A 57671-nucleotide genomic window follows, 5' to 3' on the forward strand; every position below is an offset into this window, starting at 1 on the left:
GTTCAGTTTTCAAGGTTCATGTTTTCCGCCGTTGTTTCAACAGCAACTTTTATATCTTACCATCAACACTTTTTTATGTCAACACTTTTGTAAAACTTTTTTAAGTTGCGATTTCATTAATTGAAGTAGATGTTTTATCATGTTGCTCTACCTCTCTTGGCGACGTTTAATAATTTAACACATAAACTATATAATGCGCAAGTACTTTTTGAAAAAAATTTATATTAATTAATTTTCATAGATATAAACCTTTATACAATCAAATAGATGCCTAATTAAAGAGAACAATCCATAGTCGTCATTTTCAAATCATTCGAAATAACAGCACATTTCATACCTTTCAATATAGAAGTTTAAAATATACTTGATTATTTCCTCAATCACGCCCCTTTGAACAATAGTTAAATGTACAGCAGGAATCCTCCCTGAATTCCTGCTGTACTTATTATTCTTCTTTACCGCTTTTTTCGTTTTGTGTTTCTACTATACTTAAACACCATAAAAAATTATCCCACGCTGAGTACCAACCGTTAAAAACTTCAGATGAATCATCCCAGCGTACATCAAACTTTTTCTGTCCATCAATATCTACTAAAAATAAAGTAAGTGTTGCATCTTTTTTAGAAACGGCTAATTTCATTCCGTTTTCCATTTCTTCTTCAGTAAATACTACATCTGAAACCGAACGAACCTGCGCCTGTTCAAATACTTGTTTATTTATAATTCTATAATTCATTATAGACCTCCACTAAAGCTATATTTAATCCAATTTTTTTTACAAAAAATAAAAGACTAGAAAATTATACTCCATATCCTTCTATCGTGTGAACTCTCAAGTTATTCTTTTTTTACAAAATAAAAATAGAAACATTACAAAATCTATGTTTCGTTCCTAATTGTCTAAACTACCAATAATCTAGAACCTTTTATATCTAAAAAAACCAAACGTGGCGCTCTCAACGCTGACTCTACTTTTCTATGCAACAAGCCGATCGAGATTGTATCTATTATATTGAAACTTTAGTATTTTCGCTTGTAGCATTTCTCCATTTCCCAAATGAACTTTACATCATTACTCTCCCTTAACTTAGTAAAGTCCACAAATTCATACTAACAACCGCTGTCATAAGGGAAATTTATGCAACAGCCCGAACTAACCATGTCGCTGCGCGCGTTAAAATATGTGCACGCAATTCTACAAAATACTCCCAATCATAAAAGAATGCAATTTTTTCATCTGCCAATGTACTAATCTCTGTCGGCTGATTTGTTAACACAAAATGCGCAAAAGATTCCGCAAAATCTTCTGAAACAGAGCTGAAGGCATAGTCTGACACATAATCCTCCTCGTACTCACTAGGGAGATTCCAGAATCGGTCATAAAAACCCACTAAATAGGCATCCTCATAAAAGCATCCCTCGCCTTCAATCAAAACATCATCACAGGCATCTAAATCCACCCAAATGTTTTGCTCACCATCCTTTAAGGATAAATAATGCGCATACTCATGGATATACGTAATCATCGTTTCAGACGCTAGCTCAATATTTTCCTCATTCATGCCAAGCGTCCAATATTGCCCACTGTCATCATGCTGCTGCATATAGGCCAATGTATCTCCACTCTCAAATACAATAAATTGATTAATATCTTGGCGTTCAGACTCAGGAATTAGCCAAGCAAAATCAAACCATAGCTCTGCATGATAATCCATGTCCTTGTCTGTTACATCATCATTAGTCAGAATCATTTCTTGATCATTATCAATCTCGTATACATAGAGCTCATGGATACCTTCCAAATCTGTTGAGACCGACTCCTCAGCTATTAATGAACCATACTCTTCTTCTAGCATCGTTACTAATTCATCTCCGCGGGCCGCACAAGAAGTTTTATCGTCACATTTCAAGGGTAAAGTACATGTATCTTCTGATGCGATATAAACTTCACCTACTAGACAACCTTTTGCTATAGCATCTTCATTTGTCACTGCTGCCTCGATAACAGTCCCTTCTGTAACCACTGTATCTTCTACCTTCAGTTCCTCTTCCAAAAATTCACTACAGCCCGTTATAATTAAAATTACAAAAGCTATTGACGTTATTGGTAACCACTTCATCTCATCGCCCTCTTTTATTATTAGTACCTCAAATTTACTTTAATTTTAGCAAATAATAAGGCCTTTTTGATATATACATAGCTTTATCTTTGATGTATAAAACGCTAACTAAAACAAAAAGCAGAAGCCCTTAAGTTGGCTCCTGCTAATCGTTTTATTTAGAAATATGACGCATTGTTGGGAATAATAAAATATCGCGAATAGATGGTGCGTTTGTTAATAGCATTACTAAACGGTCGATACCGATACCTAGACCACCCGTTGGCGGCATACCAAATTCTAATGCTTCGATGAAATCGTTATCCATTTCATGTGCTTCATCATTACCAGCCGCTTTTTCAGCCATTTGTGCTTCAAAGCGCTCGCGTTGGTCGATTGGATCGTTTAGCTCCGTGAAGGCATTAGCATGCTCACGGCGTACGATAAATAGTTCGAAACGGTCTGTGAAGCGTGGGTCCACTGGGTTTTTCTTCGCTAATGGTGAAATTTCTACCGGGTGACCTGTAATGAATGTTGGTTGTACTAATGTTTCTTCTATTTTTTGCTCAAAGAATTCATTAATAATATGACCAACTTCATGTGTGTCTTTAATTTCAACCCCATGCTCAGCAGCATGTGCGCGAGCTTCTTCCACCGTCATTGGCTGCCAGAAATCTACACCTGTAGCTTCTTTAACCGCATCCACCATGTGCAGACGTTTCCAGCCTACAGCTAAATTAATTGTATCTTCACCATATTGGATTGACGTTGTACCAAGTACCTCTTGTGCTACATGAGCAATAAGGTTTTCTGTCAAATCCATAATGTCTTTATAATCTGCATATGCCGCATATAATTCGATCATTGTAAATTCTGGGTTGTGACGTGTAGAAATCCCCTCGTTACGGAATACTCGTCCAATTTCATAAACCTTTTCTAAGCCACCTACGATTAAGCGTTTTAAATGTAGCTCAATCGCAATACGCAAGTATAGCTCCATATCAAGCGCATTATGGTGAGTAATAAATGGACGTGCCGCTGCACCACCAGCAATTGTATGTAGCATTGGTGTTTCTACTTCTAAATAACCATGATTATCTAAGTAGTTGCGGATTGCACGAATAATTTTAGAGCGAGCGATAAACGTTTCCTTACTTTCTTCGTTTGTCATTAAATCTAAGTAGCGTTGGCGGTAACGTTGTTCTACGTCTTGTAAGCCGTGGAACTTCTCTGGCATAGGGCGTAGAGCCTTTGTTAAAAATGTGAATTCTGTTGCTTTAACAGAAAGCTCACCTACTTGTGTGCGGAATACATTACCTGTAACACCAACGATGTCGCCAAGATCTGCTTTATTAAATAATTCGTATGCTTCATCACCGACAGCATCTTTACGTACGTAAATTTGGATTTGACCGCCTAAATCTTGAATATGTGCAAAGCCAGCTTTCCCTTTGCCGCGCTTCGTCATAATACGACCTGCAATTGTTACGCTTTTTGGCTCTGCCTCTAGTTGCTCTTTATCGAAAACATCAAACTCCGTTACCACTTCGTTTGATAAATGCGTGCGCTCAAAACGGCTACCGAATGGGTCAAGACCGCCTTCGCGAATATCTGTCATCTTTTGGCGTCTCACCAAAAGCTGGTCGTTTAATTCTTCTATATTTGACACGTTATTCACTCCTATATTTGATTAGTCTGCTTTGTCCATATTTTATTATTGTACACAATTTTAGGGGTGGATTCATCTTTTTTAGTCTTTTCCTAGCAAAAATATCGACTCCGCCATTGTATTGTCGAAATTTGCGATTTTATTATGGCACTGAGCTGTGATTGCTGATATATGATGTCTATCAAAGCCCCCGGTTCAAAAGTAATAATTCGCTCATAAGATAGGTGAATTCGCCCGCAAGATACCTGCTTTCGCTCATTAAACACCGAAATTCGCTCACGAAACCACCAAATTCGATCAATCGAACTAAAAAGCAGAGGCATGTCCGAAAAGGTAGTACCTTTTTAGACATGCCCTCTTACTTCTACACGATTTCTTTGATTAGCTTACCTTGTTCTTCGTATTCTGCCACGGCACCGTTCAATAGCATGTATAAATCTTCTTTCGTTTCAGCTTGGTTAATCGCATTGCGGATTTTACCGTTGCCGCGAATGCCTTTTAAATACCACGAAGCATGACCACGCATTTCTCGTACAGCAATTTTCTCACCTTTTAATTTCATTAGGCGTTCAAAGTGTAATAAGCATACATCTATTTTTTCACGCATAGATGGCTCATCTTTTAGCTCACCTGTTTCTAAATATTTTACAGTACGGTAAATCATCCACGGGTTACCTAGTGCCGCACGCCCAATCATGACTGCATCTACACCTGTTGTTTCGAGCATGCGCTTTGCGTCTTGAGGCGTTTCCACATCACCATTTCCCAGTACAGGAATGCTGACACTTTGCTTAACATCCCGAATAATATCCCAGTTTGCTTTACCTTCATACATTTGCACACGGGTACGACCATGCACAGCCACTGCTGCCGCACCTGCACGCTCTACAGCCTGTGCATTTTCAACTGCGAGTATATGCTGGTCATCCCAGCCGATACGCATTTTCACAGATACAGGCTTTTTCACTGCATCTACTACTGCCGCTACCATTTCATATACTTTATTCGGGTCTAATAATAAGCGCGCACCCGCTTCACATTTAATAATTTTATTAACAGGGCATCCCATATTAATATCGATAATATCAGCTGTTGTGTTTTCATCTACATATTTCGCTGCTTCTACCAATGTTTCTTTATCGCCACCGAAAATTTGTAAAGATAATGGATTTTCGCGTTCATCTATATAAAGCATACCAAGTGTTTTTTCATTACGTTGAACGATTCCTTTATCGCTAATCATTTCTGCATAAACTAAACCTGCACCAAATTCCTTTACAGTCAAACGGAAAGCCGAGTTGCAAATTCCAGCCATCGGGGCTAATACGACGCGGTTGTCCATGACGATGTCTGCAATTTGAAATGGCTTTTGCTGTACGTTGCTCACTGCCTTTTCCTCCTTCTATTTTTGTAACGGGGTGTCCCTCTTACTTCTGCGATTACTCATCGCAAAAGGAATGTCTGAAAATAACTTTTCAGACATTCCCTTCTCTATTAAAATCCTCTGCTTTTTTCCACAGAGTAATACCTTCTTGTTGTAAGTCCAACTTATCTAATGTATCACGAGCTTGTGTCATTTGCCCACTTTCAAAACTTTCGCTAATTTCTACTAACGGTACTAAAACGAAGGCGCGCTCATACATACGCGGATGTGGCACAATTAAGCTGTCCGTTTCAATTTTGTCATGATTAAAAAGCAGAATATCAAGGTCTATGATACGTGGACCCCAACGAATATCACGCACTCGCCCAAGTTCATTTTCAACCGATTGGCAAACAACAAGCGTTTCTGCAGCATTCCATTTTGTTTTGATGTGTACAGCTATATTTAAGAAAGAAGGCTGGTCTGTATAGCCTACCGGGGCAGTTTCATAAATAGATGAGACTTTTATTACATCTACTTGTTTTTTCAACAACTGTACTGCTTGTTTTAAATTTTCTTCACGCTTACCAATATTTGTGCCGATTGATAAAAATACATCATTCATAAAACTTACCTCGTACAATTTCAACAGCTACCTCTTTATAATGGCCTGGAATTGGTGGGTCTGGCTTAATAATTTCTACTCGACAGCCAAAAATTTGCCCATCATAGCGCTGTAAAATAGTAGATGCTACAGTTTCTGCTACCGCTTCAATTAACTTGAATGGCTTTCCTTCAATAACTTCTTTGCAAATATCATAAACGCCAACATAGCTTACAGTATCCTCTAAATCATCCGTTTGCCCCGCTTGCTGAATATCAACAGCCAAGGATACTGATGCACGAAAGCGTTGACCAAGAACGTTCTCTTCTTTTAGCACACCATGATAGCCAAAAAATTGCATATCACGTAAATGTATATAATCCATTATAACTCACCCTTTACTTCAAACTTCCCTACTAATGCATCCATCACTTTCACTGTACGAGCGACTTCCTTCACATCATGTACCCGCATCAGATGACAACCTTTTTGTACGCCAAATGCGCAAGTAGCAGCAGTTCCCTCCACACGCTCATCTACAGGGAGATTAAGTATCGTGCCAATCATTCGCTTGCGAGATGTCGCTAGAAGCACTGGATAGCCAAATGCTACGAGTTCATCTAAACGCTGCATCGTTTCAATGCTTTGTTGCAGATTTTTCACAAAGCCGATGCCTGGATCTAAAATAATGTGTGCATCTAGTACACCCGCCTGCTTTGCAATTTCAATACTTTCCTGCATATCTTTTTTGAAATCCGCCCAATAATCAATGTAGCTTTCATCTTGGCGATTATGCATTAAAATAATTGGCACACCTAGCTCTGCCGCAACCCGTGCAATTTTCGGATCCTTTTTCGCACCCCAAATATCGTTAATGATATGCGCCCCTGCTTCAATTGCTGCCCTCGCGACATTCGCTTTATATGTGTCTACTGAAATAATTGCTGGTACCTCATTCACTAATGCGCGGATAATAGGGAGAATGCGCTCAAGCTCCTCCTCCTCCGAAACAGGTACATGTCCAGGTCTTGTAGATTCTCCACCGATATCTATAATTTTTGCGCCCTCAGCAACCATACGCTTAGCCTGCATAACAGCTGCATCAACTGAATTATATTTTCCTCCATCAGAAAACGAATCAGGCGTCACATTTAAAATGCCCATAATAACCGTTTCCTTATGAAAGTCTAATTCAATGCCATTTAATACAAGCGGACTTATATAATGTTCTAGCATGTTTTACCTCCTACAATTTCCCGTATCTCAGCTATATAGGCTTGATGTAAGCGTTGATAAATAGCTCCCTCAGCCCCAGCAAAGGACTTCTTACCAAGCGATGAAATTGGTACAAGCTCCTGTATCGAATTTGTAATAAAGCATTCGTGCGCTTCTTTTATATCATGACGATCAAATAGACCTTCACGCACTTCATAGCCTACAGCTCCAGCTAGTGCCATTACTATTTTGCGTGTAATACCTGGCAGTATGCCCGTATCCAAAGATGGGGTATAAAGCACGTTATGCTTAGCCCAAAAAATATTCGAAGTAATTCCTTCTGCAATATATCCTTCTTCATTTAAGAAAAAGCCTTCATAGCTCGCTAAGTTCGGCAGCTCCATACGCGCTAGCACATTGTTGCCATAATGGTGGCTTTTTGAGCGAATCTCTGCTTCTGGCTTATTACGTACTGTTTTTAGCAAAACAGCTTGCTTCTCCGTTCCTCGCTCTGGCAAAGCAAGCGGCTTGCGAAAAACGATAACATTCGGCTTTGGATAATCAGCCGTAGCAAGACCTAAATCGTGCACTCCAGCAGATACGTTAATGCGAAAATAGCCGTCATTACCACCTTCTAACTCATTTAAGCGCTGCATCACTTCTGCAATATCATTTAATGTGTATGGCATATAAATACGAAATGAATTAAGCGCTTCTGTTAAACGGTGAAAATGATCTTGTAAAAACACTGGCACACCATGATATGTACGCATCGTTTCAAAAAAACCTAAACCATATAAAAAACCATGATCAAATGGCGATATTGAAAGCTCTTCTGCCTCTAGATATTGACCGTTCATCCAACAAATCATCTGGCGTCACTCCTTACAGTACAGTTCTAAAAATTGTTTGAGTAACTGCCTTCCATCTTCTGTCATAATTGACTCTGGGTGATATTGTACACCCTCTATCGCAAGCTCTTTATGACGCAAACCCATAATTTCGCCTTCCTCTGTCCATGATGTTACCTCTAAGCAATCTGGCAACGAATGCTTTTCCACGATAAGTGAGTGATAGCGTGTTGCCGCGAATGGACTTGCATTTTTACGATGTAAACCCACCCCATTATGATAAACAGGCGACGTTTTTCCATGCATTAGACGCTCGGCTCGAATAACGTTGCCCCCAAAAGCTTGTGCAATGGCTTGATGTCCTAAACACACACCTAAAATAGGTATCTTCCCCGCAAAATGACGAATAATATTCAAACTCTCGCCTGCCTCGTTTGGTGTGCAAGGTCCAGGTGAAATAACTAGCATTTTTGGAGCAAGCTCCTCAATTTCTTTTAATGTGATTGCATCATTGCGTACAACCTTTAGCTCTTCTCCAAGCTCACCTAAATATTGCACTAAATTGTAGATAAATGAATCATAGTTATCAATCATTAAAATCATTTTAACACCCCCTCAGCCATACCTTTTGCTTGCCACATTGCCTTCGCTTTATTAAGTGATTCGATATATTCATTCGCTGGAATCGAATCGATGACAATGCCAGCCCCCGCTTGAATATACGCCGTCTCGTCCTTAATGTAAGCTGTACGAATAACAATATTTAACTCCATATCACCATTAAAGCCTAACCAGCCAATTGAACCTGTGTATAGCCCTCGACGCACTGGCTCTAGCTCCTCGATGATTTCCATTGTTCGGATTTTCGGAGCCCCAGTAATCGTACCGCCTGGGAACATTGCTCGAATCACATCTGCATTCGTTTGCCCTTCCGCAATTTCACCACGCACATTTGACACGATATGCATTACATGGGAATAGCGCTCAATGACCATAAATTCATCCACTTCTACAGTGCCATAGCGACTTACTTTTCCTAAGTCATTGCGTTCAAGATCAACGAGCATTACGTGCTCCGCGCGCTCCTTTTCATTGTCAATTAACTCATTTGCTAGGCGAATATCCTCTTCCTCAGACTGCCCACGCGGACGTGTTCCCGCAATAGGGCGCGTTGATAATGACGCTCCCTTACGTTTTACTAATAATTCTGGTGAACCACTGACAACTGCAAACTCTGGCGATGCGATAAAAGCCATATATGGAGATGGATTAAATGAACGAACTGCCTCATACATAACGATTGGCGCGGCATGCAAGGGCTTTGCCTGACGTACGGATAAATTCACTTGGAACACATCACCTTGCGCAATATACTCCTGAGTTTTGCGAACAGCTTGTTCAAATTCTTCACCTAAAAATGAAACGGATAGCTCACTTTCATCATTCGTCACCTCAGTGGCTCTTTCGGCGTGGAATAAACGTTTTCCTAGCCCTTGCTCTGCCGCCTCTTGCCATCTAAGTGCCCACTCCTGCAAGTCAATTGTACTTTCAGGGCGCTTCATTAATATCACGCGATTTGTTTCTGCATCGAACACTGCCCAATACTCGAAAACATAAAAATAAATATCTGGTACCTGTAAATCATCTACCGCAATCGTTGGCAAGCTTTCGATTTGGCGCGCATAATCATACGATACGAAGCCAATTGCTCCCCCCTGAAAATCAGGTAGCTCGTCCTGCTTCCCAAGCTCATATGCTTGTAAATATTTTTCTAATAACGCTAAAGGCTCGCCCTGCTGAAAGCGTACTCCACCTTGCTCTTCGATTTGCAAACCGTCGTTTTTAGCATATAGTGTAGCGAATGGATTCCATGCCGCTATCGAATATCGCCCACCGCGACCACTTTCTAAAAACGCATGCTTTTTCTCTAATATCGTTTGCTCTTTATAACTATAAAAAAACGCATCCTTTGTCATAAATAAAGTAACACATTGTAATTTGTCCATATAGTAACACCCCTTTACATATATTATTAAACTCGAAAAACGTAGAAAATGCTAATAGCAATTTTATAACAAACATATGATTAGTACCTAAGCCAAAAACTTCCTGCAATTAGCATGAACCTTTAAACTAAAATTTCACTTGTTTGTATATCAAACAATTACGGTGCCACTAATTTATAAATATTTTATGCAGCAAACTGATGTTAATTGTAATTAAGAAGTGTTACAAAAGCTCTTAGAAAATAAAAGAGTGTGAGGAAAACAGATATCCACCTGCCTTCCCCACACCCTATTCATTATAATTAATCTTCAAATTGATACAGTGGTGTTGATAAATAGCGTTCGCCGTTCGATGGCACAACCGCTAATACGTTTGCTCCAGCACCTAGACGTTTTGCTGTTTCAATTGCTGCATGAATCGCTGCACCAGAGGAGATACCGCATAAAATACCTTCTTCGCGAGCTACTTTGCGAGCTACTTCAAATGCTGTTTCGTTTTCAACAGTGAATACCGAGCTATAAACCTCTGTGTTTAGAACTTTTGGTACAAAGCCTGCACCGATACCTTGGATTTTGTGTGGACCTGGGCTACCGCCAGAAAGCACTGGTGAATCCTTTGGCTCTACTGCAATAATTTCGATTTCTGGATATTTCTCTTTTAGTACTTCACCTGCACCTGTAATTGTACCACCAGTACCGATACCCGCTACAAATGCATCAAGCTTTAAGCCTTCGAATGCTTCTACGATTTCAGGACCTGTTGTTAGACGGTGAATTTCAGCGTTCGCCGCATTTTCAAATTGCTGCGGTAAGAAATAGCCATGCTCTTTCGATAAGCTGTCAGCCTTTGCAATCGCACCCTTCATTCCTTCTGGACCAGGTGTTAATACTAATTCAGCTCCGTACGCACGAAGTAAATTACGGCGCTCTAAGCTCATTGTTTCAGGCATTACTAAAATTGCTTTATAGCCCTTTGCCGCTGCAATCATTGCTAAGCCGATTCCTGTATTACCACTTGTTGGCTCAATAATTGTACCACCCGGCTGCAATGAACCATCCTTTTCAGCTGCTTCAATCATCGCTAAAGCAAGACGATCCTTTACAGAGCTCCCTGGATTAAAGTATTCTAATTTTACATATACAGTACCTTCATTTTCACCTGTTGCATTATTTAATTTAACAATCGGCGTACGACCCACTAAATCTGCAATCGAATTTGCTAATTTACTCATCACATTCATCCCCTCTATAATTCCTACTAAGTTTATAGACTTTACCTAATTCACATATTACCAATTAAGTATAGAAGTTGTCAACGCATTCATGATGTAATGCAAAAAATTTTTTTACACAAGGTGACAAGCAACGAAACGACCACTTTCAACCTCTTTAAATTCAGGCACTTCTACTTTACAACGCTCTGTTGCAAATGGACAACGCGTATGAAATTTACAACCACTTGGAGGATTTGCAGGGTTTGGAATATCCCCCTTTAAAATGATGCGCTCGCGCTTTAATGTTGGGTCTGGTATTGGCACAGCCGATAAAAGAGCCTTCGTATATGGATGCAATGGATTGCTATAAAGCTGTTCACGACTACCTAATTCCATCATTGTCCCTAAATACAGTACGCCGATGCGAGAGCATAGATGCTCCACTACACTTAAATCATGCGATATAAAAAGAAAAGTAATATTTCTATCACGTTGTAATTTGCTGAATAAATTGATGATTTGTGCTTGAATGGAAACATCTAACGCTGATACAGGCTCATCTGCAACAATAAATTCTGGCTGCAAAATAATTGCCCGCGCAATGCCGATTCGTTGACGCTGACCACCGCTAAATTCATGTGGATAACGATTCATATGATATTCAGATAATCCGCAGATTTCTAATACTTCCTTTACTTTACTCGCTACTTCATGCTTTTCACATAGACCGTGATCTAGTAGCGCTTCCCCAATTGCATCACCAACTCGAATACGTGGGTTTAGCGAACTATATGGATCTTGGAAGATAAATTGTATTTTAGGGCGTAAATTGCGCATTTCTGCATTCGACAGCTTGTGCACATCTTTGCCATCAAATAGTACTTCTCCTTCAGTAATTGACTGAAGACGTAAAATGCTTTTACCAATTGTACTTTTACCACTACCTGACTCTCCTACAAGGCCAAATGTTTCACCACGATGAATTTGAAAGCTAACATCATCTACCGCTTTCACTACACTCACATTGCGCTGAAATAGTCCACCCTTTTCACCAAAATATTTTTTTAAATTTTTCACTTCTATTAATGGCGCTTCATTCGTCATACTGTCGTCACCTCTTCGTATAACCAGCAAGCTACACGTTGCCCATTATCTAAATCATTGATTTTTGGCATTTGCTCCTTACAAATAGCCATACATTGCTCACAACGTTCACTAAAATAACAAGATGGTGTTAAAGTAGCTAAATTCGGAACTTGCCCTGCAATTGTATATAGCTCCTCTTGTCTTTGATTAATAACTGGTTTAGCCTTCAATAGCCCCTTCGTATACGGATGTTTCGGATTTTTGAAAAGCTCTACAACAGGACCTTCCTCAATTACCTTCCCTGCGTACATAACAATGACATAGTCTGCTACCTCTGCAACTACTCCTAAATCATGTGTAATCAAGAGCATCGACATATCCCTTTGCTCTTTTAACGAACGAAGTAAATCTAAAATTTGTGCTTGAATCGTTACATCTAAGGCCGTTGTTGGCTCGTCAGCAATAAGTAAATTAGGGGAGCATGCTAAAGCGATAGCAATCATAATACGCTGTAACATACCACCGCTTAATTGGTGAGGATAGCTATTAAAAATTTCCTCTGCGCGCCCGATACCAACAAGCTCGATTAACTCCAATGCTCGTTTTTTTGCTTCCTTTTTCGAAATCAGCTCATGCTCCATCAATGGCTCCATAATTTGACCACCGATTGTCAGTACAGGATTCAAGGAAGTCATAGGCTCCTGAAAAATCATTGAAATATCGTTACCACGAAGCTGTCGTAGCTCGTGCTTTTTCAACTTCAACAAATCTTTTCCTTCAAACAAGATTTCGCCATTTTTAATGCCACCTGAACCCCCATCAATTAACCCCATAATGGACATAGCGACCGCGCTTTTTCCACAGCCTGATTCACCTACTAAACATACCGTTTGCCCTTTTGGGATGGAAAAGCTGACATCATCAACAGCCTTAATGACGCCACCATTCGTATAATATTGTGTTAATAGATTTTTAACATCTAATACCGTATTTCCCATAGCAGTCTCTACCTCCTTCTCATATTTGGATCAATCGCGTCGCGTAGTCCATCTCCTAATAAATTGATACTAATAACTGTTAAAAATATGGCTAAGCCAGGTGGAACCCATAACCAAGGTCTTTTTTGGAAATCAAGAAGTGAATTAGCCGAAGTAATCATATTTCCCCATGATGCATCTGGTGGCACAACACCTAATCCAAAGAAGCTTAATGTCGATTCACTCAAGATTGCTCCACCGACACTTAATGTGCCTGACACAATTAACAATGGTATAATGTTCGGCAATAAATGCTTGAACAACTTCCGTGTATCTCGCAAACCAAGCGCTTCTGTAGCTTGCATAAATTGACGTTCACTCAAGCTTAAAATCTGACTACGTACAAGTCGCGCTAAGCCAGGCCAGCCAACAATACTTAACATTAGCATCACGATATAAATTCGATACTCAGTTGGCACTTTCCACTCCGATAAAATCGCCGCCATAATGAATAATAGTGGCAATCCAGGCAAAGTCATTAAAACATCCGCAATTCTCATAATTATTTGATCGACAATACCACGATAAAATCCTGAAATAATGCCTAAGACGCCTCCGATTACAACCGACATTACCATCGCACCTAATCCTACTAATAAAGAAATACGTCCAGCTAGCATTAAACGCGTTAATACGTCGCGTCCTAATTTATCTGTTCCTAACCAATGTTGCGCACTTGGCGATTGATTTATATTCGTTGGATCGACCCCTAAATTTACATATGGCGAAAAAAAGGGGCCAATAAAAGAAAATAAAATAATAAATATTAAAAATGCCAAACCAATAAGGGACATTTTATTTTGTAAAAAACGCCTTGCTATTTGTCGCCATAACGAAGACGACCTAGGTAACTTTTTATTTTTCTCCAGCGTTACAGCACTACTCTCCACAATTTCAACTCCTCGTTTGAATTACTGTTATTTTTTCACTCGCACTCGTGGGTCAGCAATCCCATACAAAATATCCGCCAATAAATTACTTAATACAGTTAACACTGCGATAAACATTGTGAAGCCCATAAGCAGTGGATAATCGCGTACTGAGAATGCTTGCATATAAATAGCGCCGATTCCAGGCCAATTAAAGATTTGCTCCGTAATAATTGCGCCACCAAATAATGCAGGCAATTCAAAACTAAATAATGTTATAGCTGGTAATAATGCATTGCGTAAGCCATGCTTGAAAATAACAACTCGCTCTTTCAATCCTTTCGCACGAGCAGTGCGCATAAAGTCTTGCTTAATAACTTCTAGCATATTTGTTCTGAAGTAACGTGTTAAACCACCTATGCCAAGCATCGTTAACACAAGCACTGGCAAAATCATATGTTCAGCAACATCTTTTACGTATTCCCAGCCAGTAAAATTACTACCCGTGGAAATCATGCCCCCTGCTGGTAGCCACCCTAAATCTACTGCAAATATTTTAATAATCACTAGCCCTAAGAAAAATGAAGGTGTTGCCATTGCAGCAAATACGATAATCGTTATAAATGTATCCCATATTGAATATTGTCGAATCGCCGATACAATTCCGACTAAAATAGCGATGAACCACGTTAAAATTAACGATGCTAACGCTACGATAAATGAACTCCATATGTAATTCCCAATTACTTCACCAACTGGCAATTGGAACTGTAGCGAATAGCCTAAATCGCCTTTTAATAAATTTTTTAGCCAAATAAAATAACGGATGACAACAGGCTCATTATAACCATGTAATTCGTACAATTCCGCCTTTCGTTCAGCCGTTAAATTTTGATCTGCATCAATGAAATTCCCTGGCACTAAGGAATATAAAAAGAAAATTAATATTGATGCACCAAATAATGTTGGAATCATATAAAAAAGCCTCTTCACAACATAGCCTTTCATCAACTCATTCCTCTCTGCTTTATATTTTATCCCACATAAACGGGCAGTAAGAACGCAATAGACAAACTGAAAGAAAAAATCCGCCTCCACTTATTCAGAAAATTAAACTGATAGACCACCTTTAAATAGGAGAGCTATATAGTTTCTTTCCGACAAGTAAAGCGGATTTTTCAATGCTTTTACGAATTCAGTTTTTTATTCCGCTAATCGTAAATTGCGTAAGCTACTTGCAATACCACGGTAACCATTTGGCGTAAAGCCTTCAATACGCGCATTAGCACCGCTTAACACTTTTGTATAGCCCATATAAATCACTGGTGGATTTTCGTCTAACGCTTTGTATAATTCATGGAATGCAGCTGTACGTTCTGCAATATCATTTGTTGCAACTGTTGCATCAATTAGTGCATCAATCTCTTCATTACCAAAGCCCTTAAACGTTGAATTAGTGCTCTTTGTGTGGAAGCTTTCAACACCATTATATGGATCTGGTAGCATTGGTGTTGAGAAGGAAGCTAAATCATGGTCACCTTTATCAACACGTGCTAATAATGCATTAAAATCCATTTGCTCGACTTGTAAATCGATACCGATTTCTTTATAGTTTTCCTTCGCAATCGGGATTAACGTATCACCTAAACCGCCTGCTGTTGTGAAGTAATATACAGTTAATTTTTTACCATCTTTTTCACGAATACCATCTGTACCAAGAACCCAACCTGCCTCCTCTAATAAAGCCTTTGCTTTTTCTGGATCATAAGCAGTTGAACCTACATCTGCAGTATACGCCCAAGAAGTCGGTGACACAGGAACGTTTGCTACTTGTGCAAACCCTTGATAGAATGTGCTAATAATTGTTTGACGGTCTAAGCCTAATGAAAATGCTTGACGCACTTTTGGATCTTTAAATACTTCTTTCTCGTGGTTAAATGCCATATAGCTATATGCAGAAGATGTATAAATATTAATATCTGCAAAACCTAATGCTTGTAAAAATTCAAAATTATCTTGGTTCGCTGCTAATGCACTATAATCTAGCTCACCAGTTTGGAAAAATTGCTGAGCATCACCAACAGTCGTTTTATAAATAAAGCCTTTTGCCTTTGGTGCGCCACCATAATAATATTCGTTCGCTTCATAACGAATTTCTTGCCCTGGTAAATAAGCGACAAAGCGATACGGCCCTGCCCCAATTGGCTTTTGATGTAATGGTGTTAAGTAATCTAAATTACCTTTTACATAGCCATTGCCATAGTAATCTTTTTTCAGGACTGAGCCTCCTAGTAATCGTAAAGTACGTGCATTTACTTTATCTGTTGCGATTTCAATTGTACGTTCATCAATTACTTTAATACCAGAAACGCTCGCTGCATCACCATTTTTATAGTCTAATCCACCAACGATGCTTGCCTCTGTAATATCTGTATTTCCTGCATAGGCTGGATCATGTAATAATGTCAACGTAAATTCGATATCTGCCGCTGTTAATGGCGTGCCATCGTCAAATTTTAACCCTTCTCGCAAAGTAAATGTGTATACTAAGCCATCTTGCGAAATATCCCACTTCTCTGCTAAACCTGCTACTGTTTCACCTTTTTCATTAATATCTACTAAAGGCTCAAACATAACAGATTGTACATTTCCATCATAACCACTTGTATTGAAATAAGGAGTAAACACACCGCCAGGCTCTTGCAAGCCTACAACAACTGTATCGCCACGTTTAACAGCAATTTCCGGAGAAGCCGCTGGATTTTCCGCTGGAATAAATGCATCTTCAACTATAATTTTTTGTACGCCATCTGATTGCCCTGCCGCAACATTTTGCTCATTCGTATTAGTAGCCGAATCCCCTCCGCCACATGCTACAAGCAATGCACTCAGACCAATAATCCCTACTGCACTAACAAACTTTTTCAAAGTCATAAAACTTTACCTACTTTCTAATTTTATTTAACTTATAAATTTACTTGGTTTAATGCGTAAAAAAATAATAACTTTCTATGTATATTGCTGAAATTGAGGTTCGCGAATCAATTTTCAATAAAGTGAACCTTCAATCAGAGGGGGGTTTTCCTCATCCTCCTCTGATTGGTAGTTTCACCAATCGGGTTTTTACAGGCTGTTTGATTCTCCACTTAAACATCCCGATTTTATCTGCTGTTTTACAGTGGGGGTCTTACAGTCTGTTAATACGGGATAAAACTATTATATTAATCAATCCTTATAAAATCAATAGGAATTATAAAATTTTTAAAAATTAATGCTTAATAAGTAAATTCAACACTAATACAACCAAAATTCCCCCTAAAGGAAAAAAGAGATATAGGAAAGGGACTTGAAATTCCGCCTTCCTATACCTCTTTTTATTTTATCCTGTAGCAATTTAGATGAACAGGCTTAGTGGTTGTTAAAGAAAACTCCACCAGACTGCCATTCACTTTATTTCGCTTCCCCATAAAACCAATCTACTTTATAGTCTGCCCAGAAAATTTCTGGCGTAATGCTAGCAGATAATTGCTCTACTGCTAATACACGCTTAATATGCTCAGCCACTTCTTCATATGTAAAAGATTGACCTTCTTTAATTTCACTAACATGTAAAACGGCATAGCGACCATCACCTAAAACGATAGCATCGCTTGTCGCACCTTTTTCTAGCTTTGCTACAGCTTTCAGTATAGCTGAATCGATATTAGCTTGCTGCTCCGTAATAAAGCCAATATCGCCACCTAAGCTGGCTGACGGAGTATCGATAGAGCGCTCTCTGGCTAACACAGGAAATTCCGAGCCGTTTTCCAATTCTTGTAGAACGCTATCAATATTTTCTTTAGAATCCGCTACAATCATACTCGTTCTATACGATGTAGGTATATTATAAAGCGATTGATTATCTTTATAAAAGTTTTCAACCGCTTCATCCGTAATAATAATGTCCTTCGCCAATACCTTTTCTAAAATTAACTGCGTTCGAATTTTTTGACGCAATTCCTTGTCAGATAGACTTTGGAATGTTTGGTCTGTCGTATCTTGTGCAGAACGCATTAAGGCTAGCTCCAAATCAATTTCTTCATCGGACACGCTAATTTTATGCTGCTTTGCTGCCTTATCCATTACAGCTTCATTGACTAAGCCTTGTAAAGTTTCTTTACCGTACATGCTCTCCATTTTAGCAAGCCATTGCTGACGTGTAATATTATCTCCATCAATCGTTGCAACGACCTCATCATTATTCGACTTGTCTTTCGATGGCAAGAGCCACATAATAAACCAAAATAAATTTCCTGCTAGTAAAATTGCAAGTACCATTAATGCTGGTTTTGTTTTTAAACGACGTTGTGAAAGAGGCGTTTTTATTGGTGTAGTTGGTGTTGTGCGAATATTACGCGTTGATTTCATTAATGAAGCCTTCCAATTCATCTTGGCTAAAATTATATGTTTCTAAACAAAAATGACATTGTGCCTCCGCTTTGCCATCTTCGTCAATCATCTCTTGAATTTCCGCTTCACCTAAACCAAGAATTGCTGCACCAAAACGCTCTTTTGAACATTGACATTTAAATTGCACAGGCATTGAGCTTAATATTTGAATATTGCCTTTTTCTCCCAGTACCGCTTCTAAAATTTGCTCTGGCGTGTAGCCCTTTTCAATCATTTTTGATACTGGTTCAATCGATGCTAGCTGCGCTTCGATCGCATCAATTGTTTCTTCTTCACAACCTGGCATTAGCTGTAAAATAAAGCCGCCAGCTGCTAAAATTGTGTTATCTGGATTTACCAAGACGCCCAGTCCTACAGATGAAGGCACTTGTTCACTTGTCGCAAAATAGTAAGTGAAATCCTCAGCAATTTCTCCCGATACAATTGGTGTTTGACCTGAGAACATATCACGAAGCCCTAAATCTTTTACTACTGTAAGTGCACCTTCTGTTCCTACCGCACGGCGCACATCTAATTTTCCTTGCTCATTTAAATCAAAGTGCACTTGTCCGTTCGTTACGTAACCGCGCACATCACCGTTCGCATCTGCATCAATAATCATCGGTCCAATAGGTCCATTACCTTCAATTTTCACTGTTAGCTTATCATCGCCCTTTAACATAGCGCCCATCATAGCTGCAGCTGTCATTGATCGACCAAGAGCCGCTGAAGCTGTTGGCCATGTGTTGTGGCGACGTTGAGCTTCTCCTACCGTTTCTGTCGTACGTACTGCAAATGCACGCACTTGTCCATTAAAGCCAATTGCTCTTACTAAATAATCATTCATGTTAAATCCTCTTTCCTTTTAGTTTCGTTGATATACAATATAAAGTCCCTTTAAAGTTAGAAACGGGTCCACAATATCAATTATTTGCGTTTCATTTGCAATTAATTCTGCGAAACCTCCCGTTGCAATAACTAAAGGCTCTTCTTTACTCTGCTGCTTCATACGACTAACAATACCTTCTACTTGGCCAATGAAGCCATAAACAATACCTGCCTGCATTGCTGCAACCGTATTTTTGCCAACAATTTGTGAAGGACGTGCAATTTCAATCCTCGGTAGCTTTGAGGCACGCGTGTATAAAGCCTCTGTCGAAATCGCAATACCTGGTGCAATCGCTCCACCCATATAGTCACCATTTTCATTTAAATAACAATATGTGTTAGCAGTGCCAAAGTCCACAATAATTAATGGGCGACCTGTGCCATATTCCGCTAAAGCAGCTACAGCGTTGACTATGCGATCTGCCCCAACCTCACGGGGATTTTCATATTTTATATTTAATCCTGTTTTTATTCCGGGTCCAACAATAAGTGGCTTAATACGGAAATATTTTTCACACATTCTTTGCAAGGCAAACATAATTGGCGGTACAACTGAGGATATAATAATTCCTTCTATTTGTTCAAATGAAATGCCTTCATGAGAAAAAAATGCTTTCAACTGCATCGCATATTCATCTTCCGTCTTGCTGCGCTCTGTTACGATGCGCCAATTATGCAGAAGCTGATGATTATCATATATACCAAAAATAATATTCGTATTGCCCGCATCCATTACTAAAATCATCTACACGACACCTACCAGCCCATTTTCATTTTTACATAAAATCATACCATATCAAAGCAAAAACATATGCTATTTTGTCTAGTATTTTTGGTTTCAACACCATAACTCAGCATTGATTTAACAAATAGCATGGCGTTGCACCATTTATTCGTATAAGAGGCAAAAGATTTGTTTTTTAACCTAGTAGTCATTTTAAAGTGATGAATTTCTCTGGAATTCATCATACCTCCCCAAAATATAAAAAGCTGATGGGAAATTAAATTTCCCATCAGCTCATTTTACTATTTGCGCTCTTCGTCTGATTGTACAGTTTTATCTAGAGGCTTATGCTCTAGTGGTAAATCAGCCGTTGTTGGTGATTTTGCTTCACCTACAACCTCCTCATTAACCGTTGCAGAACCAGCTTTTTCTAATGTTGGTTGTGCCTCTGCCACTTTCTCAGCAGGCCCTTCCTTCACAATCTCTTCATCTGCTTCTGGCAATTTACCAAAGTCACGTAAATGCTCGATTTCTTGCGCGTTTAATGTTTCTTTTTCCATTAATGTGTTAGCAATTAAATCTAATAGCTCACGTTTTTCAGTTAAAATGCGTTTTGTACGCTCATATTGAGAATCGACAATATTTTGAATTTCTTTGTCAATTTCATAAGCAATTTTATCTGAGTAGTTTTGATCTGAGTTAAAGTCACGTCCTAAGAAGACATTACCACCTTGGCTTGAGCCATATTGAACTGCACCAAGATTGTCACTCATTCCATACTCTGTTACCATTGCACGTGCGATACTTGTTACTTTTTGGAAGTCATTATGTGCACCTGTTGATACTTCACCAAGTACGATTTCCTCTGCAACACGCCCACCTAATAAACCAGCAATACGGTCAAATAGCTCCTGGCGTGTTGTAAAGAAGCGCTCTTCCTTCGGTAGCATAATTGCATAACCGCCCGCTTGCCCACGAGGGACAATTGTTACTTTATGCACCGTATCTGCTTCATCAAGCTCTAAACCTACAACTACGTGTCCAGCCTCATGGAACGCAACAAGCTTTTTCTCTTTTGGTGAGTAAACGCGACTTGCCTTCGCTGGACCTGCAATTACGCGGTCAGACGCTTCATCAATATCAGTCATATTAATTGTTTTTTTGCTTTTACGAGCTGCTACAAGTGCCGCTTCGTTTAATAGGTTTTCAAGGTCTGCACCTGAGAAACCTGGCGTACGCTGTGCTACTGCTGCTAAATCAACACTATCTGCTAGTGGCTTATTGCGCGCATGCACTTTTAAAATCGCCTCACGTCCCTTTACATCAGGATGCCCAACTGTAATTTGACGGTCAAAACGACCTGGACGTAATAACGCTTTATCCAGAATATCTGGTCGGTTCGTTGCAGCGATGATGATAATACCTTCATTCGCTCCGAAGCCATCCATTTCAACCAATAATTGGTTTAACGTTTGCTCACGTTCATCGTGACCACCGCCAAGACCCGCACCACGCTGACGACCTACTGCATCAATCTCGTCAATGAAAATAATACACGGAGCATTTTTCTTTGCATTTTCGAACAAATCACGTACTCGCGATGCCCCTACACCAACGAACATTTCTACGAAGTCAGAACCTGAAATCGAGAAGAACGGAACGCCAGCCTCACCAGCTACAGCACGTGCAAGTAAAGTTTTACCCGTACCAGGAGGACCTACAAGTAAAATCCCCTTCGGAATACGTGCGCCGATTTCAGTAAATTTGCGATGATCCTTCAAAAAGTCCACAACTTCTACTAGCTCTGCTTTTTCTTCATCAGCACCCGCTACATCATTGAAACGAACTTTTTTCTTCTCCTGATCATACAGCTTAGCTTTTGATTTACCAAAGTTCATCACTTTATTACCGCCACCTTGTGATTGGCTCAACAAGAAGAAGAATAAAATGATAATGATGATGAATGGAATAATACCTGTAAAGAAGTTTACCCATCCACTAGTTTCTGGCGCATGCTCAACCTTGATACCGTAGTCTTTCTCAAGATTGAAAATACGCTCTTTTGCTTGCTCATCATTTTGTAAAATATTTAGTGTAAACTTTTTGCTTGCCTCATCCGCGTTGGTTTTTTTGTATTCCCCAACAATTGAGAGCACGCCTTTCGCTGGCTGTATCATCACTGAATCAACATTACCAGACTCCAGCTCTGCAAAAAACTTTTTGTAATCTAGCTCTTCAACCGCAGAGTTACTGCCGTTTACTGTGCCAAAAATCCCGACTATTACGAGAAAAATTAATAAATAAAATATGGTATATCGAAATATTCGATTCATCCCCAGCCTCCTCACAACATAACAGAAAAACTATAGATAAAATCTTAACATACGTTCATTTTTTGATACAATGAAAAGCCCTAAAGAAAATATGTGAAAGTCGATTTATGTCAAAATCGTTACATACGTTCTTATTTTAGAATGAATATACTTCTCGTTTCAAAATGCCAATGTACGGTAAGTTACGATATTTTTCTGCATAATCTAATCCATATCCTACTACAAACCCATCCGGAACTTCAAAGCCTACGATATCTGCTTTTAATTCAACTTTACGTCCAGAAGGCTTATCTAGCAACGTTACAACTTTAATTGATTTAGCTTTGCGGTATTTAAACAGCTCAACAAGGTAGCTAAGCGTTAAGCCGCTATCGATGATATCTTCAATAATAATAACATCGCGACCTTCAACGCTCGTATTTAAATCCTTTAAAATTTTCACCTCTCCAGAAGAAACAGTTGCATTACCATAGCTTGATACGTCCATAAAGTCTACTTCGATATAAGAGTCGAAACGCTTCATTAAATCTGTCATAAAAGGCATAGCACCTTTTAAAACACCAACAGCAAGCGGGAATTTGTGATCATACTCAGCCGTAAGTTGTGCGCCCAACTCACGAATACGCTCTTGAATTTGCTCCTCTGTAATCATAATTTTTTCAATATCATTTTGAATCATATGCGATTCCCCCTCAAATTGTTGCAAATTTTAATAAGTGTTACGCACAACGAGAACACAATCATCCTCTGGGCGTCGCCGCTTAGAAAATTTGTTATTTACACGCACACCGAGTACAGCTAATATTTCATCTTCTGCATCGACTAATAATGGCCAGTTATCGCGTTCGGCTAAAGGGATTTTACAGTCAATAAACAACCTTGATAAGCGTTTACCTTGCGCTATATTTGCAAGCTGTATACGGTCACCCTCTTGTCTTGTACGAATATGTAATGGGAAGCGTACTTCTCTTGATTGGAAATAGTAGCATTCGCCATCATGCTGCCCTGCATAAGCCCCTACAAATAGCTGTATATACCCATAATCGAGCCATTTATTTAACGTTAGTACCTCTGCTTCGCGCACTTCATATACTTCATATGGACAAACTGTCACAGTATTATACGCACGCCGCATAACGTAATGATTTGGTAAATGAATGGTCGCACTACCATTTGTAGTTTCAAATAAGGTGTAGATAGATGATAATAATGATTGACTAAAAAGTGTACTTGAATCGTTATAAATATAGTTTAATAGTATTAAAATGAGCCTTCTTTGTAAAGCAGGTGATACTCTTTGAAAGGTACTAATATCAATAGTATAAATTTCTTCTGTTTTTTTCTCAACAACTCGCTCAAAAGCTTCTTTCGCCAGCTCCGTTAAGTACGCATCATCTTGCTGTAACTGACTAGCTAACTGAACAGCATGTGTTGCGATATGATGATTTTCCTCAACTAATAGCGGAATAATGCGATGGCGAAAGCGATTACGTGTATAATCGTCCTTCGCATTACTCGCATCTTCACGATAAGTACCGCCATTACTTTCCAAATAATTTGCAATATCCGCCTTCGTGACGGCTAAAAATGGTCGAATAAGTTCACCATTAGCAAATGGACGACTTGCAGCCATACCTTGTAAGCCATTAATCGTTGCACCTTTTGCAAGAGCCATTAACATCGTTTCGAGCTGGTCGTCTGCATGATGTGCTGTCACAAGCTTTGTGCAATCCATTTCTCGCATAACTTGCGCTAAAAAGCTGTAACGCTCTTTGCGACAAACCGTTTGTAAATTGCCACCTTCTTTTTTTAGAATATCGGCTATTGGAATCGCCGTACTATGTATCGGAATACCATGCTTGGCACAAAATTGTTCTACAAACGCTCTATCTGCTGCAGAAACTTCTGCACGAAGCATATGATCAACGTGTGCTACAACAATTTCTACTTGTAATTGTCTACTCATTGATTGAAAAAAATACATTAAGCCCATCGAATCTACTCCACCAGAGCAAGCAATGAGAAGACGGTCTCCTGCCACTACTAGTTGCTGCTTTTTGATATAGTGCATTACATTTGTTTCGAATGAATCCACCTTCTCACCTCCGTTCTTCTACGCTAATTAGCCTTTACTGTTGCCCATTGTGGAATTATATGCTGTAATGTCAGACCGATAAGTGTACAGTCATCCTCAATCTCATAACGTCCTTTATAATGTGCCATTACATCATACAATAACACATCTATCGGCATTTTTTCGGCAACCCTTTGCTTTATTAGCTCCAAAAAATATGATTCCTGCTCGTCCCAATTCAATTCACTTGAAAATAACCCATCTGACACCATAAATATTACATCGTCTGCTCGTAGCTTCATTTTTTGTGTCTCCACTGAAAACTGTGGCATAAAGCCTACAGGTGCGCTAGTTCCATCAATTTTCATAACAGTTTGACCACGTATTATATATGTCGACATACTGCCAGCTTTCCATGACCATAGTGTACCACCTTGCAAATCAATTAATGCAAAATCAATTGTTGCATACATGTCTATCTCACGCTTTAACGACATAACATAGTGTAACGTATGCATAGCTGTTTCTGGATTCATATTATACAGTAAACACTCACGCATCATACGAATAAGCTTTCTACTTTCTCGCTGTGCCTCTTTATTTTGCCCCATTCCATCCGAAAGCATAACTGCTGTTAGCCCTGCGTGTATCGGAAAAATAGCGTGAGAGTCACCTGAGCCATTTACAAGCTCCTTTGCCTGACTGTAGCTATCATATGTTAGCTCATAACGAACTGCTGATCGAAAACGAACTTGCATATGGCGGAACGGTTCCTGTCTTATCTCATAATGTTCAACAAACAGAGGCTCCTGCCAAAAATCATAAAAAATTGGCACAATAAGGCGCTCACAGAGCTGTAGCATATCATATTGACTGCTCTTTTTCGGAGTAAGTGAGCATACAACGATGCGTTCGCCTGGTTTACTCTGCAAAACATCTATTTGAAAACAAGGCACATAAGCCTTCTTGAATGCGCTCATTAACTCCTCTTCGGCAGACTGAAAAGACAAGGTTTCTTCTTTTATTTCCTGCATAAGTCGCTGCAAATGACGACTCAAATCGCGTAGCTGCAATGCAATCATTTTTTTTCCATGATAAAACTGTCCATTCATTTGCTCCTGATATAGCTGTGATTCCAGCTCCTCTAGCAATTTAGTGGATTTAACACACTTTTGCTTCACCTGTTCTTCTGTACGCAAAACTTCTGCAGGCTTTGTAGCTGCTTTGGCCACACACCACCCTTCAATCGTTTGGGCCATTTCAGCATCTCCCCAACATCTCTCATAGCGAAAGCAGCTCATACATGTAGCAAGAGGCTCAATTTTTTTCTTTTGCACATAGTCTGCAGTAAATCGATCAAATACAAGCTCCTTCATAAAATCAACAAAATGCTGAAATTGCATCAAATTTTCAGTAGCATGCTCAGTCATCCACGTCTGTCTTTTTAATAACACTTCATCTCGCTCTGGGTAAAATAAATCATGCAGTGCTGTAAACAATGATTGTGGAAGCACTAAAAAAACAATCGCTGCCATGGCAATAGAGAAAAAATAGACAAGATCAAGCGGTAGTGTCGCATCATAAAAAAAGAATAGCACGCTAGGTACAATGCTACCTATTGCAACCCCTAACCGCCCTAGCCGCTTACAACTTCCTGCAATTACACCTGTTACTGCATACAAAGCGAGCATCCCTGTAAAAGATAGACTTGCAACACCTAGCAATGTCCCTAGAATCGTTGCGGTCATCGTGGCGATTGGAACTCCCGCGACTCTAGCAGCAATACAAATAATGCAATGTAACGCGAAAATCGTTAAAGACAAAGAATAAATAACAACAGACTGCATCCCACCAAGCATAGCTGCGGCAATTACAAAGCCTGCCCCAATACGCTCATACGACCAATCCGTCTGCCAAAATTGGTGTGGACGCACAAAGAAAAGCTGGATAAATAATGTCATCAATACCGCTAACACAACCTCATAGCCAATATAAAGCAGCACTAAAAACGGTGGTACCCCGCCATATGACACACTTTGCCATGGCAATTGAACAAATAAAATAGATAATCCAATCGCCAAAGAAGCTGGCATCTTATAATATTTGAAACGACATAGCAGTTCAAAAACGATGAGCTGCAAGCATAAAATAACTACTTGTCCTAACCCAAATGATAATGAACCTAACAATCCACCTACAATAACAGCTGTGCGCATATTATCATAGCGTAATCGTACAATTGCCCAAAACGGCAATAAAAATGGAAGTGTCGCATCAAAAAATACTGCCTGTGCTAAAAAATAAGCGACAATAAAAAAGGTAACTTGCAAACTATAGATAACCTTTTTATTTTTCGCATACTCCTTCACCCCTTGCCACATAGAAGGCGTTTCTAGCATTTCCACTCGTGTCATATAGTCATCTCCTCTAGCTTTTTTGCCATTATATAAAAAGTGAAGCGTAAAATTTGTCTGTTCATATAGGCTACTAGAAAAAATGTTTCGACGAATTGTTAGGAAATTTTCAAGAAAATGAGTGGATTGGTGAATTTCTGATTGCTTGTGCTGTCGGACAAAAAAGAAAATTCCAGCATTCAGCAAAACTTCTGTATAACACAACATTAAACAAGTGAATTCGGTGCTATTTACATCATAAACCGTCGTTTTATAGGCAGCAAAAAAACACCTATTCTCTCACCAATAGCCACATCCTTAAATATTGAAGTATACTATCCTGCTCTTTCAACAAAGGCTATATTATGCTAAGATTAAGTATAACTTGAAATTTTTACTTTTCTTCATAGCTACAGGATAAAACAAAGGGGGTATACATTAATGGTCAATTTAGGAAAAGTGGAACTGACTAAAAAGGGGCAATCTATCAATTTAACGAAATCGCAGCAAGGTATTGGGGAAATTTTAGTCAACTTAAATTGGAATCAACAAACCGCAAAACCTTCAAAAGGATTTTTATCATCTTTATTTGGAGCTAAAACTGGAGGTGGAATTGATTTAGATTTAGGCTGCCTATTTGAACTGACAGACGGGACAATAGGCTGTGTACAGGCACTAGGGAATGCTTTTGGTAATCTACACAGCGCCCCTTTTATAGAATTAGATGGTGATGATCGCACAGGCACAAGTACTGGGGGAGAAAACTTACGCATTAATGGAAATAAAGTACTTGATATTAAGCGTGTACTCGTTTATTCCTTTATTTATGAGGGTATTGCAAATTGGTCTGAGGCAGATGGTATTGTAACAGTCAACTACGGGGCAGGACCAAGTATTGAAGTACGTTTAGATGAACATCGCAATGGTAAAAATATGTGTGCCATTGCAATGATTGAGAATGTGAATAACGAAACATTTAAAGTAGAGCGTCTTGTTGAATACTTTTCTAATCATAGCGACATGGATAATGCCTACAATTGGGGCCTTTCTTGGCGTGCTGGAAGCAAATAAAAATTACAGGCAATGAGATATAGCCATCTCATTGCCTGTAATTAATTTGTGATATAGCAAACATAGTATACGCTACTTCACTTGTAACGCTTTTAATTGTTGCTCCACTTTGAGACGCTGCTGTGTCTGCTCATCACGTAGTTGTCGATAATTTGTAATACCTGCCACAATCTCATCCCATATTTCTTCGAGTGTTTGCGACTCCCCTTGTTGGTTTGCCATTGCTGTACTAAGTTGTACGATATCAGTATTTACACCGCTTGTTTGCTTTATTCGATTCTCAAAGGCTTTAGCAGAGTCATTTTGCAATTGTTGTTTTTTACTATTCACTGTATTTATAATACCTATCTTAAAAACAGGTATAGTTTTAATAAACGCCTCATTAATTTGCTCCATTAATGTACGATTGCCCTCTTGAAGCATTTCGATTTGTGGCGCTGATAGAATAGCCACTGTACGGGATTTCTCCAGCTCATCTCTTTTTTGCTCAAGTAGTTGGGCAACTGTTTGGCATGTATTTAGTTCCATTTTGGCGATTTGATTACCTTCTGCACTTTGCTGCTCCAGCTTCGCTAGGGATGCTGTAACCTCAGCTAATTTCAGCTCTACCGCCAATATATACTTTTCTAGCTCTATATAATATTGCAAATCCTCACGATATAAACCCGCTAACATTCGATTATCGCTCGCCAATGTTTCCTCCAGCAACACAAATTGATAATGCATCTTCTCAATATCTCGTGTTAGGGGCATGTATTTTTGCCATGTATCCTCTTGCTTTTTAGGTGTACGTTTAAATAACTTTTTAAAGAACCCCTTCTCTTCAGCTATATCCTGTTTATCAAACTTCAACATCAAAATCTCAAGCTGCTGTAATAACTCATTCGATTCGTTAATCTTTGAATTTTCTAGCATCCGTAACATACGATCTGAGAAATTAGCTAATTTTATTGCAGGCTCTTTACCAAACTCCATAATATCTAACTGATTTTTAGTATTTATTCGATTGGCGATTTGCTGCACTTCTGCGCTTTGACGTAGTTGTTGCTTCGTATTCTCTGCTATTTCTAGCGTTAATTGTTCAAGTGTGAAGGACATACAATCTTCCTTTCTCAACTAGTTGAAAAAACGATTAAATATTTTTTTAATACCGCTATCTACTGCAGGCTTTTGCAACTTTGGTTTTTCATATTGTAAATCAAATACCATCTGCTCTAAACGATGCACATCAAAAGTATCCTCTAGTAAATGTTTTTCCAAGTCTAACTGCCCTGTTGGATTGTATAATACAATATCGACGCCAAAACGATTTAAAAATACAAGTAAGGCAATATCCTCGCGTGATAAAGCTGATTGTTGTGGCGCCTGATATAAGACAAGCTTTGGTATATCCTGTGCATAATCAAAGTTTTGTAATAAACGCAGTATTTCATCTGGTATCATTGTCATTTGCTTAAATAAAAATAATTGCAAATCGTATAATGATTCATTTGGTTGTTGCTTCATATTAGGATGCTCACAAACTGCCTTCATTGTATAAGCAATGGCCTGTTGTAGCTCCCATGTATATGCCCCGTACTGCCACCAATCGCTTTGCATTATGCGCTCAATTGATAGCTCGCCATTCGATAAGCAATGCTGATAATGGAAATGGAAATTCGCCTTGCTACTCTTCATATATGGGAATTCTTGCACAAACACAGTTTGCGGGCTATCCAAGAGCAAATGCATCAATTGCCAGTATTCCTCACGCTTACTAGATACACCGCTAACTTTTGCAAAAATAACCGGTATAACTACTTCCTTGCTTAGCACTTCAAAATTTGGACGAACCATCGCTTTTTCATTGGCATAAATAAAAATATCATCATATGTCATACGCAACGTTAATGAACGAGGCATCAAACTTTGCAGCTGCCATGCTTTATATACTCCCGATTGCTGGGTGTTCATTAGCTGTTCGAAATGCTGGCTTGAACGATAGCCAACCGTCGCTTGACGGTCACGCAATTTATTAGGGAATGGCTGTAGTGTTGTTTCATGTGCGTATGAATATGTAATAGAGAACGTATTCGCGGCATCAATTTCTACGAATTCGTCTACCTTTGCTGGATGAAAAATCAATACGTCGCAGCCAAGCTCCATTAAGAGCAACAAGAAATAACGTTGACTCATCGTCATTTCACCATACCAAACTACTTTAGGAAAATCATCGGTTGGCTTCATCGCTTTTGTCCATTGAATCCAATGATTTTTCAGCCACTTCACTAAATCAATTAAAAAACGGCGAAAATCATTTGCTAATAAACCTAATGATTGTTGCTGCTGGAATTGTTCCACAACACGAATTGTAGCTAATTGCAAATGTCGATTCATTGAAGCATCGTCATGTTTAGGAAGCAACTGATAGCCATACATCATTGCAATTAAACGATTTATTGACAAACCTTTAGGTGTCTTCTGATGTTGCTCTAAAATTTCCTGCAATGCTTGAAAATCCTTTTGTTCAATATGCTTATTCAATTCCTCGCTTAAAATATGAACATTCGGCTGCTGAGCCAATGTAAACAACGAATTAAAATATTCATCGGTTTCTAATGGCGTCCCTAATATCCGAACAGCAATACGGCTAAAGCTGATTTTTTGTGCTGTTACCTCATAAAATAAACGAGTTTTAGGCGAATCTTGAAACGCCTGCAACCAATCAACTGCTTCACGCTCCAAAATGGGCTGTATTGTTATTGTTTGCATACAAGTTTCACATCCTTCAAATATTCTTCAGCATAGTGACCTAATAAACTAAATTTTAGTAAATTACTTTACTACTAATTGCAAAACAGCTTCAAGTAATTCCTTTGTAAAAGCCTCACCATTTAATGTCGAATAGACAGTATTACCCAATGCTTGAGGCTGCTTATCCTTTAAATCGCCATGACTAGGTGTATATCCTATGTCTGCCATCGCAAGCATTCCATAATCCATAATCGAATCGCCTGCTGCGATATGTGTATCATGTACACAATGCTCTCGCAAATAAGCAATTGCTGATTCCTTTGTTAATATTTTTGGCATCATATATAATTTCCTACCGTTTAACCATATTCGCCATCCATATTTATCAAAACTCTGCATCATTGCTTGGTATTGTTCTAAGCTTAAAGCATCTCGATCCACATAATGTACAGCAAATAGAGAGTCCATATGAAATGACTGTTTTAGCCATGTAGAAGATTTTACACTATGAAAATGCTGTAACATCTCCGCATAGGAAATGGCGCTATCTTCAATACGTTGACGTACAATTTTAGCCCACGCCTCATTGGGACGACCATTTTCTAATAGTATGCCACCATTACTAATAATCGCAAAGGTTGGTTGCAGCTTTTCGATAAAATGAAGTCTTTCATATTGTGCATAGGCTCTAGTTGTTACAGGTACGAACAATGTTTGTTGACATACTTTCTGTAGCAACATCAGCGTTTCCTCGGTCATATAACTAATCACTTCACCGTCTTTCTGTTCGACTGCTACGACCTCGCTTGTTGGTGGGAAGTTACGCAAAAGACGATTAGAATAAATTAATGTTCGGTCTAAATCTGATGTAAAGAGTAGTATAGGACAGCCCTCCTCTCTATGCCTCTTTAATTAACCCACAGCAAGCATAGGACATATTCGGGTACTCCTCAACAACGATATTTCTTTCTTTTGCTAAAAGTAGAATATGCTCTAGCTCATCTATATGCTGTGGATTAATTAAAATTTTCCATGGCATTCGACGTAGCAATACTCGTGTCGTTTCACCCACACCAGGCTTTATAAAATTTATATTTGTTATATTAAATGTTTGTTGAATTCTTTGGACTGTTTCCATACCTGTCCAAGTTACTTTAGTTTCTGTTTCCTGTAAAAGTTGCTGTTCTATTTGATTTTCCACATGATTAAAATGAGACGTAATACTGTCTATGTAAAAGTTGGAGACATCTACATCTTCAAGCTCTTTGTAATATTTTGCTCCGTGAAAATCATACTTATCCATAAATTGCAGATTCAATATTGTACGACTTACTAAGCCTGATACCGTTGCATTCAAACAAGCTGACGGAATCAAAAAGTCCTCACGTGTGCCATATATAGCTGCGCAATGCCCTGGGTCAGCCAATACAGCCAATGTTGCATCAAGCTGCTGTCGATGCCTTGCATTAAAGGCGTCACATGCTTGAAGTAGCTCATTTGCAATCGCCCCTTTACCTGTCCATCCATCTACAAATTGAATATGTGCTGACGGATGCTTAGCAAAAATATAGCGAATCGCCGTCTCATCTACGCCTCGCCCTCGAAGAATGGAGACAGAATAATGAGGAACACTCTTATTGTATCGTATTTTTAAATAACGTTTAATTAAAATGCCAACAGGGGTACCCGCTCTAGCTAAACTTACAAGCACTAAATGCTCCAACCCTTGCTTCGCTACAATTTGCTCCGCAACTATGCCAACAGCAACAGCTATACGCTCTGCATAGTCATCTAATGTTTGATAAAAAAGAGACATATATGCCTCAGAAGGTTGATATTCCATTGGCAGCATTTCCGAGTAATGTATGCCTGATTGGATAAGTTGCTCGCGTTGGTTATGCTCCATTTCCAAAGACACATGACCAATATCTCGCAACAAAAATATAACATCTTCTGGAGAATAGCTGCCCATTTTGTCTGGCTCTCTAATTATGTTCATACTTCATCCTCCAATTCATGCATACAGATGACATAAATTTTCGCGTTACTCACGGACTGTAATGCACGTACAACTCTAGCTACAATTTCTTTATTTGCAATACGTTCCACTAGTAAAAAAAGTTCCGTATAAGGGCGATTTTGGACATTATATAAATAATTAATTACGCCATTATTTTCAGGGCTTTCAAATGCAAGCTTTTGCGTAATCGTATAGCTCTTTGCATCTGAACAGTAAATGGGGCTACGTGTCGTTGATTGAAAATAAACATCTTCCCCTAAATATGCAGCGATTTCCATTGGCACATACATAAATTCACCAGTGCCAATAACAAGGGCTGGTCCATCTGTTCGCAGTGTTTTTATTTGCTGAGCGATTGCTTGCAACGATTTCTGCTGCTGGCGTTGCTGCTCTGACGTCAACATAAATCTTCCAGTTGCAAACATATATGGTTGACGATTTTTTTGTCCATTTTCTGCTATCGAATGATAGTGCTGATAAACAAGAGGCTCCTCAATAGATAAAAGCTCCATATTTTTCGCCTCTTCTACCATAACCTGTGCCTGTTCATCTGTTAAAATCGGTGCACCATCACAGCTAAAAGAGCCGCGCATAATCGCTATAAAATCAATAGAAATATTCCACTGCCTCTCCAATTGCTTAAAGATAGCATCCTGCTTCTCCGAACGCCAATCTAAAATAGAAAGTACTGTGTAATGTTGCACATGCGGGAATTTTTCCTTTAATGTTTGGATAATATTAATAGTTGTATTTCCTGTCGTAATCTCATCATCGATTAACACAATGCGCTTTGCTTGTAGCAACTTTTCTGGTGCATCACTATAAATCCGATGACTCGTCGCGTGTGAATGCTCCTCTTCAAACGTAATAAAAGGTTCTATATCTAGCAATAACTCCCTAGTCGTATGAATATACGTAGCATTTGACTGAAATGTCTTAAAAACAGCATGTCCAAGTGCTGTTGCCGTTTCCGCAAATCCGATAAATAATGTCTCCTCAGGTAACTCAAGATATCCATCAACAAAGGGCTGTCCATCCTGCTTTTTGATTGCTTCAACAACCGAGGAAAGAGAAGGAACTTCCCTATCTACCAACCTCTGATAATACATCATGGCTAATAGAGTTCCCGTTAATAAAGGAATTTGCGGGCGGACAGCTAAATGTTTCCCAAGAAGGGTACTAACAAATAAAAACTGCCTTTTTTTATTAATGCGTGTTGCCATTTTAAATAAATCCTCTACCTCAAATTGAAAAGGATTACTTTTAATATCTACTGTTATATCGTAATTCTGAATAATGTTCAGTCTTGCTTTTTGCTGCACAAATATATCCTCCTATTCCACATCCGTTAAAAGAGAAGCAAAATCCACCGATTCATGGTAAACACCATAAAGCTGTGCTTGACGTAAAATTTTCTGTGCCCATCTTAAATGCGGCTTCATTTCATTCATTTTATTGGCATAATGACTTTTCAATACACCCTTTTGTCCTCCGTTATTTTCCACGATACTTAATGCATCTAAATACTCCTCATAAGTAATTACATAAAGTGCATGAACAACGCGAATATGGCTTGGATGAATAACCGTTTTCCCTAGAATACCGTTTTGTCTATCCATTAATACTTCCTTCATTAAGCCATCCAAACAATCATCCAATAATGCTTGCCGAGCATTCAAAATGCCCTTCTCACTAAATGGTGTCATGCGCAATACAGGCTTTAATACGCGGGCATTACTGAAATATTCCCAAACGGGCCCCGAAATAATAAAGCCATCTTCCTCTCGTCCTAGCACATTGACAATATCGGCGATACAATCTCGAATCACACTTATATCATAAATTGTCGAATCGACACGACGGCGAATACCATAAATGCCACAAAAATCTGTTGCGCCCATCCTTACATTTAAAACACGATTACGATAGCGGTTTAATACCTCTTTTATCGCGAATAATGCCTCCATACGAGATTCCTTATATAACACTTCGCGACTTTCTAAAATAGGCATACCATACAAAGTTAATTGATGTTCTTGAATCGTTTGCTCTAATAATTCAAAGTAAAGGGCTCCTTGTGCTGCTGTAAATTTAGGGAAGACATAGCCGGTTAATACATCTTGGCTTTTTCCTAGAGTCGTTGTCAATAGCTTGAGCTGCTCAACGCTACGTACACGTATAAAAATAAGCGGTAAATCTTCTGGTGCTACTTTTTGGTTTGTATATAATGTATATAGCTCCTCAATATCAGCTATTAACTTTGTCTCACAGCTTTCCAGTTCTCCATCCCCTACGGCATCCTCCAAATCAATGACAAAGGAAACTAATTCAGGGTACTTTTTCGTTTGCACCATCTGGGCGATATTCGGCATAGAAGCCGGCATATATAAGGTTGCACCTAACGCATGAGACAATATATCGGGCGTTCCCCACTTCGTAAAGGCTTGAGGGCTTTTATAAAAAAACGACTTTGGTACTGTGGATAAATGTTGCATATAATCTCTCTCCTAATGAAAAATGGCCTTTTTATCAGTGACACTCGTCAGGTATTTACACACCATCAGAAAAAATACTTTGTAAAAAAAACACTGCATCGGTCTACTTTTACAGACCAATACAGTGCGTTTGTTATGCAGCTGTTTTCTTGTTATATTTATGTACAATAAATGTTATTAAGAAGGCTGCAATTAAAATAATGAAGAATATTTCATGTGATATATGGAAACCGAATACACTTGCAAACATTTTAAGTGAAATAATCGCAATTAAAATATATGCGGTTGTTTCAAGCTCTGGTACTCGCTCGATTAATGTAAGGAAGACCCCCGCAATTGTTCGCATCATAATAATACCAAGTACTCCGCCTAATAATAGCACCCACACTTGATCCGAGATGGCAAATGCCGCCAAAATAGAGTCCACAGAAAAAGCAATATCCATTAACTCAACAGAAATAACCGTTGCCCAGAATGTACCAAATATACGAACTAGCCAGCTACTTTTCTTAAACTCTTTTGCTTCATCCTCATCATCATTTTTGTTTTTAAAGTGTGCAATCACTAACCACATTAGGTAAGCAGCACCTAGAATTTTTACAAGCGTAAATTTTACTAAATACACACCAATTCCAATAAAGATAAAACGGAAGAAATAGGCACCAAACATCCCATACATTAGTGCTTTTTTTCGTTGTTTTGGTGGGAGGTGCTTCACAAGAACAGCTAATACTAACGCATTGTCAGCGGATAACAAACCCTCCATAACAATTAACGAAAAAATTAGTCCCCACGCTACAGGGTCTGTTAAAACCTCTCCCCACATCTGCCAATTAAAAAACTGTGCATATGTATTTAGTATTTCATTAATAACGTTCAATTAAGTTCCTCCGTCATCTAGCAAATGCTCGACATTTATTGTAAGCCATATGTGTTAACCAATACCGCTAAACCACCTTGGTAGCCTGATCCAACTGCAGCGAATTTCCACTCACCTTGGTGACGGTATAACTCACAAAATATAACGGCTGTTTCAATACTGAAATCTTCGCCTAAATCGTAGCGCAATATTTCTGCACCTGTATCTTCATTTGTTAAGCGGACATAGGCATTCAATACTTGTCCAAAGTTTTGATGGCGCCCTTCTGCATCATAAATTGTTACTGTTACAACGATTTTTTCAATTTGTGAAGATACTTGCTTTAAATTTACAAGAACCTTTTCATCATCGCCATCTCCCTCACCTGTGCGATTATCGCCTGTATGCACAACGGATTTGTCTGGACTTGCTAAATTATTATAGAAAATAAAATCTTGTTCATTGCGACATTTTCCAGAGGCATCTAATAAAAATACAGAGGCATCTAAGTCAAAGTCCTGTCCACCATCAAATTGTTTGATATCCCAGCCTAAACCAATCCCTATGTTATTTAAGCCTGGGTCCTGCTTTGTTAAATCAATACGTTGCCCTTTACTTAATTGAATAGCCATAAGAAACTTCCTCCTTCATTGCATGTTTACCTTGATTCAACGGATATATAAGCACCTGTTGTGCTCAATCTAAGAGCACCACATCCGTAAGAATACCAATATGCTATTATCTCAGGATGTGACGGTCTTAGGTTAACTTTCACAAATTAGTTCGAAAAAATCTGGACTAACGTTTAATTGATTAATTAACAGCTAAACCATAGTCATTACAAAGCGCTGCTAGACCGCCCTGATAACCAGCTCCAATTGCATTAAACTTCCATTCACCATTATGGCGGTATAATTCGCCTACAACAATTGCTGTTTCAATACTGAAATCTTCACCCAAATCATAGCGAATGATTTCTTCGTTTGTTTGTTCATTCACAATGCGAATATAAGCATTTGTTACCATACCAAAGTTTTGGTTGCGTGATTCAGCATCATGGATTGTCACAGTAAATGCTATACGTTGGATATGTGCTGGTACTTCTGTTAAGCCTACTTTTATAACCTCGTCATCTCCATCACCAACACCTGTCAAATTATCTCCAGAGTGCACAACAGAACCATTGCCACCTGTTGTATTGTTATAGAAAATAAAATCGTTTTGGTCCGCTACCTTTCCAGTATCCGCCAATAAAAATACAGATGAATCTAAGTCAAAATCATTTCCGCCGTCATATTTATTCGTATCCCAGCCTAAGCCTACCACTACTTTTGTTAATCCTGGATTTGTTTTTGTTAAATCTACTTTTTGACCTTTTTGTAATGAAACTACCATTCTAAAATTCCCCCTAATTAGTTATTATTGATATTTACGAACTACGTCACCAAGCTGAATATCATTTGTGCCACTACCTACCGCCGCAAATTTCCACTCATTATTATGACGATAGATTTCGCCGCAAATTAATGTTGTTAAGTTTGAATAATCATCTGTTAAATTATAACGAATAAGCTCATTTCCTGTCTTGTCATCATACACACGAATATATGCATTTTGAATCATACCAAAATGCTGATTGCGTGTTGCCGCACTATAAATATTTACAACAAACACTAGCTTATTGTATTTAGCAGGTACTGATGATAGGCGAATCGTAATCACTTCATCGTCTCCAGCCCCATCTCCTGTTAAATTATCTCCAGAGTGCTGAACAGTACCACAATCACTTGTTAATTTTCCAAAATAAATAACGTCATTCTTGTCAACAATCTTATCATCCTGCAACATTAATACAGATGCATCACAGTCAACGTTCGGTCCACTTGAGCCTCCGCCACCAAATAGACCTCCGAAAAAACCTCCGCTCTTCCCTTGACTTATAGGATCCCAGCCTAAACCAACCTTAATTGTGTCTAAACCTGCATTGCCTTTTGTCAAATCAACTCGTTGCCCTTTTTGTAAATTAATACCCAATTTTAATGCCCTCCTTATCTTTTGTATACATGCTGTTTCATACTACCTATTACGGATTAACAACTCATTATGTTTCAACTAAATTTCATTTAGTTTTTTGAGCTTGCACAGGTAGATTCCTTAAAAGCCTATCAATTTCTTTATGTATTACGAATACTTATTCATTATCGAATGAATTACAACTATTACCTTTACAAACAGTAAACGGTTTCTAGTATATATTTATCTTAAAATAAGATGACAAAAAACTCAATTAATTCCACCGAGATAAAACATATATTTAAATTCATTCATTTATAACAAATTTTTTATGGGGAAATGTCCAAATAGAGAAGGCATAGGCTTTGTAGACAATCAAAACTCCTTAGTAATCAAGAGCATATCCAAAGATAACCTTACTCATTTTTTAGTAATATGTTTATACTATAATAAGACTATCTACTATTTTGGAGGTTTAACTATTTTGATTCGTAATTTTACATACTTAACATTATTTTGCGCAGTAAGTATGCTGTTAATTATTGGAGGTGTGCTATTAACAAAGCTTCCTCCTGTTATTCAAATTGCAATGATTATAATCGGGTTAATTGGTGGTATTATAGGATTTATCTCCTCTATTAGGTTATTGTTAAAACAAGAAAAAAAATAGCCAACAAAACAAAAAAGCTATCCTACAAGAAATCTCTTGCAGGATAGCTTTCACATTTATCTAACACCTTTTCTACGCCTGAAATAGCCAGTAAACTAACCTCGTCTAGCTCCACGGCCACCGCGTTTTGATTCTGTTGCACGCTTTAATGTTGTAAGACGCTCATCGCTATCTTTTAAGAAACGTGCCATTTTTTGCTCGAAAGTCTCTTTCGGTTGACGATCATTGCGCTCGTTCGAACGATTATCGCGACGTGGACGTTGAGGACGCTCTGGTCGCTCTGGTTGAGGCTTCGCTTTGCGGATTGAAAGACCAATCTTACCGTCAGCTTCAACATTCATCACCTTGACTTCAACTTCATCTCCTACTTTTAGAAGCTCGTTGATGTCTTTAACATAGTTGTCTGCCACTTCACTAATGTGTACTAAACCCGTTTTGCCATCTGGCAGCTCAACGAATGCTCCAAAATTTGTGATGCCTGTTACCTTACCTTGTAATTTGCTGCCTACTTCAATTGACATAAAAAAAATGCTCCTCCTTAAAAATTAAGCGACTTCAAAAGTCATGTACTAAGTATACTGAAACTTTTATAAAAGTTTCTATCCACTTTTATAACAGTTTCTATTCTATTATAACGAACAGGATAATCGTGTCAACAACACTGCCTAAATCCAATTCATTTCACAGCAATAGGGCTGACCCTTTATTTTTTCATACGGATCCGCCCTTGCAGTTACTCATCTTCTTCTTGCTGCCCATTCAACTGTTCATCTTTTGGAATTGTAAAAATAAGTTCGCCTTCCTCAGACATAAAATACATTTTACGCGCTAGCTTTGCAATATATTCATCGTCCTCAAGCTTAGCGATTTGTAGCTTTAGCATGTCCTGTACTTCTTGAATTTGCTCAAGCTCTGCTAGAACCTCTGCTTTTTTCTGCTCTTTCGCATCAAGTCGATCATATTGCTTCATTAGCATGCTGGATAAACTAAAAATTATTATACTTGCTATAGCTAAGAAAGCCAGTATTCTGCGACGACGACGAATAATTTGGTGCTTGGAAGGTTTATTTTTCATATTATTTTCACTAGAACGAACATAGTCATTGTCTAACTTTCTTACTCTGTTAGGTGATGGTTCCTGGTGATGTTGTTTGTTCATCTTGTCCACCTCACAATTTTGAATAATATAGCCATTATACTTTGTAAAAATTATTTTTTAAAGCGGTTTCCAAGCACTACTTTATACAGTTTCATGACAGGAGTAAACACGAATATAACTATAGTCGCACACACTTTATAACAAACTAAGAAAAAGCGACTAATTATATAAACAATCCAATAAATTGGTCGAATTATGAGCAGCACAAACAATCGACCCATAAATCGGAAAAAGCGTCTAAACAATTTATCGTATGCAAAAATACCAGCTAGCTGAAATAGCGGATCAACTGCGCGCCACTGCCCTCCTTTTGTCACATATAAAAAATAAAATGTACAAAATCCGAGAGCAATCCATACTATAAGCTCTAGCACTACGGCGCACTGACGAATCCATTGCCGTTTCGGTAGCCCTCCCAATACTGCTCGAGTACTGTCAACCACACAGCCGACAAATATGCCGCTTGCAAACATGATGACAGCACTCATTAGCTGTGCTGAAATAGTCATCCGAACAATTTATGAATAAAGCCCTTTGCTGCACTATCTTCCTCATCGTACTGCATGAGCTTCACATTGCCCTCTAATGTCAGAAGCCCCTTGTCCACATCTAAATGTACAATGCGTAGCTCCTCACCTCGAATTAGCAAATGTCCTTGAGATGTGTGAATGAAAAATTCCTCTTGATCAAAACGCTCAATTGCTTTTATAGATGTCATGTCCATTCGCTTGCGATTGCGAATTGTCACTAAATGTTCGCCCGACGGAATGGTATAGCGATTACTTTCTTGATGCAATGTCATGTCCATCTCCTCCTTTTTGCTTCTGTCACACTTTATGCAAGAAAATGTGAAAGCATGACTATAACAATCTATTAAAAAAAATTTCTATATTATAGTAATAAATTTTGTTTAAAATCTTAACAAGTCTAGATAAATTTCCAAAAATTGAGGAATAAAAAAAGGATGATGCTATAATTAATTTATTAAGCATGCTAATTATGCATTATTTTGTAATTCAGGGGACACTACACGCATTAAGTATGCCAAAAAGGAAAAATCCTCAATACTAACCATATCATTTAATGGAGTCATCGCGGGTTAGACCGTGTGCATGGTTTGCCATATAGACGAAAATCACAAACAGGGTAAATTTTTGACGATGAATGATGGAACACAAGAAACTCATTGGAACTATAGAAAGAACATGCCAATAGTACTCTGATGGTTAGTGGGATTGTAGAAAGTTAGAAAAACACAAAAGAATGGAAAGGTTTTTGTCTCAATGATAAAGTATATGTGTTTAGAAAAAGGCTATATCACAATACCTGACAAAAGCTATAAACAATTAAATCAGAATTCGTTACAGTTGCTTTGTCGTAACATTAATTGTCAGTTGATCTATCATGATTATATGGATGTCTACTGAAATTCATTAAAGGTAAATCAACACTTCTGTTAATTTATAAACAACTTTGTGCGATAGGAGAGAGGTCTAGTAATGGATTACTTAATTGATTTTTCAATCGAGGAAGCAAATGAACTTTTGCAGCAGCTCCTTCAAAATCAGGAACATTTTTTCTTTTCAGAGAAAGAATTATTAAAGTTATCGAAACAATCCATCGAGCCTATTTTGCAAAAAACATGCCTCGATATTGCGAAACTAATGAAGTGTGAGAGAGTAGAAATTTGGCTATTTAATGAAGAGCAAACAAAACTAAGACTAGAAACAAGTTACGATAGCAGAGGAACTCACCCATTTTCTAAAGCTACACTTCTACAACATGAAGTTCCTGCCTATTTTGAAGCAATTGTACATAAACGGACACTAGCCGTGGATGATGTGGCGACAGACCCTGTAATGCACGGCTTACGCGAAAGTCTTTCCTTGGAATATCATCCATTTCAATCAATGCTCGATGCCTCCATCGTTTTAAATTGGGGAGTTGGTGGTGTTATTTGCTGTCTCTCTAAACAAAAACGACACTGGACGCCCGTTCATAGGCATGTTCTTGCTTCGGTGGCAGATATGTTTGCTTTTATATTTGACCGACTACATCGTCAAGAAACAGAGAACTATATTTACAAGCTAGCCTTTACAGATACACTAACAGGCTTAAATAATGAGCATGCATTTTATAAGAAAACAGAGGAAAGTTTAAAAACACTTTCTGCAGAAGAGCGTGGTATTTTTATTTATATGACTTTAGATCAATTTACAAATGTCCAAAATGTACTAGGTCATGATGGTGGTGAAGAAGTGGTAATAAACTTTGCACAACGCCTACATAGCGCATTTCCAAAACCATCTATTATTGCTCGTATTGGCTTTGATCATTTCGTTATTTATTCACCTATTTCACTAAAAAACAACCAAGGTGCCATTCTCAGTAAAGAGATTACAAATACTTTAACAGAGCCAATGACAATCCTTGGACAGGAAGTATACATGACATTTAGCTATGGTATGGCTTACTACCCTAATCATTTTGACAATGTCAAAGATGGCTTACAAGTTGCACAAATCGCACTTGAACATGCCCGTAAACAAACTTCTCGCAAAGCTATTGGGCTTTATAAACCATCTATGCATACTTTTATAAAAGAAAGCTTATTGTCCGAAATGAACTTACAAAAAGGGCTTGATTTAAAGCAATTTCAATTATTTTATCAGCCACAAGTACAATGCGATACAGGCCAAGTGAAGGGCTTTGAAGCTTTAATTAGATGGCAGCATCCTGAGCGTGGACTAATTTCCCCTATTGATTTTATCAATCTAGCTGAATCAACAGGTCTTATTGCGCACATCGGAGAATGGGTTATTCAAGAAGCGGTGACGCAATTAAAAAAATGGCAAGCTGAGGGCAAAGATTACCTAACTGTGTCGATTAATTTATCGCCAGCGCATTTCCTTAATGCTGATTTGCCAGATTATTTATTAAAATGCACTGAAAGAGCTGGGATTGCCCCGCAAAGCTTAGTGTTAGAAATTACAGAAAACGTAGCAATCGAAGACCGAGATGCTGCAAGAAATCGAATGGCTGAGCTTAGAGCTATGGGCTTCTCCATTTCAATCGACGATTTTGGTACGGGCTACTCGTCATTTGCGTATTTGCAAAACCTCCCTGTCCATCAAATAAAAATTGACCGCCAGTTTATACGCAATATAAGTACTAATCAAAACAGTGCAGCTATCGTTCAAACAATCGTCCAGCTCGGAAAAACACTCGGACTACAGGTGGTGGCAGAAGGGGTCGAAACAAAAGCAGAATGGGATATACTTAAACAATTCGGTTGCGGCAGTATACAAGGGTTTTATTTTAGTAGACCTTTACCTGTAAGTGAAATCAATGCTCTGTTCCAAAAAACAGCACTGGATTATCAACTATATTTACCTTTAAGCTTACAAGTATAGAAGAGTTTTTAATGGAGAAGGGGTCTTTGAATGAAAATAAATATACCTAAAATCCCAGCACAATTAACTACGAGGAGTTTTTCTGATATTTTATATGAAGAATATCCTGAACTTGAAATGTGTGAAATTGTGGATTCGACATTTACGAATGAAGTGCTAGACAGAGTTCGAATCGATCAAGCTATTTTGAAAAATTGCCACTTTAACTATACAGACTTTAGCAATATCCAGCTAACGGATGTCCGTTTCGAGAATTGCGATTTATCGAATATTAATTTTAGTAACGCTTCAATCCATCGTGTAGAGTTTATTAATTGCAAGCTGCTAGGAAGCCAATTTCCGAAATCCTCTCTCGGCAATGTACGATTCGATAATAGTATTTTGCACTTATCTACATTCGATAATGCCAAGCTTGAAAAAATAGTATTTAATGGGGCTATTTTAACAAATACAGACTTTTATGAATGTAAATTTAAAGGGATTGAATTAAATCGATGTAACTTGAATGAAGCAAATTTTGAACAAACTTCTTTAAAAGATATAGACATTAGCTCGTCTACCTTTGAATTACTTCATGTTTCTATCGAGAGCTTGAAAGGCTGTAAAGTATCGTCTTACCAGGCAATTCAGCTTGCTTCACTTTTCGGGCTGGTCGTTGTGGACTAACTAAGCCAACAGTCAGTTATAGCAAATATCAAAAACCCTTCAAAATAACTAATAAATAAGCCTCTCTCTTTATTTTTATAGGAAGAGGCTTATATCCAGTGATCCAAAGCATAATTATGCTCCCTCAACATCGTCCAGTTTTGTATAATACAAATCTTTTCGCAAATAGACATCCTTATGCATTAGCTGTTCCCCTTTAAAGCGTAGCCAAATTTCGTCATCCGTCATCTGTCATGTGTTTTGCGTACAATTGCCCAACGATTATAGCTTTGCAAACCTAACATATGGAGTAACTCCTGTGCATTTGCACGCGTCTTTAGGAAAGGTCTCCATTTTAATCAACGCTCTAACTCCTCTACACTTATCTATCCTTCCATATTCGGCGAAAACTGTTTATTAAATGTTGAAATTAAATTCACCACACACGGCGAACCACCATTAGTAGGCTTTAAATCGACAGTAGCAATACGCTCATCTATCCACATTGCTTGAAAAGCTGCATCATTAAGCTGAGGTAACAACACATCTTTCACCCGTCCAAAATTAATATCCGATGCTGTCAAAGCTGCAATTAAGCTTTTCTTATGAATGAATTCTGCGCCGTTATATAAGGCCGATTGCTTAGTAAAAGATGTTGTAATCGGCTTTGCTTCTACTTGTCTTTTTAATATTGCCAATGGCTTGCGTAATGGATAATCCTTTGTATCTGACAATAAGCTTAAACAATGGTCAAAAATTGGTGCTAACTCCCAATGATTTTCTTCTGGAGTATACAAAAATAAAATATTATTCGTATATTACTTCTAATTTAGAACATCAGCCCGACAAAAATTCCTCCATAGTTGCCCTCAACTATAGCGTTAATATTACTAATAAAATTCGAAATATTGCGTTCATGAAAATGCTGACATACAATTGAAAGTACATTAAATAAGAGAGAGGGAACGCCGATGAAGCACTATGCGATTTCATTAGATAATGTCGAAAAAAGCTTTCATCATAAACAAGTGATTGCGCCACTTTCCCTAAATATTCCAACAGGGCAATTAGTTGGCTTGCTAGGACCTTCAGGCTGTGGAAAAACCACTTTAATTAAAATGATTATGGGTATGTTAAAGCCTGATAATGGGCAAATTCAAGCATTAAACTTGGCAGTGCCACATCAGCAATTACTATCAAGTATCGGCTATATGGCTCAATCAGATGCGCTATACTTGGACTTAACAGGTGAAGAAAATCTCAATTTCTTCGCAAAGCTTTATAATTTATCAAAAAGAGAGCGAACGCAACGTGTCGTCTATGCTGCACAGCTTGTACGTTTGAAAGACGATTTACACATTAAAGTAGCCAACTATTCTGGTGGGATGAAACGCAGACTGTCTCTAGCTATCGCTCTCTTGCACAATCCACCATTGCTCATTTTAGATGAACCAACAGTCGGTATTGATCCTGTACTGAAAAAGGAAATTTGGCAGGAGCTAATGCGACTTAAAAATGAGGATCAAAAAACAATTTTAGTAACGACGCATGCAATGGATGAAGCTCAAAAATGCGACCAATTAATTATGCTACGCAATGGATATATTATTGCAAATGATACTCCACAGGCATTAAAGACACAATATGATGCACAGGATTTTGACGAGGTATTTTTAAAAGCAGGGGGCGAAGTACTATGAGAATCGGCGCTATTGTCACACGAATCATTCAGCAAATGCGACGTGATCGACGCACTTTAGCCTTGTTATTTTTCGCACCTTTATTAGTACTGACCTTAATGTCCTTTATTTTTAATAGTAATGAGGCAAACTTAACACTCGTCATCTCAAATGGCACTCCTCCATTAATCGAAAAGCTACAGGCAGTAGATTTACACATTATTGAGCAGCAGAATTTTTCGGTAGAACAATTAAAAGAGCAACAGTATGATGGCTGGCTAATACTTGGGCAAGGAAATGTAAGGCTAACATTATTAAATAACGACCCATCAAGCTCCAAAGTATTAATAATGAAGCTTTCACAAGCATTGCAACCGCAGCAAGATGCCGCGCCTAGTTTGACGACTGATTATGTATATGGGGATAAGGATACTGCAATTTTCGATATATTTAGCCCTATGCTAATTGGCTTTTTCGTTTTCTTCTTTGTTTTTTTAATAACTGGCATTGCCTTATTAAAGGAACGAACTTCGGGTACTTTAGAGCGTTTACTAGCAACGCCAATTAAACGTGCCGAAATCGTGGCTGGCTATATGCTTGGCTATGGCTTATTTGCCTTTCTACAGACTGTTATTATTGTGCTATTTGGCATTTATGTACTAGATATTGTACATGTCGGCTCGATTTGGCTTGTATTATTAATAAATATGACTGTAGCGCTTGTCGCACTATCATTAGGCTCACTGCTCTCAAGCTTCGCTAGCTCTGAGTTTCAAATGATGCAATTTATCCCATTAATCATTGTGCCTCAAATATTCTTTTCGGGTATTTTTCCGCTCGATAATATGGCGACATGGCTACAAAAAATCGGTCATTTAATGCCGCTCTACTACGCGGCAAATGCTCTAAATGGCGTTATGTATAAAGGCGTTACATTTAGCGAAATTGCTACAAATTTGGCGGTACTCGCTAGCTTTGCCATCGTCTTTATTATATTGACGACCTTTAGTTTAAAAAAATACCGGGTGCTGTAAAACTAGGAAAACATATTAAAGGGTGTTGAGAAAAACAGAATTTCATCTGCTTTCTCAACACCCTTTTGTTAGGATATAAAACTTTTTCGCGATTATTTCTATTTTTTTACTGACTAAACGCTCTCTGTAAATATGTAAACATCACACTACAATTAACATACACCCCTGTTTTTAATTAAATGTAGTTTTCATAATTCAGAGATTAAACTTTGCTTCAATATCCCTTTTAGCTACTAATTATAGTATAGGGAACTAGTTCTATTACAAAATTTAATACTTCTTCTACAGTTATCCTCCCCCTCCTTTCCACCATTTATTATTAGTTGAATTTTATAAATATAGTTAAAATGTAAACTATAGTTAACTTTTTGATTTATTAACTCATTCTCTAATAAATCAATTAATTCAAAATCAATTATATTTAGTGAGTTACCACACGAGAGCCACATGTATCACGCAGTAGCTAGAACACATTTTTCATCTATCCTAACAGCATACGATCTTTTATTACAGGAAGCATGAATTCAATGATACCAACAATTTTATACTTCCGCATCTATCAGATGTGATGTATTTGAAGTGAATTTGCTCATGACGAGTTATTTATGTGTTTGTTGTGAATAACTTGGCGGTAAAATGGAGGATACTGTAAAAAACAATGGCGGTATATTGGCGGACATTGGCGGTTTAAGAGGGCAATATTTGTTGCTATGATATAAGTGGCCTAGGGAAAGAATATTTATTACAGCGCTGTAGCTATACAACTGAAGGATGAATTATAACATGAAATTCGAAGAAAATGATAACAGTTGATTTCCGATATGGTAAAATATGTTTACGAATTTACTTATTACAAGTTAGAATTGAACCCAAAATGTAATAAATAATTACTGAAATGGAGTTTATTTTAGGAGGTTTCTGAAGAATGAGATCCCAAAAAATACTTTTAATAGCTTTATTATTACTCTTGATTTCAGCTTGTTCAGATAAAAAAAATGGAAATGATGATTTAATAGAATATGAACAAGAGAAAAAAATTGCTTGGGAGTACTTAAAAAAACAAGGATGGGATAATAGGGTGGAAGGAGGTTGGGGAAAAAGCAAAAGTTGAGATGTTAGAAGTTAACGAAGATTATATAATATTTAACAAAAATTATTTCGGTCAAAATGTTTACTCTATCTCTTTTGAAGACAAGGAAAATTTGGTGGTTGGCACTCCATCTATATTAGTATCAGAAAATCGCGAAATTATAGGATATTCAAGAGAAGAATGAAAGATTGTCAAAAAAATAGTCAGGTATCTGAAGGTCATTTCAGATGGCTGACTATTTTGCGCTAGATGAATGATATTAAAAATAAAAATGATATATACGCAGAGATTACTCCAAATTATAACAAAAAACAATTCCCACAACACTACCTCTGTTTTTATCTTTATAGAATTAATATAGTTGGGATTATAATATTTATTATTATCTTCAGAATACATTTTCAAGTAGATAAAATACAGTATATATAAAGGATTAGCTTTTGCTACTCTTTTTTTAGTGTGCTAGGCATGACAACTATATAGGTGTTGCAATCCCACTGTGGAGTAAGACTAAAGAAGCGCAATATACTTATCGCAGGAAAGGAAGAGTCCGCTAATAAGAAAGCTAGTACATAACATGTTTGTATATTTCATTGCTTTATCCAAAAATCATAAGTAGCATAAATCAAAATTTTTATGCCCTTTTTAGAGTATGTGATACTAGAAAAATATTATGCCTCTCCTTAGTTTCCATGTTCGTTAAACACCGACATATTTTTGTAAAATAATATCCTCCAGTAAAGTGAACTGTAAACAAATATCAATTATTTAGTGACATATATATGTCTACATCATTTTCCTTCATTACTTAAATTCTAGATAGGTAAAATAAAAATTCCTAACATGATACAGTTAAGTCGAAGAAGAATACCCCATTCCTTCATACTTTGCGCTTCCTATATTCCTCCAAGCATTTCTCACAAATACAACTCGTCGGATTTTCTAATAACATTTCTTTTGGAAAGTTGGCGGTCATGCACCAGCAGTCCCCTTTTTGACTGACAACACCGCAGTTATTGCCTCCACCACATAGTGGGCATACCTTTTCATCCACCATCTACTCAGTCCTCGTCGTCGATGAATTCTGGCTCGATTTTTTCTAGGCGCTCTTCCTTTAAAATTGTAAACATATTTGCCGCATCTTCTTTGCGTGCATTTTCATTTATTTGCTCTACACGTGCTGTAACGATTTTTTGCCCAAAGCGGATAGCTAGCTCATCGCCTACTTTAACTGTGCTACTAGCTTTTGCTACTTTCTCGTTAATTGTAATGCGCCCTTGCACAGCAACTTCCTTTGCTAATGTGCGGCGCTTAATTAATCTTGATACTTTTAAAAATTTATCTAATCGCATAATTATTCTCCCTTTTCCTTCTTTTTTGCCTCATTCCAAAAGGCATCTAATTGTTCCAGTGTAAATGTATGAAAATCTTGTCCGCTTGCCTTTACTTGTTGCTCAACATAGCCAAAGCGACGGGCAAATTTTTCATTGGCATGCACCATTGCTTCCTCTGGTGAAATTTTGTAGAAGCGTGCAATATTCACAAGTGTGAATAGCACATCGCCGAATTCATCGAGGCGCGTAGTAACACTGCCCTCCCCAATTTCTTGGCGAAACTCCTGACACTCCTCTTCAAATTTAGCCCATACATCCTCCGAATTTGGCCAATCAAAGCCAACAGATGCAGCCTTTTTCTGATAATTATAGGATGTTTGCAATGAAGATTCCACGCGGTACTCACCTGTTAAAAGTGGCTCCTGCTGCTCGCCCTTTTCTTGGCGCTTAATCGCCTCCCAGTTAGCAACAACTTCATCCGCATCCTCCGCTGACACATCTCCAAATACATGTGGATGTCGGCGAATCATTTTTTCACTAACAGATGCAAGCACTTCTTCCATATTGAAATAGCCATTATCCTCACCGATTTGTGCATGTAAAAATACTTGCAACAATACGTCACCTAGCTCTTCAACTATCGCAAAGTCATCCTCTGCATCGACGGCCGCTAAAAACTCATGCGTTTCTTCTATTAAATATTTTTTCAAAGATTCATGTGTTTGCATACGGTCCCATGGACAGCCATTTGGTCCACGCAAAACAGCAATAATGCGGCGCAAAGTTGTCCAATCACGCAGCGCATCTTCATCTGTAGTAACCGGTGGCACATAAACTGTCGTTAAGTTGTTCAGCTCCGCCACTTGGTCTAATTCATATAATGGTACCGTCACAAGCTTTTCCCTCGAAGAGCCTGCTGCCGTCACAATAGTTACTGGATAATCATCACGATATTTTTCCATTAATGTCAGCTTTACCTCTGATGCACTAAACTCATCATAAACTTGCGCAATCAAAATATGCTGACGCATATTTAACTCATCCACTGACAGGCTTGTACCATCTAATAATTGAAAACCTTCGATGGGATCAATTTTTAACGCTGTAAAAATCGGGTCAAGGAAGCTTTGTCCCCCTTCGATTTTAAGTGCAATTTTATCATTATTTGCCGCCTCGATTAAATGTTGCACCGTTTGCTCAGCTACTAGCGGATGCCCAGGTACTGCATACAACATAGGCTCTTCCTGTACTGCCTCAATTAAATATGTAGCAATTTCCTCATACACTGGCTGGAATGTATCATGCTTTTCATAAATTGCATCAAAGCTATGAAATTCAATACCTTCAGCCATTAAATCCTTAATAACAGGATGGTCTAGTGTACGTACATATAGCTTTTTTGCAGCTTTTAGCTTTTTATAAACGCCTAGTGGAAGCTGCTCAAAATCAGCTGCCCCCAAGCCTATCACTGTTAATTCATTCATCGTTTTCCCTACTTTCTTTTATTCAGCCATAGTTGGTACAGTGCCATACGACGACCAAACGGAATTAAAAACCATTCCTTTTCTTTTAGCACACGACTTTTCGCAACAATCGTAATAAATGTAGTTGCTCCTACTGCAATTAAAACTGCGCTCATCATGGCTGCCTGCATACGACCATCTATCATGCTAAACAATATACGACAGACAAAGCTACCTACTTCCACTGCTACAATCATTGCGACGCTCGCCACAGCAAGTGTCTTGTAAAAAGCAGTCGGTGCAAGACTGACCTTGACGATTCGCTTTACATATAGCATAAGAAAAATAGCACTAAGGAACAAGCCAAAATTACTCGCTAATGCAGCACCGATAATACCGATTGTTGGTAACAACCATATATTGCTTAGCCATTTCACAGCAAAACCCGCAATAACAATAAGCGCTGGTATTTTTAATTTACCATAACCTTGCAATATAGCTGTAAATGTCAAAATAAGCGAAAACGGAATAATTTGCACAACTACGACCATTAAGACATTCGATAAATCTGTAGATGTAAATAGTAGTTCATTAACATAAGGCATCGTAATCACTAAGCCAAGTGCTGCAGCTGTTCCAAACAATAACGCTGTACGGTATGTTAATTGCACAAATGGAATCGCACCACGTCCTGCTGTTTTAATTTTTTGCGCTATCAGCGGTACAATCGCTAGTGATAGTGATGATGCAATGACGACGCCGAGCTGCACGAGTGGCTGACCTCGATCATAAATACCCTTTTGTGCCATCGCTCGCTCTGTCGGTATTCCTAGGTCAAGCAATGTCTTATAAACTGTAAAGGAATCTACTAATTGGAAGCCGAGCAACATTAAGCTACTCAAGCTCACACTTAAGCTAAATAGCGTTACGTCTTTAATGATAGGCCATGCATTAATTTTGACGAAATGACGAGTACCATTTAACTGTTTACGCATATAAAATAATAACAGCACAATACCTGCTATTTCTCCAACTACCGCACCAAGCACTGCCATATTACCTGCCGCATAAATCGACTTCGATGTTTGCATAACCACAACCGTACCACCTAAAATGACAAGCACACGAACTAGTTGTTCAAATACTTGTGCATAGGCAACTGGCTCCATTACACCCTTAGCTTGAAATGAGCCTTTTAGTAAAGCAAGCGTTGGCATGCAGAGCGCTACAAAAGCACCTGTTTGCAATAACGGAGCTAATTGAATATCTCCCATCCAAAGTGCCAAAGTTTGCGCACCGAAAAATAATAAGCTGAAAAATAATATCGAAAGCACGGTCAAATAACTAAAAACAACTTTAGAAATCGCTCTTCTTATATTAACCTCGGCTGTATCTGCCAGCATTTTTGAAATAGCAACCGCAAAGCCACCAGATGTCCAGACGACAAAAAATGATATGAACGGATACACCTGCTGATAAACATAAAACCCTTCATCCCCTACTAAATTTTGAAAAGGCACACGATAAACGGCGCTTAGCATTTTTACTAAAAGTGCTGCCATCGTTAATAAAAGCGCACCTCTCATATATTTCTTCATTCCATATTGTTGCGTTGTCATCGTTCAAATCCTTCCTCATTCATATGAGTGCCTACAGTATAGCATGAATCTAGGAACTCTCGCAGAAGGACTATCTTTTCCAAGGATAAGTTTTGATTTCCATAATTATGTGTGCCTGACACTGTACAACAAAAAACCACCAAATGAGCTCATTCGCTGCATCCAGTGGTTTTGGGATTAATGTTGCATTTGCTTCGCTAAAAATGTTGCACTTAGCTCTGCTGCTTTTTGTTCGACCTCACCAATAAAATGTGCCTTTGAAAATAAGTATACTGCTCCAATAATATCGCCATTGTTAACGATTGGCACGATGCAGTAGGATTTTACTTGCTCAAATTGCCCTGGCACGATTTCCAATGTTGTTTCCATCTTTTCAAGCGTCGTGTTGCGAGCTTTTAAGCAATCCTCCGCAAAAGCAGACAGCCTACGATTAACATATTCCTTTTTCGACACTCCTGCGATAGCAATTACCTCATCTCGATCACTTATAAGTGCTGGTGTGCCAAATGTTTCATAAAGTGACTCCACGTATTCCTGTGCAAACTCACCTAAATCATTAATTGGTGAGTATTTTTTTAAAATCACTTCACCTTCTCGATCTGTATAAATTTCAAGCGGGTCGCCCTCACGAATACGCATTGTGCGTCTAATTTCTTTTGGAATAACAACTCGCCCTAAATCATCAATACGTCGTACAATTCCTGTTGCTTTCATTATTAATTGCCTCACTTTCAACAAATTCAAACTGCACTTTTCAATAGTATGGTGTAAAAAGTTGAAATGTATGCAAGTTCGACCAAAGAAATATAAAAAAATTAGGCTGTTAAGAAAAATGGATTACTCCACATTTTCTAACAGCCTAACCCATATTATAAAATTGTATACCTTTTAGAAAATCTTCAGTTACTATGATTAGCTATAAAATATTAAGTAGATAATACCTCGTCATCCCCGCTAAAAAGTATCTTTACCTCGCATTAATAGATAGTAGCCAATAACAAACATACATTCTCCTTCAAGCTAACGAAAACAACAAGGAGAGACATTCAACTAATAATCCGCAGAGGTGAAAATTACCATACTAATTTACAACTTTACTTTATTGCCTCGGCAATAATTTGCATCATGCCCTCTAATACATCGAATGGCAAGTGTTTATTGCAACGTTTACTGTCAATTGTCACAGTAAGCTTCATACCATCCATGCTAAAGCCTGTTGCACGCTCGTATTTCATCGATTCGGATACAATTTTTGCACCATCTACTTGCGCTGTTCCTTGCTCTGATAGTTGAATCGAGATAATGCCCTGCTTTTCTTTAATTGTCTCAACACCTGCTGCTACAGCCCATACTTTCATACGTGCAATGCGTAGTAAACGCACTGTTTCTGTTGGCACATCACCAAAGCGATCTTGCAGCTCATCGATAATTTCTACATAATCCTCTACACGATCCATCGCCTTAATACGCTTATACATTTGGATTTTTTGATAACCATCTGGGATATAAGCATCTGGAATATAGGCTTCGGTATGCAAAATAATTTCTACATCTGGCTTCTCTTCCTTCTTCACACCTGTTTGACGTTCAGCAATTGCTTCCTCAAGCATTTGTGAATATAAATCAAAGCCGACAGCATCAATAAAGCCGTGCTGCTGTGCACCTAATAAATTTCCTGCGCCACGGATAGATAAATCACGCATCGCTATTTTAAAGCCTGAACCTAATTCAGTAAACTCTTTGATTGCCTGTAAACGCTGCTCTGCAACATCTGTCAATATTTTGTCACGTTGGTACATAAAATAAGAATAAGCTACGCGATTAGAACGCCCTACTCGTCCGCGTAATTGGTAAAGCTGCGACAGCCCCATACGATCTGCATCATGCACAATTAATGTATTGACATTCGGAATATCGACACCCGTTTCAATAATTGTTGTCGTAACAAGTACATCATATGCACCATCTAAAAACTCTAAAATCGTGGACTCTAACTCTGATTCTGTCATTCTACCATGCGCAAAGCCAATGCGTGCATCTGGTACAAGCATTTGAATTTCCTCTACACGACGCGCCATATCCTCCACTCGGTTGTATAAGTAAAAAGTCTGCCCACCACGCGCCATTTCTCGCTCAATGGCTTCACGTACAAGCGCCCCATTATGCTCCATTACATATGTTTGTACAGGGAATCGATTTTGTGGCGGCGTTTCAATTACAGATAAATCTCGCACGCCTACCATCGACATATGTAATGTTCGTGGAATTGGTGTCGCTGTTAATGTCAGTACATCAACATTCGTTTTTAACTGTTTAATTTTTTCTTTATGTGTTACACCAAAGCGCTGTTCCTCATCGACAATCAGCAGCCCTAAATCGTTATATACAACATCCTTCGATAGCATACGATGCGTTCCTATCACAATATCCACTGTACCATTACGTAAGCCTTTTAAAGTTTCTGTTTGTTGCTTTTTCGTGCGGAAGCGACTTAATAAGCCGACAGTAATCGCTTGTTCTGCAAAGCGCTCTTGCAATGTTTCAAAATGCTGCTGTGCTAAAATCGTTGTTGGTACTAAAAAAGCGACTTGTTTGCCATCTTGAATTGCTTTAAATGCTGCACGAATTGCTACTTCCGTTTTACCATAGCCAACATCGCCGCAGACCAATCGATCCATCGGTCGTTCACGTTCCATATCACGCTTCACCTCGATAATGCTGCGTAGCTGATCTTCCGTTTCCTCATATGGGAATAAATCCTCAAATGCACGTACATCATCTGAATCAGGAGAGAAAGCAAAGCCCTTCTCCGCCTCTCGCTTTGCATAAAGCTTAATTAAATCATCCGCAATATCCTGTACAGCAGAAGCAACCTTCGCCTTTGCCTTCTTCCATTCTGGTCCACCTAGCTTATGTAGCTTTGGTTCTTTATCTTCTGACCCGACGAATTTTTGTACTAAATCAATTTGATCTACAGATACGTAAAGCTTATCATCTGCTCTATAGCGAATATGCAAATAGTCTTTATGCTGTCCACCCACAACGAGTGTTTCAATCCCAATATATTTCCCAACACCGTGGTGCACATGAACAACGTAATCACCCGGCTGAATCTCCGAGTAGCTTTTTATACGCTCCGCATTCGACATTTTTTGTGAACGAGCTCTTTTTCTCGTTTGCTGCTTGAATAGCTCATCATCTGTTACAACAGCAATCTTTTGCAATGGAAGCTCAAACCCATTAGATAATGCAGCATCTATTAAATAAATACCTCCTGCTTGACCTAAGCCTAATTGTGCATGAATTTGATAATCTTCTAACGTACGTTGAATAGAGGCAAGGCGTTCCTTTCCATCTGCCATAAACAAAATCGTATATTTTTCCTGCTGCCAGCGCACTAGCTCCGACTGTAGCAATGCAATTTGTCCATGGAATTGTTGCATTGGCTTACATGAAAAGTTAATGGTTTTCGCAAATTTAAAGCCTGAAAAAGTTCGTGCAAATAATGCAAAGTAATATTTCGGAAGCGTTAGCATTGCTTCAATTTCCTTTAAAATAAATGATGGCTTCACATCATGTAGCATCTTACCTTCTTCAATTAATGATAAAAACCACTCGGTTTCCTCGCGCTCCCATGCATCCGCTACTTCTTGAATGCGTCCTAGCTCATCCAAAAAAACAATGCCATCCTGTGCAAAATAATCACCTAAAAAGGTTTGTTGCTCAAATAATAATGAGCCATATTTCGCTACTGTATCAGGTAAATTCCCTTCCTTTAATAGCGCAATATCATGTTGAATATATTGGTAAAGCAGTTCTTGAATTTCCTGCTTTTTTACCTTTTTCAAGCTATTCGCTAGTGCAGCTTCCAAACGATTCGCTAGCTCAATACGATTTTCAATATTTAAAAGTAGTTCAGCTGCTGGTAGAATGCGTACACTTTCAAGTTTATCTATTGAACGTTGATTATCCGCAGAAAATGTGCGAATTGAATCTACCTCTGTATCGAATAATTCAATACGAATAGGTGCTTCTGCATCAAGTGGATAAATATCTAAAATACCTCCACGCACCGCAAATTCACCAGGTGTCGTCACCATTTGGCTACGGCTATAGCCCATCGTAACAAGCTGGTTAAGCCATTTATCGATTGCAATATCCTCTCCTACTGCTGTATGCAGTAAATGCGATTGCCACACATTCATTGGTGTCATTATTTTACGCATTCCTGCAATCGGAATAATGTAAATACCACGCTTATGATTTGCCAAATGATCTAACGTCGTAATACGGTGTGCACGGAGCTCTGGAGAAGCTACTGACATACCTGCAGCAATAAACTCCTCAGCTGGGTAGTAATGCACCTCATTTTCTCCAACAAGTGCTGTTAAATCATCTACTAGCTTTTGCGCCTGTAGCAAGTTAGGCGATAACACATATAATGGACGTTCTGTTTCTTTGTAAATAGCTTGCAGTAACGCTGGCCTCGCGCCACCCGTTAAGCCTGTAACTAGTTGGCTTGCTTCATTATCCTTTTTTACCTGCTGTAAAAATGTATTTATATGCTTATCCTGCGAGAATAATTGCTGGAAAACATCCATAGCAAAGCCTCCTTTCCATATTTTCATAATCAATTATGCCTCGGCTAACTTCTTCTCCGCCGGGGCGTTTAAGCCGACTTAATGTTGGTCACTCAGTCGTTGCCATAAGAATGTGGTGCTTAGGCTGAGTTCCCCTATTTCAGGAGGTTACCCTCTGAATCAGAGAAAGCAAAATAGGTATTCATCTCGCCACCTATGGAGGTGGGAGTTTTCTTTTGAATCAAGATAATAGAAGTGGAAAAAGCTTTGGCCTTATCGGCCAAAGCATTTCATTATTGTAGCCATTTTTTTAATGCATGATAATCGGGAAATTGTCTTAAGGATTCTTCACAATGCTCACATATACAATGCACTGTCGTATCTCCTCGTTCGTCCTTTTCCACGTAGTCGTCCACTTCTCCTATTTCAAATTGGTGAAGCTTACGAATTGTTTCGTCTGCATCAAATGGCAATGTACCAATCTCTGTTTCACAATGTCTACAACGATAACGAACTGACAAGGCAAGTCCTCCTTTAAATCAATTACACCTCGGCTAACTCTCATCTAGATTTTTCCCTTGTTCGTAAAGGAAACAACCCTAAAACATGTGATATTCACCGTGGGCTTTATCATAATTCAGTGGACCATTTGCCATCTATAGAAATGGGTATCCCTCTATCTGTACCTGATGCTTTGCATTTGGTACAAAATACATGTGCTCCTGCGGTTACTCGTCGCAGAAATCCACTACTGAATCACGATAAAACTATGTATTCAAAGTATAGACTTTCTCTTGTTTATTTATGCACCGTTAAAAACATTCATTACATCTAAAAACTTTTTCGATAATGCGTGCTCAATTGCATCGCATGATTTTTTAATGGCATCTTCCATAATAGGTTGCTCGTCCTTCGAATAGTGAGACAACACATAGTCTGCC

General features: G+C 38.4%; 53 protein-coding genes (1 of these 53 running past the window's edge). 7 read left to right on the forward strand and 46 right to left on the reverse strand.

Annotation, left to right across the window (positions count from 1 at the left end):
* Window positions 1-445: 445 nt before the first annotated feature.
* The 23 genes from TY13_RS18375 to TY13_RS18490 all read right to left on the reverse strand — a co-directional run bounded on the left by TY13_RS18375 (window position 446) and on the right by TY13_RS18490 (window position 26874).
* Window positions 446-736, reverse strand: coding sequence for a hypothetical protein (locus TY13_RS18375; protein ID WP_042479014.1), 291 nt, complete (start codon window positions 734-736; stop codon window positions 446-448).
* 400 nt (window positions 737-1136) lie between these two features.
* Window positions 1137-2120 carry a hypothetical protein gene (locus TY13_RS18380; protein ID WP_042479015.1) on the reverse strand — a complete coding sequence of 328 codons (984 nt, stop codon included), beginning with the start codon at window positions 2118-2120 and terminating at the stop codon, window positions 1137-1139.
* A gap of 154 nt (window positions 2121-2274) precedes the next feature.
* Window positions 2275-3777, reverse strand: a complete 1503-nt coding sequence (gene lysS / locus TY13_RS18385) for a lysine--tRNA ligase (RefSeq protein WP_195891724.1) — start codon at window positions 3775-3777, stop codon at window positions 2275-2277.
* Between the two features lie 355 nt (window positions 3778-4132).
* Window positions 4133-5110 carry a tRNA dihydrouridine synthase DusB gene (gene dusB, locus TY13_RS18390; RefSeq protein ID WP_081797048.1) on the reverse strand — a complete coding sequence of 326 codons (978 nt, stop codon included), beginning with the start codon at window positions 5108-5110 and terminating at the stop codon, window positions 4133-4135.
* Between the two features lie 133 nt (window positions 5111-5243).
* Window positions 5244-5756 (reverse strand): 2-amino-4-hydroxy-6-hydroxymethyldihydropteridine diphosphokinase, encoded by a 513-nt coding sequence (gene folK / locus TY13_RS18395; RefSeq protein WP_042479019.1) that lies wholly within the window; start codon window positions 5754-5756, stop codon window positions 5244-5246.
* Window positions 5749-6120, reverse strand: a complete 372-nt coding sequence (gene folB, locus TY13_RS18400; protein WP_042479020.1) for a dihydroneopterin aldolase — start codon at window positions 6118-6120, stop codon at window positions 5749-5751. The genes folK and folB overlap by 8 nt, the downstream gene beginning before the upstream one ends.
* The gene (folP, locus tag TY13_RS18405) at window positions 6120-6971 is read right to left on the reverse strand and encodes a dihydropteroate synthase (RefSeq protein WP_042479021.1); all 852 of its coding nucleotides are present in this window, start codon (window positions 6969-6971) and stop codon (window positions 6120-6122) included. The genes folB and folP overlap by 1 nt, the downstream gene beginning before the upstream one ends.
* On the reverse strand, window positions 6965-7822 hold the full coding sequence (pabC, locus tag TY13_RS18410) for an aminodeoxychorismate lyase (RefSeq protein ID WP_042479023.1): 858 nt from the start codon (window positions 7820-7822) through the stop codon (window positions 6965-6967). Before pabC ends, folP begins: the two co-directional genes overlap by 7 nt.
* 6 nt (window positions 7823-7828) lie before the next feature.
* Window positions 7829-8404, reverse strand: a complete 576-nt coding sequence (gene pabA / locus TY13_RS18415; RefSeq protein ID WP_042479024.1) for an aminodeoxychorismate/anthranilate synthase component II — start codon at window positions 8402-8404, stop codon at window positions 7829-7831.
* Complete coding sequence (locus tag TY13_RS18420) at window positions 8401-9807, reverse strand: anthranilate synthase component I family protein (protein ID WP_042479025.1); 1407 nt, start codon at window positions 9805-9807, stop codon at window positions 8401-8403. Before TY13_RS18420 ends, pabA begins: the two co-directional genes overlap by 4 nt.
* A gap of 302 nt (window positions 9808-10109) precedes the next feature.
* Window positions 10110-11039 (reverse strand): cysteine synthase A, encoded by a 930-nt coding sequence (gene cysK / locus TY13_RS18425; RefSeq protein ID WP_042479026.1) that lies wholly within the window; start codon window positions 11037-11039, stop codon window positions 10110-10112.
* A gap of 114 nt (window positions 11040-11153) precedes the next feature.
* The gene (locus TY13_RS18430; protein WP_042479027.1) at window positions 11154-12125 is read right to left on the reverse strand and encodes an ABC transporter ATP-binding protein; all 972 of its coding nucleotides are present in this window, start codon (window positions 12123-12125) and stop codon (window positions 11154-11156) included.
* Window positions 12122-13105: an ABC transporter ATP-binding protein gene (locus TY13_RS18435; protein WP_042479028.1), complete on the reverse strand. Its 984-nt coding sequence runs from the start codon at window positions 13103-13105 to the stop codon at window positions 12122-12124. Before TY13_RS18435 ends, TY13_RS18430 begins: the two co-directional genes overlap by 4 nt.
* An 8-nt stretch (window positions 13106-13113) precedes the next feature.
* The gene (opp4C, locus tag TY13_RS18440) at window positions 13114-14034 is read right to left on the reverse strand and encodes an oligopeptide ABC transporter permease (protein WP_042479029.1); all 921 of its coding nucleotides are present in this window, start codon (window positions 14032-14034) and stop codon (window positions 13114-13116) included.
* A 27-nt stretch (window positions 14035-14061) separates the two neighbouring features.
* Window positions 14062-15021, reverse strand: a complete 960-nt coding sequence (locus TY13_RS18445; protein ID WP_042479030.1) for an ABC transporter permease — start codon at window positions 15019-15021, stop codon at window positions 14062-14064.
* 195 nt (window positions 15022-15216) lie between these two features.
* A complete protein-coding gene (locus TY13_RS18450; RefSeq protein ID WP_042479031.1) occupies window positions 15217-16947 on the reverse strand; it encodes an ABC transporter substrate-binding protein in 1731 nt (576 codons plus the stop codon).
* A gap of 516 nt (window positions 16948-17463) precedes the next feature.
* Window positions 17464-18420 (reverse strand): peptidyl-prolyl cis-trans isomerase, encoded by a 957-nt coding sequence (locus TY13_RS18455; RefSeq protein WP_042479032.1) that lies wholly within the window; start codon window positions 18418-18420, stop codon window positions 17464-17466.
* Window positions 18404-19288 carry an Hsp33 family molecular chaperone HslO gene (hslO, locus tag TY13_RS18460; RefSeq protein WP_042479033.1) on the reverse strand — a complete coding sequence of 295 codons (885 nt, stop codon included), beginning with the start codon at window positions 19286-19288 and terminating at the stop codon, window positions 18404-18406. The genes TY13_RS18455 and hslO overlap by 17 nt, the downstream gene beginning before the upstream one ends.
* An 18-nt stretch (window positions 19289-19306) precedes the next feature.
* Entirely contained in the window at window positions 19307-20074 is a 768-nt protein-coding gene (locus TY13_RS18465) for a type III pantothenate kinase (RefSeq protein ID WP_042479034.1), read from the reverse strand.
* A gap of 281 nt (window positions 20075-20355) precedes the next feature.
* Entirely contained in the window at window positions 20356-22386 is a 2031-nt protein-coding gene (gene ftsH, locus TY13_RS18475) for an ATP-dependent zinc metalloprotease FtsH (RefSeq protein WP_042479036.1), read from the reverse strand.
* Between the two features lie 136 nt (window positions 22387-22522).
* On the reverse strand, window positions 22523-23065 hold the full coding sequence (gene hpt, locus TY13_RS18480; protein ID WP_042479037.1) for a hypoxanthine phosphoribosyltransferase: 543 nt from the start codon (window positions 23063-23065) through the stop codon (window positions 22523-22525).
* Between the two features lie 30 nt (window positions 23066-23095).
* Window positions 23096-24481: a tRNA lysidine(34) synthetase TilS gene (tilS, locus tag TY13_RS18485; RefSeq protein WP_042479038.1), complete on the reverse strand. Its 1386-nt coding sequence runs from the start codon at window positions 24479-24481 to the stop codon at window positions 23096-23098.
* A 23-nt stretch (window positions 24482-24504) separates the two neighbouring features.
* The gene (locus TY13_RS18490; RefSeq protein WP_042479039.1) at window positions 24505-26874 is read right to left on the reverse strand and encodes a SpoIIE family protein phosphatase; all 2370 of its coding nucleotides are present in this window, start codon (window positions 26872-26874) and stop codon (window positions 24505-24507) included.
* 420 nt (window positions 26875-27294) lie between these two features.
* On the opposite strand from TY13_RS18490, the gene TY13_RS18495 reads away from it, so the two are divergent.
* Window positions 27295-27924 carry a TerD family protein gene (locus tag TY13_RS18495; RefSeq protein WP_042479040.1) on the forward strand — a complete coding sequence of 210 codons (630 nt, stop codon included), beginning with the start codon at window positions 27295-27297 and terminating at the stop codon, window positions 27922-27924.
* Window positions 27925-27996: 72 nt separating this feature from the next.
* On the opposite strand, the gene TY13_RS18500 is transcribed toward TY13_RS18495, so the two are convergent.
* The 10 genes from TY13_RS18500 to TY13_RS18545 all read right to left on the reverse strand — a co-directional run bounded on the left by TY13_RS18500 (window position 27997) and on the right by TY13_RS18545 (window position 38065).
* Window positions 27997-29022: a toxic anion resistance protein gene (locus tag TY13_RS18500; RefSeq protein ID WP_042479041.1), complete on the reverse strand. Its 1026-nt coding sequence runs from the start codon at window positions 29020-29022 to the stop codon at window positions 27997-27999.
* Between the two features lie 18 nt (window positions 29023-29040).
* Window positions 29041-30675, reverse strand: a complete 1635-nt coding sequence (locus TY13_RS18505; protein ID WP_042479042.1) for a YceG family protein — start codon at window positions 30673-30675, stop codon at window positions 29041-29043.
* A gap of 63 nt (window positions 30676-30738) precedes the next feature.
* Complete coding sequence (locus TY13_RS18510) at window positions 30739-31539, reverse strand: HAD family hydrolase (protein WP_042479043.1); 801 nt, start codon at window positions 31537-31539, stop codon at window positions 30739-30741.
* A gap of 16 nt (window positions 31540-31555) precedes the next feature.
* Window positions 31556-32656, reverse strand: coding sequence for a cysteine protease StiP family protein (locus tag TY13_RS18515; RefSeq protein WP_042479044.1), 1101 nt, complete (start codon window positions 32654-32656; stop codon window positions 31556-31558).
* Window positions 32653-33999 carry a phosphoribosyltransferase family protein gene (locus TY13_RS18520; RefSeq protein WP_052344386.1) on the reverse strand — a complete coding sequence of 449 codons (1347 nt, stop codon included), beginning with the start codon at window positions 33997-33999 and terminating at the stop codon, window positions 32653-32655. The genes TY13_RS18515 and TY13_RS18520 overlap by 4 nt, the downstream gene beginning before the upstream one ends.
* Before the next feature lie 12 nt (window positions 34000-34011).
* Entirely contained in the window at window positions 34012-35172 is a 1161-nt protein-coding gene (locus TY13_RS18525; protein ID WP_042479046.1) for an HpcH/HpaI aldolase/citrate lyase family protein, read from the reverse strand.
* 133 nt (window positions 35173-35305) lie between these two features.
* A complete protein-coding gene (locus TY13_RS18530) occupies window positions 35306-35998 on the reverse strand; it encodes a TerC family protein (RefSeq protein ID WP_407637748.1) in 693 nt (230 codons plus the stop codon).
* 89 nt (window positions 35999-36087) lie between these two features.
* Window positions 36088-36663 (reverse strand): TerD family protein, encoded by a 576-nt coding sequence (locus TY13_RS18535; RefSeq protein ID WP_042479048.1) that lies wholly within the window; start codon window positions 36661-36663, stop codon window positions 36088-36090.
* 181 nt (window positions 36664-36844) lie between these two features.
* Complete coding sequence (locus TY13_RS18540; RefSeq protein WP_042479049.1) at window positions 36845-37426, reverse strand: TerD family protein; 582 nt, start codon at window positions 37424-37426, stop codon at window positions 36845-36847.
* A 24-nt stretch (window positions 37427-37450) separates the two neighbouring features.
* Window positions 37451-38065, reverse strand: coding sequence for a TerD family protein (locus TY13_RS18545; protein ID WP_042479050.1), 615 nt, complete (start codon window positions 38063-38065; stop codon window positions 37451-37453).
* A 463-nt stretch (window positions 38066-38528) separates the two neighbouring features.
* Here TY13_RS18545 and TY13_RS18550 point away from each other — a divergent pair, with 463 nt between their 5' ends.
* A complete protein-coding gene (locus TY13_RS18550; RefSeq protein ID WP_042479051.1) occupies window positions 38529-38714 on the forward strand; it encodes a hypothetical protein in 186 nt (61 codons plus the stop codon).
* Between the two features lie 95 nt (window positions 38715-38809).
* On the opposite strand, the gene TY13_RS18555 is transcribed toward TY13_RS18550, so the two are convergent.
* The 4 genes from TY13_RS18555 to yabP form a co-directional block, all read right to left on the reverse strand.
* Entirely contained in the window at window positions 38810-39235 is a 426-nt protein-coding gene (locus tag TY13_RS18555) for a S1 domain-containing RNA-binding protein (RefSeq protein ID WP_042479052.1), read from the reverse strand.
* Window positions 39236-39447: 212 nt separating this feature from the next.
* Entirely contained in the window at window positions 39448-39873 is a 426-nt protein-coding gene (locus TY13_RS18560) for an FtsB family cell division protein (RefSeq protein ID WP_042479053.1), read from the reverse strand.
* A 50-nt stretch (window positions 39874-39923) separates the two neighbouring features.
* Entirely contained in the window at window positions 39924-40382 is a 459-nt protein-coding gene (gene yabQ, locus TY13_RS18565; protein ID WP_042479054.1) for a spore cortex biosynthesis protein YabQ, read from the reverse strand.
* Window positions 40379-40675: a sporulation protein YabP gene (gene yabP / locus TY13_RS18570; protein ID WP_042479055.1), complete on the reverse strand. Its 297-nt coding sequence runs from the start codon at window positions 40673-40675 to the stop codon at window positions 40379-40381. The genes yabQ and yabP overlap by 4 nt, the downstream gene beginning before the upstream one ends.
* A 697-nt stretch (window positions 40676-41372) precedes the next feature.
* Here yabP and TY13_RS18575 point away from each other — a divergent pair.
* Both TY13_RS18575 and TY13_RS18580 read left to right on the forward strand, forming a co-directional pair.
* Window positions 41373-43286 (forward strand): putative bifunctional diguanylate cyclase/phosphodiesterase, encoded by a 1914-nt coding sequence (locus TY13_RS18575; RefSeq protein ID WP_052344387.1) that lies wholly within the window; start codon window positions 41373-41375, stop codon window positions 43284-43286.
* A gap of 30 nt (window positions 43287-43316) precedes the next feature.
* A complete protein-coding gene (locus tag TY13_RS18580) occupies window positions 43317-43952 on the forward strand; it encodes a pentapeptide repeat-containing protein (RefSeq protein ID WP_042479056.1) in 636 nt (211 codons plus the stop codon).
* 365 nt (window positions 43953-44317) lie between these two features.
* On the opposite strand, the gene TY13_RS21085 is transcribed toward TY13_RS18580, so the two are convergent.
* On the reverse strand, window positions 44318-44728 hold the full coding sequence (locus TY13_RS21085; RefSeq protein WP_230199480.1) for a hypothetical protein: 411 nt from the start codon (window positions 44726-44728) through the stop codon (window positions 44318-44320).
* Window positions 44729-44902: 174 nt separating this feature from the next.
* Between TY13_RS21085 and TY13_RS18595 the strand changes: the two genes are divergently transcribed.
* From TY13_RS18595 to TY13_RS18605, 3 genes are all read left to right on the forward strand, one after another.
* Window positions 44903-45631, forward strand: coding sequence for an ABC transporter ATP-binding protein (locus tag TY13_RS18595; protein WP_042479057.1), 729 nt, complete (start codon window positions 44903-44905; stop codon window positions 45629-45631).
* The gene (locus tag TY13_RS18600; protein WP_042479058.1) at window positions 45628-46644 is read left to right on the forward strand and encodes an ABC transporter permease; all 1017 of its coding nucleotides are present in this window, start codon (window positions 45628-45630) and stop codon (window positions 46642-46644) included. Before TY13_RS18595 ends, TY13_RS18600 begins: the two co-directional genes overlap by 4 nt.
* A 925-nt stretch (window positions 46645-47569) precedes the next feature.
* The gene (locus tag TY13_RS18605) at window positions 47570-47755 is read left to right on the forward strand and encodes a hypothetical protein (RefSeq protein ID WP_042479059.1); all 186 of its coding nucleotides are present in this window, start codon (window positions 47570-47572) and stop codon (window positions 47753-47755) included.
* An 859-nt stretch (window positions 47756-48614) separates the two neighbouring features.
* Here the strand turns inward: TY13_RS18605 and TY13_RS20360 are convergent.
* From TY13_RS20360 to pth, 8 genes are all read right to left on the reverse strand, one after another.
* The gene (locus TY13_RS20360) at window positions 48615-48791 is read right to left on the reverse strand and encodes a cysteine-rich CWC family protein (protein ID WP_074432986.1); all 177 of its coding nucleotides are present in this window, start codon (window positions 48789-48791) and stop codon (window positions 48615-48617) included.
* Between the two features lie 4 nt (window positions 48792-48795).
* The gene (locus TY13_RS18610) at window positions 48796-49086 is read right to left on the reverse strand and encodes an RNA-binding S4 domain-containing protein (protein WP_042479062.1); all 291 of its coding nucleotides are present in this window, start codon (window positions 49084-49086) and stop codon (window positions 48796-48798) included.
* A 2-nt stretch (window positions 49087-49088) separates the two neighbouring features.
* Entirely contained in the window at window positions 49089-50552 is a 1464-nt protein-coding gene (gene yabN, locus TY13_RS18615) for a bifunctional methyltransferase/pyrophosphohydrolase YabN (protein ID WP_042479063.1), read from the reverse strand.
* A gap of 8 nt (window positions 50553-50560) precedes the next feature.
* The gene (locus TY13_RS18620; protein ID WP_042479064.1) at window positions 50561-52150 is read right to left on the reverse strand and encodes a putative polysaccharide biosynthesis protein; all 1590 of its coding nucleotides are present in this window, start codon (window positions 52148-52150) and stop codon (window positions 50561-50563) included.
* A 177-nt stretch (window positions 52151-52327) separates the two neighbouring features.
* Window positions 52328-52864 carry a stage V sporulation protein T gene (gene spoVT, locus TY13_RS18625; RefSeq protein ID WP_042479066.1) on the reverse strand — a complete coding sequence of 179 codons (537 nt, stop codon included), beginning with the start codon at window positions 52862-52864 and terminating at the stop codon, window positions 52328-52330.
* A 380-nt stretch (window positions 52865-53244) separates the two neighbouring features.
* Entirely contained in the window at window positions 53245-56751 is a 3507-nt protein-coding gene (mfd, locus tag TY13_RS18630) for a transcription-repair coupling factor (protein ID WP_042479068.1), read from the reverse strand.
* Between the two features lie 272 nt (window positions 56752-57023).
* Window positions 57024-57251 carry an anti-sigma-F factor Fin family protein gene (locus tag TY13_RS18635; RefSeq protein WP_042479069.1) on the reverse strand — a complete coding sequence of 76 codons (228 nt, stop codon included), beginning with the start codon at window positions 57249-57251 and terminating at the stop codon, window positions 57024-57026.
* 281 nt (window positions 57252-57532) lie between these two features.
* Window positions 57533-57671: the 3' end of an aminoacyl-tRNA hydrolase gene (gene pth, locus TY13_RS18640; RefSeq protein ID WP_042479071.1), read on the reverse strand. 425 nt of this gene lie beyond the right edge of the window; 139 of the gene's 564 nt are visible here — the last part of the coding sequence; its start codon lies off the right edge, out of view; its stop codon occupies window positions 57533-57535.

The organism is Bacillus ndiopicus, from assembly GCF_000612805.1.
In the GTDB taxonomy this organism is placed as follows: Bacteria; Bacillota; Bacilli; order Bacillales_A; family Planococcaceae; genus Metasolibacillus; species Metasolibacillus ndiopicus.

Bases quoted from the DNA above. Each gene is read 5' to 3' on its own strand.
- TY13_RS18375 (WP_042479014.1), bottom strand. From the start codon at position 736: ATGAATTATAGAATTATAAATAAACAAGTATTTGAACAGGCGCAGGTT.
- TY13_RS18380 (WP_042479015.1), bottom strand. From the start codon at position 2,120: ATGAAGTGGTTACCAATAACGTCAATAGCTTTTGTAATTTTAATTATA.
- dusB (WP_081797048.1), bottom strand. From the start codon at position 5,110: ATGGACAACCGCGTCGTATTAGCCCCGATGGCTGGAATTTGCAACTCG.
- folK (WP_042479019.1), bottom strand. From the start codon at position 5,756: ATGAATGATGTATTTTTATCAATCGGCACAAATATTGGTAAGCGTGAA.
- folB (WP_042479020.1), bottom strand. From the start codon at position 6,120: ATGGATTATATACATTTACGTGATATGCAATTTTTTGGCTATCATGGT.
- folP (WP_042479021.1), bottom strand. From the start codon at position 6,971: ATGCTAGAACATTATATAAGTCCGCTTGTATTAAATGGCATTGAATTA.
- pabC (WP_042479023.1), bottom strand. From the start codon at position 7,822: ATGATTTGTTGGATGAACGGTCAATATCTAGAGGCAGAAGAGCTTTCA.
- pabA (WP_042479024.1), bottom strand. From the start codon at position 8,404: ATGATTTTAATGATTGATAACTATGATTCATTTATCTACAATTTAGTG.
- TY13_RS18420 (WP_042479025.1), bottom strand. From the start codon at position 9,807: ATGGACAAATTACAATGTGTTACTTTATTTATGACAAAGGATGCGTTT.
- cysK (WP_042479026.1), bottom strand. From the start codon at position 11,039: ATGAGTAAATTAGCAAATTCGATTGCAGATTTAGTGGGTCGTACGCCG.
- TY13_RS18430 (WP_042479027.1), bottom strand. From the start codon at position 12,125: ATGACGAATGAAGCGCCATTAATAGAAGTGAAAAATTTAAAAAAATAT.
- TY13_RS18435 (WP_042479028.1), bottom strand. From the start codon at position 13,105: ATGGGAAATACGGTATTAGATGTTAAAAATCTATTAACACAATATTAT.
- TY13_RS18445 (WP_042479030.1), bottom strand. From the start codon at position 15,021: ATGAAAGGCTATGTTGTGAAGAGGCTTTTTTATATGATTCCAACATTA.
- TY13_RS18450 (WP_042479031.1), bottom strand. From the start codon at position 16,947: ATGACTTTGAAAAAGTTTGTTAGTGCAGTAGGGATTATTGGTCTGAGT.
- TY13_RS18455 (WP_042479032.1), bottom strand. From the start codon at position 18,420: ATGAAATCAACGCGTAATATTCGCACAACACCAACTACACCAATAAAA.
- hslO (WP_042479033.1), bottom strand. From the start codon at position 19,288: ATGAATGATTATTTAGTAAGAGCAATTGGCTTTAATGGACAAGTGCGT.
- TY13_RS18465 (WP_042479034.1), bottom strand. From the start codon at position 20,074: ATGATTTTAGTAATGGATGCGGGCAATACGAATATTATTTTTGGTATA.
- ftsH (WP_042479036.1), bottom strand. From the start codon at position 22,386: ATGAATCGAATATTTCGATATACCATATTTTATTTATTAATTTTTCTC.
- hpt (WP_042479037.1), bottom strand. From the start codon at position 23,065: ATGATTCAAAATGATATTGAAAAAATTATGATTACAGAGGAGCAAATT.
- TY13_RS18490 (WP_042479039.1), bottom strand. From the start codon at position 26,874: ATGACACGAGTGGAAATGCTAGAAACGCCTTCTATGTGGCAAGGGGTG.
- TY13_RS18495 (WP_042479040.1), top strand. From the start codon at position 27,295: ATGGTCAATTTAGGAAAAGTGGAACTGACTAAAAAGGGGCAATCTATC.
- TY13_RS18500 (WP_042479041.1), bottom strand. From the start codon at position 29,022: ATGTCCTTCACACTTGAACAATTAACGCTAGAAATAGCAGAGAATACG.
- TY13_RS18505 (WP_042479042.1), bottom strand. From the start codon at position 30,675: ATGCAAACAATAACAATACAGCCCATTTTGGAGCGTGAAGCAGTTGAT.
- TY13_RS18515 (WP_042479044.1), bottom strand. From the start codon at position 32,656: ATGAACATAATTAGAGAGCCAGACAAAATGGGCAGCTATTCTCCAGAA.
- TY13_RS18525 (WP_042479046.1), bottom strand. From the start codon at position 35,172: ATGCAACATTTATCCACAGTACCAAAGTCGTTTTTTTATAAAAGCCCT.
- TY13_RS18530 (WP_407637748.1), bottom strand. From the start codon at position 35,998: ATGTGGGGAGAGGTTTTAACAGACCCTGTAGCGTGGGGACTAATTTTT.
- TY13_RS18535 (WP_042479048.1), bottom strand. From the start codon at position 36,663: ATGGCTATTCAATTAAGTAAAGGGCAACGTATTGATTTAACAAAGCAG.
- TY13_RS18540 (WP_042479049.1), bottom strand. From the start codon at position 37,426: ATGGTAGTTTCATTACAAAAAGGTCAAAAAGTAGATTTAACAAAAACA.
- TY13_RS18555 (WP_042479052.1), bottom strand. From the start codon at position 39,235: ATGTCAATTGAAGTAGGCAGCAAATTACAAGGTAAGGTAACAGGCATC.
- TY13_RS18560 (WP_042479053.1), bottom strand. From the start codon at position 39,873: ATGAACAAACAACATCACCAGGAACCATCACCTAACAGAGTAAGAAAG.
- yabQ (WP_042479054.1), bottom strand. From the start codon at position 40,382: ATGACTATTTCAGCACAGCTAATGAGTGCTGTCATCATGTTTGCAAGC.
- yabP (WP_042479055.1), bottom strand. From the start codon at position 40,675: ATGACATTGCATCAAGAAAGTAATCGCTATACCATTCCGTCGGGCGAA.
- TY13_RS18575 (WP_052344387.1), top strand. From the start codon at position 41,373: ATGGATTACTTAATTGATTTTTCAATCGAGGAAGCAAATGAACTTTTG.
- TY13_RS18580 (WP_042479056.1), top strand. From the start codon at position 43,317: ATGAAAATAAATATACCTAAAATCCCAGCACAATTAACTACGAGGAGT.
- TY13_RS18595 (WP_042479057.1), top strand. From the start codon at position 44,903: ATGAAGCACTATGCGATTTCATTAGATAATGTCGAAAAAAGCTTTCAT.
- TY13_RS18600 (WP_042479058.1), top strand. From the start codon at position 45,628: ATGAGAATCGGCGCTATTGTCACACGAATCATTCAGCAAATGCGACGT.
- TY13_RS18605 (WP_042479059.1), top strand. From the start codon at position 47,570: ATGAGATCCCAAAAAATACTTTTAATAGCTTTATTATTACTCTTGATT.
- TY13_RS20360 (WP_074432986.1), bottom strand. From the start codon at position 48,791: ATGGTGGATGAAAAGGTATGCCCACTATGTGGTGGAGGCAATAACTGC.
- TY13_RS18610 (WP_042479062.1), bottom strand. From the start codon at position 49,086: ATGCGATTAGATAAATTTTTAAAAGTATCAAGATTAATTAAGCGCCGC.
- yabN (WP_042479063.1), bottom strand. From the start codon at position 50,552: ATGAATGAATTAACAGTGATAGGCTTGGGGGCAGCTGATTTTGAGCAG.
- TY13_RS18620 (WP_042479064.1), bottom strand. From the start codon at position 52,150: ATGACAACGCAACAATATGGAATGAAGAAATATATGAGAGGTGCGCTT.
- spoVT (WP_042479066.1), bottom strand. From the start codon at position 52,864: ATGAAAGCAACAGGAATTGTACGACGTATTGATGATTTAGGGCGAGTT.
- mfd (WP_042479068.1), bottom strand. From the start codon at position 56,751: ATGGATGTTTTCCAGCAATTATTCTCGCAGGATAAGCATATAAATACA.